Origin of the sequence: Pseudoalteromonas sp. L21, assembly GCF_021728035.1 — a bacterium.
In the GTDB taxonomy this organism is placed as follows: Bacteria; Pseudomonadota; Gammaproteobacteria; order Enterobacterales; family Alteromonadaceae; genus Pseudoalteromonas; species Pseudoalteromonas arabiensis.
Genome location: NZ_JAKKCV010000005.1, coordinates 230,686 through 288,356, shown reverse-complemented (window position 1 = coordinate 288,356; position 57,671 = coordinate 230,686). Strand labels below are relative to the sequence as shown.

Annotated in this window: 56 protein-coding genes (2 of these 56 only partly in view); 37 read left to right on the top strand and 19 right to left on the bottom strand. The window is 41.7% G+C overall.

The genetic code is table 11. The annotated features are described in order from the left end of the window. On the top strand, positions 1-381 hold the 3' portion of the coding sequence (locus L3V41_RS20030) for a serine/threonine-protein kinase (RefSeq protein ID WP_276325274.1). The gene continues 2,166 nt to the left of window position 1, outside the view; 381 of the gene's 2,547 nt are visible here — the last part of the coding sequence; its start codon lies off the left edge, out of view; its stop codon occupies positions 379-381. A 16-nt stretch (positions 382-397) separates the two neighbouring features. Here the strand turns inward: L3V41_RS20030 and L3V41_RS15790 are convergent, their stop codons facing one another. The 10 genes from L3V41_RS15790 to zapB all read right to left on the bottom strand — a co-directional run bounded on the left by L3V41_RS15790 (position 398) and on the right by zapB (position 7,104). Further along, positions 398-880: a hypothetical protein gene (locus L3V41_RS15790; protein WP_062567194.1), complete on the bottom strand. Its 483-nt coding sequence runs from the start codon at positions 878-880 to the stop codon at positions 398-400. A gap of 70 nt (positions 881-950) precedes the next feature. Further along, on the bottom strand, positions 951-1,313 hold the full coding sequence (locus L3V41_RS15785; protein WP_237128073.1) for a hypothetical protein: 363 nt from the start codon (positions 1,311-1,313) through the stop codon (positions 951-953). Positions 1,314-1,470: 157 nt separating this feature from the next. After that, positions 1,471-1,833, bottom strand: a complete 363-nt coding sequence (locus L3V41_RS15780) for a hypothetical protein (RefSeq protein WP_193988177.1) — start codon at positions 1,831-1,833, stop codon at positions 1,471-1,473. A 44-nt stretch (positions 1,834-1,877) separates the two neighbouring features. Continuing rightward, entirely contained in the window at positions 1,878-2,720 is an 843-nt protein-coding gene (locus tag L3V41_RS15775) for an amidohydrolase family protein (protein WP_237128072.1), read from the bottom strand. Further along, the gene (locus L3V41_RS15770; RefSeq protein ID WP_062567198.1) at positions 2,717-3,442 is read right to left on the bottom strand and encodes an SDR family oxidoreductase; all 726 of its coding nucleotides are present in this window, start codon (positions 3,440-3,442) and stop codon (positions 2,717-2,719) included. Before L3V41_RS15770 ends, L3V41_RS15775 begins: the two co-directional genes overlap by 4 nt. A gap of 9 nt (positions 3,443-3,451) precedes the next feature. Then, a complete protein-coding gene (locus L3V41_RS15765; protein WP_237128071.1) occupies positions 3,452-3,940 on the bottom strand; it encodes a peptidylprolyl isomerase in 489 nt (162 codons plus the stop codon). A 63-nt stretch (positions 3,941-4,003) separates the two neighbouring features. Further along, the gene (locus L3V41_RS15760) at positions 4,004-5,491 is read right to left on the bottom strand and encodes a transglycosylase SLT domain-containing protein (RefSeq protein WP_237128070.1); all 1,488 of its coding nucleotides are present in this window, start codon (positions 5,489-5,491) and stop codon (positions 4,004-4,006) included. A 28-nt stretch (positions 5,492-5,519) separates the two neighbouring features. Further along, complete coding sequence (locus L3V41_RS15755; protein ID WP_237128069.1) at positions 5,520-6,521, bottom strand: MBL fold metallo-hydrolase; 1,002 nt, start codon at positions 6,519-6,521, stop codon at positions 5,520-5,522. Between the two features lie 65 nt (positions 6,522-6,586). Beyond that, positions 6,587-6,874: a cell division protein ZapA gene (locus L3V41_RS15750; RefSeq protein ID WP_062567200.1), complete on the bottom strand. Its 288-nt coding sequence runs from the start codon at positions 6,872-6,874 to the stop codon at positions 6,587-6,589. Then, on the bottom strand, positions 6,874-7,104 hold the full coding sequence (gene zapB / locus L3V41_RS15745; protein ID WP_062567201.1) for a cell division protein ZapB: 231 nt from the start codon (positions 7,102-7,104) through the stop codon (positions 6,874-6,876). The genes L3V41_RS15750 and zapB overlap by 1 nt, the downstream gene beginning before the upstream one ends. Before the next feature lie 240 nt (positions 7,105-7,344). Here zapB and rlmJ point away from each other — a divergent pair, with 240 nt between their 5' ends. Beyond that, a complete protein-coding gene (rlmJ, locus tag L3V41_RS15740; RefSeq protein ID WP_237128068.1) occupies positions 7,345-8,184 on the top strand; it encodes a 23S rRNA (adenine(2030)-N(6))-methyltransferase RlmJ in 840 nt (279 codons plus the stop codon). Positions 8,185-8,235: 51 nt separating this feature from the next. Here rlmJ and L3V41_RS15735 read toward each other — a convergent pair whose 3' ends face one another. The 3 genes from L3V41_RS15735 to L3V41_RS15725 all read right to left on the bottom strand — a co-directional run bounded on the left by L3V41_RS15735 (position 8,236) and on the right by L3V41_RS15725 (position 10,514). After that, on the bottom strand, positions 8,236-9,045 hold the full coding sequence (locus tag L3V41_RS15735; protein WP_062567203.1) for an META domain-containing protein: 810 nt from the start codon (positions 9,043-9,045) through the stop codon (positions 8,236-8,238). Between the two features lie 109 nt (positions 9,046-9,154). Further along, positions 9,155-9,721 carry an alkylphosphonate utilization protein gene (locus L3V41_RS15730; RefSeq protein WP_130050406.1) on the bottom strand — a complete coding sequence of 189 codons (567 nt, stop codon included), beginning with the start codon at positions 9,719-9,721 and terminating at the stop codon, positions 9,155-9,157. A 124-nt stretch (positions 9,722-9,845) separates the two neighbouring features. Next, positions 9,846-10,514, bottom strand: coding sequence for a transporter substrate-binding domain-containing protein (locus L3V41_RS15725; protein ID WP_167346327.1), 669 nt, complete (start codon positions 10,512-10,514; stop codon positions 9,846-9,848). A gap of 203 nt (positions 10,515-10,717) precedes the next feature. Between L3V41_RS15725 and L3V41_RS15720 the strand changes: the two genes are divergently transcribed. From L3V41_RS15720 to L3V41_RS15690, 7 genes are all read left to right on the top strand, one after another. Next, complete coding sequence (locus tag L3V41_RS15720; RefSeq protein WP_237128067.1) at positions 10,718-12,004, top strand: HDOD domain-containing protein; 1,287 nt, start codon at positions 10,718-10,720, stop codon at positions 12,002-12,004. 43 nt (positions 12,005-12,047) lie between these two features. Further along, the gene (locus L3V41_RS15715; RefSeq protein WP_237128066.1) at positions 12,048-12,662 is read left to right on the top strand and encodes a paraquat-inducible protein A; all 615 of its coding nucleotides are present in this window, start codon (positions 12,048-12,050) and stop codon (positions 12,660-12,662) included. Between the two features lie 43 nt (positions 12,663-12,705). Then, positions 12,706-13,059, top strand: a complete 354-nt coding sequence (locus L3V41_RS15710; protein ID WP_062567208.1) for a hypothetical protein — start codon at positions 12,706-12,708, stop codon at positions 13,057-13,059. Positions 13,060-13,165: 106 nt separating this feature from the next. Then, complete coding sequence (locus L3V41_RS15705; RefSeq protein WP_237128065.1) at positions 13,166-14,488, top strand: TolC family protein; 1,323 nt, start codon at positions 13,166-13,168, stop codon at positions 14,486-14,488. After that, on the top strand, positions 14,481-15,938 hold the full coding sequence (locus L3V41_RS15700; RefSeq protein ID WP_237128064.1) for an efflux RND transporter periplasmic adaptor subunit: 1,458 nt from the start codon (positions 14,481-14,483) through the stop codon (positions 15,936-15,938). The genes L3V41_RS15705 and L3V41_RS15700 overlap by 8 nt, the downstream gene beginning before the upstream one ends. After that, complete coding sequence (locus L3V41_RS15695) at positions 15,935-19,039, top strand: efflux RND transporter permease subunit (protein ID WP_237128063.1); 3,105 nt, start codon at positions 15,935-15,937, stop codon at positions 19,037-19,039. The genes L3V41_RS15700 and L3V41_RS15695 overlap by 4 nt, the downstream gene beginning before the upstream one ends. A 142-nt stretch (positions 19,040-19,181) precedes the next feature. Then, the gene (locus tag L3V41_RS15690) at positions 19,182-19,637 is read left to right on the top strand and encodes a hypothetical protein (RefSeq protein WP_062567212.1); all 456 of its coding nucleotides are present in this window, start codon (positions 19,182-19,184) and stop codon (positions 19,635-19,637) included. A gap of 27 nt (positions 19,638-19,664) precedes the next feature. On the opposite strand, the gene ppx is transcribed toward L3V41_RS15690, so the two are convergent. The 3 genes from ppx to L3V41_RS15675 all read right to left on the bottom strand — a co-directional run bounded on the left by ppx (position 19,665) and on the right by L3V41_RS15675 (position 23,861). Further along, positions 19,665-21,152, bottom strand: a complete 1,488-nt coding sequence (gene ppx, locus L3V41_RS15685; protein ID WP_237128062.1) for an exopolyphosphatase — start codon at positions 21,150-21,152, stop codon at positions 19,665-19,667. After that, complete coding sequence (gene ppk1 / locus L3V41_RS15680; protein ID WP_237128061.1) at positions 21,145-23,232, bottom strand: polyphosphate kinase 1; 2,088 nt, start codon at positions 23,230-23,232, stop codon at positions 21,145-21,147. Before ppk1 ends, ppx begins: the two co-directional genes overlap by 8 nt. 122 nt (positions 23,233-23,354) lie before the next feature. Further along, positions 23,355-23,861, bottom strand: coding sequence for an ACT domain-containing protein (locus L3V41_RS15675; RefSeq protein WP_062567215.1), 507 nt, complete (start codon positions 23,859-23,861; stop codon positions 23,355-23,357). Between the two features lie 330 nt (positions 23,862-24,191). Between L3V41_RS15675 and L3V41_RS15670 the strand changes: the two genes are divergently transcribed. The 10 genes from L3V41_RS15670 to L3V41_RS15625 all read left to right on the top strand — a co-directional run bounded on the left by L3V41_RS15670 (position 24,192) and on the right by L3V41_RS15625 (position 35,032). Continuing rightward, the gene (locus L3V41_RS15670; protein WP_193988189.1) at positions 24,192-26,426 is read left to right on the top strand and encodes an ABC transporter permease subunit; all 2,235 of its coding nucleotides are present in this window, start codon (positions 24,192-24,194) and stop codon (positions 26,424-26,426) included. A gap of 15 nt (positions 26,427-26,441) precedes the next feature. Continuing rightward, complete coding sequence (gene pstA, locus L3V41_RS15665; protein ID WP_130151575.1) at positions 26,442-28,091, top strand: phosphate ABC transporter permease PstA; 1,650 nt, start codon at positions 26,442-26,444, stop codon at positions 28,089-28,091. A 26-nt stretch (positions 28,092-28,117) separates the two neighbouring features. Continuing rightward, entirely contained in the window at positions 28,118-28,945 is an 828-nt protein-coding gene (gene pstB, locus L3V41_RS15660; protein WP_062567218.1) for a phosphate ABC transporter ATP-binding protein PstB, read from the top strand. 46 nt (positions 28,946-28,991) lie between these two features. Further along, entirely contained in the window at positions 28,992-29,693 is a 702-nt protein-coding gene (gene phoU / locus L3V41_RS15655; RefSeq protein WP_062567219.1) for a phosphate signaling complex protein PhoU, read from the top strand. Positions 29,694-29,844: 151 nt separating this feature from the next. Continuing rightward, entirely contained in the window at positions 29,845-30,522 is a 678-nt protein-coding gene (locus tag L3V41_RS15650) for a TIGR00153 family protein (RefSeq protein WP_062567220.1), read from the top strand. Positions 30,523-30,564: 42 nt separating this feature from the next. After that, a complete protein-coding gene (locus tag L3V41_RS15645) occupies positions 30,565-31,833 on the top strand; it encodes an inorganic phosphate transporter (RefSeq protein WP_062567221.1) in 1,269 nt (422 codons plus the stop codon). Between the two features lie 85 nt (positions 31,834-31,918). Further along, complete coding sequence (locus tag L3V41_RS15640; protein WP_062567222.1) at positions 31,919-32,845, top strand: hydrogen peroxide-inducible genes activator; 927 nt, start codon at positions 31,919-31,921, stop codon at positions 32,843-32,845. Between the two features lie 133 nt (positions 32,846-32,978). Continuing rightward, entirely contained in the window at positions 32,979-33,521 is a 543-nt protein-coding gene (locus L3V41_RS15635; protein ID WP_237128060.1) for an RNA polymerase sigma factor, read from the top strand. Next, on the top strand, positions 33,514-34,113 hold the full coding sequence (locus L3V41_RS15630) for a hypothetical protein (protein WP_062567224.1): 600 nt from the start codon (positions 33,514-33,516) through the stop codon (positions 34,111-34,113). Before L3V41_RS15635 ends, L3V41_RS15630 begins: the two co-directional genes overlap by 8 nt. A gap of 1 nt (position 34,114) precedes the next feature. Further along, positions 34,115-35,032, top strand: a complete 918-nt coding sequence (locus tag L3V41_RS15625; RefSeq protein WP_237114733.1) for a hypothetical protein — start codon at positions 34,115-34,117, stop codon at positions 35,030-35,032. Between the two features lie 31 nt (positions 35,033-35,063). Here L3V41_RS15625 and L3V41_RS15620 read toward each other — a convergent pair whose 3' ends face one another. Both L3V41_RS15620 and L3V41_RS15615 read right to left on the bottom strand, forming a co-directional pair. Next, on the bottom strand, positions 35,064-35,267 hold the full coding sequence (locus L3V41_RS15620) for a hypothetical protein (RefSeq protein WP_062567226.1): 204 nt from the start codon (positions 35,265-35,267) through the stop codon (positions 35,064-35,066). Between the two features lie 230 nt (positions 35,268-35,497). After that, on the bottom strand, positions 35,498-38,008 hold the full coding sequence (locus L3V41_RS15615) for an EAL domain-containing protein (RefSeq protein WP_062567227.1): 2,511 nt from the start codon (positions 38,006-38,008) through the stop codon (positions 35,498-35,500). A gap of 214 nt (positions 38,009-38,222) precedes the next feature. On the opposite strand from L3V41_RS15615, the gene queA reads away from it, so the two are divergent. From queA to L3V41_RS15575, 8 genes are all read left to right on the top strand, one after another. Then, the gene (gene queA, locus L3V41_RS15610) at positions 38,223-39,254 is read left to right on the top strand and encodes a tRNA preQ1(34) S-adenosylmethionine ribosyltransferase-isomerase QueA (protein ID WP_237128059.1); all 1,032 of its coding nucleotides are present in this window, start codon (positions 38,223-38,225) and stop codon (positions 39,252-39,254) included. Between the two features lie 253 nt (positions 39,255-39,507). Further along, positions 39,508-40,635 carry a tRNA guanosine(34) transglycosylase Tgt gene (gene tgt / locus L3V41_RS15605; protein ID WP_062567229.1) on the top strand — a complete coding sequence of 376 codons (1,128 nt, stop codon included), beginning with the start codon at positions 39,508-39,510 and terminating at the stop codon, positions 40,633-40,635. A gap of 29 nt (positions 40,636-40,664) precedes the next feature. Then, entirely contained in the window at positions 40,665-41,003 is a 339-nt protein-coding gene (gene yajC, locus L3V41_RS15600) for a preprotein translocase subunit YajC (protein ID WP_062567230.1), read from the top strand. A 22-nt stretch (positions 41,004-41,025) separates the two neighbouring features. Continuing rightward, entirely contained in the window at positions 41,026-42,885 is a 1,860-nt protein-coding gene (gene secD / locus L3V41_RS15595; RefSeq protein ID WP_193988192.1) for a protein translocase subunit SecD, read from the top strand. Between the two features lie 8 nt (positions 42,886-42,893). Next, on the top strand, positions 42,894-43,841 hold the full coding sequence (gene secF / locus L3V41_RS15590) for a protein translocase subunit SecF (protein WP_062567232.1): 948 nt from the start codon (positions 42,894-42,896) through the stop codon (positions 43,839-43,841). A 56-nt stretch (positions 43,842-43,897) separates the two neighbouring features. Then, positions 43,898-44,416: a hypothetical protein gene (locus tag L3V41_RS15585; RefSeq protein ID WP_237128058.1), complete on the top strand. Its 519-nt coding sequence runs from the start codon at positions 43,898-43,900 to the stop codon at positions 44,414-44,416. A gap of 94 nt (positions 44,417-44,510) precedes the next feature. Next, on the top strand, positions 44,511-46,301 hold the full coding sequence (locus L3V41_RS15580; protein ID WP_237128057.1) for a bifunctional diguanylate cyclase/phosphodiesterase: 1,791 nt from the start codon (positions 44,511-44,513) through the stop codon (positions 46,299-46,301). Between the two features lie 83 nt (positions 46,302-46,384). After that, positions 46,385-47,215: a transporter substrate-binding domain-containing protein gene (locus L3V41_RS15575; RefSeq protein ID WP_237128056.1), complete on the top strand. Its 831-nt coding sequence runs from the start codon at positions 46,385-46,387 to the stop codon at positions 47,213-47,215. Positions 47,216-47,240: 25 nt separating this feature from the next. Here L3V41_RS15575 and suhB read toward each other — a convergent pair whose 3' ends face one another. After that, positions 47,241-48,044, bottom strand: a complete 804-nt coding sequence (gene suhB, locus L3V41_RS15570; RefSeq protein ID WP_062567236.1) for an inositol-1-monophosphatase — start codon at positions 48,042-48,044, stop codon at positions 47,241-47,243. Between the two features lie 334 nt (positions 48,045-48,378). Between suhB and trmJ the strand changes: the two genes are divergently transcribed. From trmJ to L3V41_RS15520, 10 genes are all read left to right on the top strand, one after another. Beyond that, positions 48,379-49,101, top strand: a complete 723-nt coding sequence (gene trmJ, locus L3V41_RS15565) for a tRNA (cytosine(32)/uridine(32)-2'-O)-methyltransferase TrmJ (protein WP_062567237.1) — start codon at positions 48,379-48,381, stop codon at positions 49,099-49,101. Between the two features lie 193 nt (positions 49,102-49,294). Continuing rightward, entirely contained in the window at positions 49,295-49,786 is a 492-nt protein-coding gene (gene iscR / locus L3V41_RS15560) for a Fe-S cluster assembly transcriptional regulator IscR (RefSeq protein WP_062567238.1), read from the top strand. A 22-nt stretch (positions 49,787-49,808) separates the two neighbouring features. Beyond that, positions 49,809-51,026 (top strand): IscS subfamily cysteine desulfurase, encoded by a 1,218-nt coding sequence (locus tag L3V41_RS15555; RefSeq protein ID WP_062567239.1) that lies wholly within the window; start codon positions 49,809-49,811, stop codon positions 51,024-51,026. A 41-nt stretch (positions 51,027-51,067) separates the two neighbouring features. After that, positions 51,068-51,451 (top strand): Fe-S cluster assembly scaffold IscU, encoded by a 384-nt coding sequence (gene iscU / locus L3V41_RS15550; RefSeq protein ID WP_062567433.1) that lies wholly within the window; start codon positions 51,068-51,070, stop codon positions 51,449-51,451. A gap of 11 nt (positions 51,452-51,462) precedes the next feature. After that, complete coding sequence (gene iscA, locus L3V41_RS15545; RefSeq protein WP_062567240.1) at positions 51,463-51,786, top strand: iron-sulfur cluster assembly protein IscA; 324 nt, start codon at positions 51,463-51,465, stop codon at positions 51,784-51,786. A 78-nt stretch (positions 51,787-51,864) separates the two neighbouring features. Then, entirely contained in the window at positions 51,865-52,392 is a 528-nt protein-coding gene (hscB, locus tag L3V41_RS15540) for a co-chaperone HscB (RefSeq protein WP_062567241.1), read from the top strand. Between the two features lie 46 nt (positions 52,393-52,438). Beyond that, the gene (hscA, locus tag L3V41_RS15535) at positions 52,439-54,301 is read left to right on the top strand and encodes a Fe-S protein assembly chaperone HscA (RefSeq protein ID WP_237114737.1); all 1,863 of its coding nucleotides are present in this window, start codon (positions 52,439-52,441) and stop codon (positions 54,299-54,301) included. An 11-nt stretch (positions 54,302-54,312) separates the two neighbouring features. Beyond that, positions 54,313-54,651 (top strand): ISC system 2Fe-2S type ferredoxin, encoded by a 339-nt coding sequence (gene fdx / locus L3V41_RS15530; protein ID WP_062567243.1) that lies wholly within the window; start codon positions 54,313-54,315, stop codon positions 54,649-54,651. 94 nt (positions 54,652-54,745) lie between these two features. Beyond that, complete coding sequence (locus tag L3V41_RS15525) at positions 54,746-56,173, top strand: NAD-dependent succinate-semialdehyde dehydrogenase (RefSeq protein ID WP_237128055.1); 1,428 nt, start codon at positions 54,746-54,748, stop codon at positions 56,171-56,173. Between the two features lie 227 nt (positions 56,174-56,400). After that, positions 56,401-57,671, top strand: partial view of a family 20 glycosylhydrolase gene (locus tag L3V41_RS15520; RefSeq protein WP_237128054.1) — the 5' end (the start) only. Its footprint extends 1,378 nt past the window's final position; only the first 1,271 of its 2,649 coding nucleotides appear in the window; its start codon is at positions 56,401-56,403; the stop codon falls past the right edge of the window.

Sequence of the window (57,671 nt, the reverse complement as noted above, 5' to 3'; positions counted from 1 at the left end):
TTTACAGAGGCTGAAAGCTTATACTTAAAAATTAGCGATCAGCTTGGCTCCTCGTCGAAAAACGTTGCAGACCAGCTTGAAAAAGCGCAAGTGTTGATTCACCTAAATAGGAATCAACAAGCGATGAATCAGGTTGAGCAGCTGTTAGCTGCTCAGCCAAATTTGGCCGAGGCATATTTTATCAAAGCAATGCTGCAAAGCTTATTGAATGAAAAATACTCAGCACTCGCGTCGGTAGAGCAAAGTATAAATTTGGGATGGAGTCCAGTTTTTTACCGTCTACCTTGGTTTAAGGGGTTATGTTCTGAAAGTAAGTTAATGAGCTTAATCGGCAAAGAGCATTATTACTTTTTATGTTCTGTAAAAAATAACGCAGAGTAAGCTCTGCGTTGGTGTTTTAAAGGGTTGGCTCCATATCTTCAATTATAACCCGTGGATCTTGTGAAAAATAACGCATAAGAGAGTTAGCGTCAGTGCTCTTTTTCGCAATTAATCGAAAATTAATTTCATAATTTGCACCTTGATCTAACTTGCCTGATACCGCTTTTTTTGGATTATCAGCTAATTGTTTACTCAATTCGGTTGATAAAGCGTGATGCGGTAAAATACTGGATATTGTGACAATTAGTGATTTTCCATCGTTGGCAACAATACTATTGAGTTGATAATTGAAGTTGTCTTTAGCATCTGAAAAATAGCTACCGTTTTCGGCAAAAGCCCATTCTGATTTGTTTGCAAGTTCGAAATAGAGATTCAGACTACCACCTGCAATAAGATCTTTGTAATTTACTTTAATTTCTTCTGCACTTGCTCCAGATTGAGAAGTGAGCTCCCATTGGCCATGGTCATTGGGAATAACAAAAAAGCTGAGATCATTCATGATATAAAGTCCTGTTTTGAAATTGAAGAGCTGCTTATTTATTTGATAAGCAGCTATTACTATAGGCTATCTAACAAGAACCCCAAATTGTGCCAGTCCATAACGGACTGTTGTTTGCGTATACCGTAGCTTTAATACCATTAAAAGGTGGAATACCTATGCGGAAACCACACGTTTGCATACATACTTTAACCGATGTACCGCTTGGAATGGGCAAACTGACTGAAAAGCAAATATTGCCGACTATTGGAAAGTTTACGCAAATTTTGCCATTTTCATAGCTTGCACCAACACATGCTGAAATCTGTGCGGCTAAAGTCGATGGATGAAACTCAAGAGGTTGATTAGATGCCGCTTCGCTTGTTGCTAGACTAACTGAATGATCTTGGGTTAGGTCCGGCACTAGGCTATTGTTTTTATCACCGTTACACATGGTAAAATTCTCCTTGCTTAATTTTAAAGGTGGCAATGAGCAAAGAAACCTCTGAAAAGTTAATTTGCTTTTTGCCTGTTTGTGCAAGGAAAAGAATAGATAGATCTGTTTTAGGTTGTTATTACAGATTATTACATGGTTGGTTTTTTATTAAATATCAATCGGTTTCTTTACATTTTACCTGTGGTAGTAGCTCGGTAGCTTTACTATCTAAATGCCGGATAAAACATTGCTTATCTTTAATCAGCAGCTCAAAGCTGTCAGGTGTGTTATTAAACCCTTTATCTTGTGATTCATGCCCTTTCATATTACCTATTACCAGCACACTGTTGTTTAAAAAAGCATCTTTATCGAGGATGATTGGCTTACTGTGCATTAGTCGGGAGATTCCCTGTGCTATGAGCTCACTTTGTGGTTCTGTAAGCTGTGCATGTTGGAGTTTTGGAGTGGGCTGCTGTGTTTGATGACTACAGCTATAGAGGGCAAAGGATAAAACAAAACAGCTAAGTTGCAATTTCATAGGGGCTCCTAACGAGCAAGACTTCCTTTATGTATAGTTAGTCTTTAACTAATTTGATAGATATAACGGCTATTTTTGTTGCTCAGCTGTTGCCAAATATGATGCGTATCACACAATGAAAAATAGTGCTGCCAACAACTGCTGTAGTCTACCTCGATTTGGCAAACAGGGAAATTACTGGCAAACATAATACGTTGCTCACCAAAGTGATTTAGTAAATTCTTAAGAAGCCATCGATGCGTGTCTTTACTCAATGAGCTAAATTCCAGTCCTGAAAATTTAATAGCAATATTATTGCAGCGGCTTAATTTAGTGATTGCCTTTAACCAGTGCTCTGGGTTTTTGATAAAACCTAAGTGATTAATCACTACACGTAATGAAGGAAGAGCATGGCAGTATGTAATGAGCTGTTCGGTTACTGCATGGTTTTCAATTTCAAATTGGGCTTCAAACAGTAAGTTTTTGGCGGCTAGATAGGCAAGATTTTCAAGGCTGTTTGGTGCACATAATCGCCTTGCATCATCACCTTCGGTAATATCACGAATACCAACAAGCGTTGGTTGCCTAAGCTCAGTCATTGCGTTTATAAACTGGCTATTAGGGGCATCAATCTGACTATAGCTAATGGCTTTATAAGCAAAATCTTTTAAATGTGTTGCAAGCCAATTAAGCTCCTTTATTGGCGCTTGATTGTCAAAGCCTGCTTCAATATGTACAAGCGCTTCTAGCTCAAATGAACAGGCTGATTGCAGTTGCTCTACACTAACAGGTGCTTTTATCTGTGTAAGGTTAGGCCAGGCAGGGGGATGCTCGCCTTGTAGCCAAATGTATTGACCCTCCTTGAGGTTAAAAAAGTGTATATGAGGGTCAATAATTTTGTCGCTCATTGCGTGGTGTATCCACCATCAATACTTTGCAAGCTACCGGTGATAAAGCTGGCTTCTGGGCTTATCAAGAAGTTTATCAAAGCAGCTATTTCTTCAGGCTGCCCTAAACGGTTTAAAGGTTGCAATGCAGCTTCTTCGGCAACAATATCAGCTTTACTAGCACCGCTTCTTTGGCAGTAAGCATCAATCGCGTTATGAAATAATGGGGTTTCAATGGTGCCTGGGCACACTGCATTCGCGCGAATATTAAACGCGGCATAATCCAGCGCAGTGGTTTTTGCCATTGATGCAAGCGCATGTTTTGTTAAATTATAAGCAAATGAGTTTGGTTTGCCGATAATCGCCTGATCAGAGGCAACCAATACGATGCAGCCCCCTTGTTGGCTTTTCATGCTAGGTAACACAGCTTGAATTGCAGCATAGGCACCTTTCACATTGAGCGCAAACAGGGCGTCAAACGTTGCTTCATCGGTGTTTTCAATGTTGGCACTTAAATGGCGACCTGCGTTTGATATTAACGCATCAACTCGGCCTGTTTCTGCAATTATTTCGTTAATCACAGATTTAACTTGCACAGCATCACTGACATCACAGTGGCGATAGTTGCCCTCAGATGGCGTGATATCTAAGTTGTAAACTGTGTATGCTTCGCGCTCTAAGCGCTCAACAACCGCTTTGCCTATGCCTTTACTGCCACCAGTGACAATTGCAACGTTTGTCATCATTTATCCTTAGTGGCTGTGGCCACAACCGCCTTCGCCGTGCACATGGCCGTGTGATAACTCGTCGGCTGTTGCTTGGCGAACATTAACTACTTCAACATCAAATGTCAGTGTTTTGCCAGCAAATGGGTGGTTTAAGTCACAATCTGCATTGAAGCGACCTACTTTCACGATAGTCACTTGGTGGCGGCCTTGGTTTGAATGCACTATTGCTGTCATACCCGGCTTCCAGACTTTTGTGTTGCCTTGTAAGTGCTTAAGTGGGATGCGTTGGATTAGGTTATCAACGCGTTCACCGTAAGATTCGCTGGGCTCAAGTGTTACGCTAAAGTTATCACCAGCTACTTTACCTTCAAGGGCTTTTTCAAGACCTGGAAGCATGCCCTCAGTACCATGGATATATGAAAGCGGCTCGCCATCTTTACTTGATTCGATTTGCTCGCCTGCTTCACTTAATGTGTAGTGAAACTCAACCGCTGAGTCTTTGCTGATTTGCATGTTTTTACTCTTTAGAATTTAAATATAAATGCCGATTTTACGCTAACCGCTTTAGCTGAGCAATCAAGGCTTTTTTAAAGAGCTTTCGATACCCGACAGTATCGTCTCGCTCGCTGGTGCATTATGTTTTGTGGGCTCGGCTTGTGGCAAATGTAATGTCAAAATCGTACCTGGTTTTAATACGCTTGTTGCATTTAACTTATTCCACATCGCGACATCCTTGTGGGGGACATCATAGAGCCGGCTAATGCGCCAAATAGAGTCACCGGGTTTGACTTGGTAATCAACTGCAACAGTGGGAATTGTTGGTTCGTTTTGCTCTAGATAAGGGCTAATTTTATAATCGACCAACAAGGACTTCTGTATTGTCTGTGGTTTATTTAAGTGGAGCTGTTCACCAACCTTTATTAGATTTGAGGCTTTATTATTTAATTTTTTTAGCGCCTCGACTGACATGCTAAAGCGCCGTGCAATACTGTATAAAGTATCGTCTTTTTGTACTGTGTATTGGCCTGCAAAGTTATTACGGAATAGTTTGCTCTGTAGTATGGTTTGTTGCTCCATTGGGAGTAATAAAGTATGTGGGCCATTAGGCGAACTTTGGTTTTTTAAGTAACCAGGGTTAAGTTTGTGCAATTGACTGCGGCCGATTCCAGATAGGTTTGCAATCACAGAAAAATCAAATTGTTGGCCAACATTAAATTCAGTAGTCAGTGGTTTATTGACCAATTTTGGGCGCTTAAAGCCTTTTTCAGGATGCCTTACTAAGTAGCTGAGGGCTAATAATTTGGGTATATAATCTGCGGTTTCTTTTGGTAATGAAAGCGACCAGTAATCGGTTTTTTTTCCTCGTTTTTTATTGTCTTTAATGGCTTTCTTTACTCGACCCTCACCACTGTTATAGGCTGCTAATGCATGAAGCCAATTACCATTAAAGCGCTTGTGTAGGTAGCTTAAGTAAGCGAGTGCAGCATCGGTTGAAGCTAAAATATCTTGACGACCATCATACCATTGGTCGCTTTGCACACCGAAATGATAGGCCGTTGCGCCTACCAATTGCCATATTCCCACCGCATGTTCTGAGGAGCGAACTGTGGGTCTAAAATCACTTTCAACAAAGGGTAACAGTGCAAGCTCCATAGGGAGGTTTTGCTTTTCGACACGTTTAACAATGTGATAAAGATAAGGAGCGGCTCTACGATTCACTGTTTCAAGATACTCAGGCTGTTTTAAATACCACTTTACACGTGCAGTAGTCTGTTTATTGGTTTGAAAAACCAAAGAGAGATTATTTGCTATATGTTGCCATAAGTCATCAGAAGTTGGCTCAGAGGCTGGAATACTTACTTTGGATGACGGTAGCGCAGCGGTGGGTGATACATCTAATTGCTCACTGGTTTTTTCTTGAGAGCTTAAGTTAGGCTCAAAGTGGTTAAAGATCTTTGGCTTATCATCTTGATTTTGTTGCGATTCTTTCTTAGTGGTTTGGCATCCTTGTAAACTAATAAATATGCATAGCAATAGAAAATATTTCAAATGTAATAGAGCCATATAATAAAATCCCTTTATTATTCTAGCGCTATTTTGAAGTTTTAGCCTGCTTTAGTCCAGCCTCAAGAAACATATTAAATGCACGTTCGCCAATTTCGTCGCTCTGATAGCTTTGTTTTATGGTTATAGGGAATGTTGTTATTAACTCTTCTACGGGGGCATTCGGCTGAGCTTTTACCTGCTCTTCAATCGTACTTAAAAATGCAATTGGTTTTGCAAGCATCGCGGGTGTGAGCTTTTCGCCATGGCCAGGTAAAATGGTTGTGATGGTTTTACTTTGCGCAAGCTGTGTGAGTGCGTTAAGCCATGGCGCTAGTTGTCCATGACCTGGATAAGGCAGGCTATCAACCATATCGCCACCCAATAAGATTTGGCCATTATCAGCAAGTAAGGTTAAATCACCATATGTATGCGCGTGATAGGGCTCAATGGTAATTGGGTAATTGCCTAGATCAAGCTTGGTTTGTTCTGAGATGATAAGTGCGGGCTCTTTAAGCGATAACTCACGCCAGCGTAGCAAACGTTGTTTCGCAAGCGTTAACTTTTCTCGCCATGTGTGCTGTTGTTCCTTGGGCAGGGTGGCAAGGCGCTGGTAGCTAAGCTCAATACTTTTTTCATAGCTATCAAGCTTATCAGTAAAGGCACGTTGTACATGTGCAAAGTTTTCTGCAACCTTTTGATGAACTATGAGCTTTGCTGTTGGAAATTGTGCTTGTAGTACGGCCATGCCAAGGAGGTGGTCGTCATGATAATGGCTGCCAACCAGATAACATAAAGGTGTTTTCAAACGCTGCTTTAGAGTGCTGGCTAGTTGCTCCACGGCTGCAAAGTCGCCACTGGCATCGAACATTAATGCACACTCTTTTCCTTCGATAAGAACTTGGTTCGAATCGTAAAAGCGTAGCTTAGCTTGTTGCTTTAAAAATTGAATTTCTGGTGTAATGGAATGCCAAGTAACATTGGCATTCACGGTAAAACAGGCAGAAAATAAAGCCGTTATAATTCCTTTTAGAAAAGCACTCGTACGCATTGTTAATTCGCTCGTTTATTATTCGAATGGAGAGTGTAAACAAAAAAAGCGCGAAATGCGCTTTTTTAAGGATCTAAATGTTGGCTTAGCTTATCGATTAATGAGTCATGCTGTTGCTCTTGTTTTGCTTGTTGCGATTTGACTTCGAGCAACTCATGACTCAAGTGCAACGCGGCCATTAATAAGGCTTTTTGTTCGTTTCGAACAGCAGAGCGTTGCTTCATTTGTTCCACTAAGTCATTTAAATGTTGAGCTGCACCAACGAGCGCTTTTTCCTGCCCTTCAGGACAAGAAAACTCATGCTCTTTGCCAAGCAGCTCGACGGCGACACGCTGACTTTGTGGAGTGGCCATTAGCTAGCCTGATTAGCGCTTTGTAGTTTTTCAAGTAAGCCTGTTAATGTGCTGCTGGCATCCTTTTGCTTTTCTTCACTTTCAAGTACTTCAAGTTGTAGTGTTTCGTTTTCATCAAGTAACTTGGCGGTTTGCTCTTTTAGGCTTTTAACTTCGCTTTCAAGTTCGCTATTTCGGTTAATTAGTTTGTCGATCAGTTGTTCGAGTTGGGAAAGAGTTTCGTTATTCATAAATGCGCTCATAAAACTGTGATTATTGTCATGCAAATGTAAAGGAAACTGTATCGATATGCCAGCATTTACGCCTGTTTTAGCGCATTTTTATTAAAAGTTAAGCTTCAATTCAGTCTCGGGGCATTTTTATTCATTTATGGTTCACTCAGTGCTGAGTATTTAGGATCATTATCGGTTTATCGTGTACAATGTGGTCATCTATTTTTTGCGCACACTCGTATTTGGCGACTTATAAATATGCTTAGTTACCGACACTCTTTTCATGCAGGAAACCCTGCTGATGTAGTTAAACATCTAGTTTTAGCGGAAGTTCTTAAATATCAAACAATCAAAGACAAGCCACTTGATTATATTGATACGCATTCTGGGGCTGGCTTTTTTGAACTTGCAGGAAGTGATGCACAAAAAACACAAGAGTATTTAGAAGGCATCGCTAAACTTTGGCAACATCGCAGTGAGCATAGCGCACTTAATGAGTATATCGAACTAATTAAGTCGTTTAATCAACAGGGGGATTTAGATTTCTACCCAGGCTCACCAAAAATAGCTGAACACTTCTTACGTCGCCAAGATAAAGGCTGGTTCTTTGAGTTACATCCACGTGATTTAGAACTATTGCAAAATAATATGCAAGGTAAGCGTTCTATTCGGGTACGTGGCGAGAACGGTTTTCAAGGGCTTGTGGGCTTATTGCCTCCTGCGTCACGTCGTGCTTGTGTATTAATTGATCCACCGTACGAAATTAAAGCTGACTACGACACGGTTGTTAATACTATTACTAAGGCTTATAAACGTTTTGCAACGGGTACGTATATGATTTGGTATCCGGTTGTTGACCGTGAACGTATCGATAGAATGGAAGCTGGTTTAATTGATTCTGGTGTGCGCAATATTCAGTTATTTGAATTAGCAACGGAGGCTGATACTGAGGTTCATGGTATGACGGCCTCTGGTATGATAGTCATTAACCCGCCTTGGAAATTAAAGCAAACCATGGACGCTATCTTGCCTGAGTTAGTAGAATTACTTGCACAAAACAGCGGTTTTTATCGCAGTGAACAACTGGTTGACGAATAACTTTATTTTAAATAAAACGCCCAGTTTTTACTGGGCGTTTTTGTTTATAGACTAATTCATATAGGTTGCAGTAAACGTTGCCAATGGCTCGTTGCTATCATCAAGTAAAACTAATTGCTCACCATTAATTGAAAACTGTGCTGTTGATGCCAATAAGGCTGACATTGCAGCTTCAATATCCATTTGCTCTACACACATTTTTTTAGTGCTTGCGAGTGGGTTGAAAGTGAGCGTTTGTTGATTTACTTCATAGCTTCCTGAGAAGCTATTACACCCTAAGAAGCCGTGAGTTGAGCCATCATCTTTAAATTGAACAAAGGGTTCTTTTGTTTCAACGTTAACGGGCTCACCAGCAATTGTTACTGCTTTCCAGTAGGTGTTAGTTAATGTTACATCTGGCTTTTTAGCGGATACCTTAGAGACAGTGACTTTGTATACATCGTCCATTGCGTTTTCTGAAAATGGATTATTATGGGTTGTGCTGATGTAAAGCAACTGACCTTGGTTTTCTATGCGGGCACTGACGCTGTAACGGTGACGATCGGCAATTTTACTTTCGTCATATTCCAGTGCCACGTTATAAGGTGGAGCCCCATTTAATTGTACTTCCTGCTCACTGATCACATCCGCTTTTGCATCCATCTTCGATACATCGGCCAGCTGTACTTTTAGCACTGAGCCTGGTGGCAACATGCTACGATCTAAATAAGTCACCTGGGTATTGAGTGTTTTCATTGTTGATTGCTCAGCTTGCGGCTCAGCTGAATCTTCACTACAACCGCTTAATACTAAGCTGCTGCCTAATATCATTAAGCTACACAGTGAGGCACGTTTAAAAGAGGAGAAGGTATCCGAAGCCATGATGTTTTCCTTGCGTTTGGAGGACTATCTATTAAATAGCTTAAAATTCGCAGACTTAATCATAGCTTAATTATATAAAAAATGGGCGCAAAGCCCATTTTATCAAGCGTTATTTTTTTACGTATTTAGTTAATATGACAATACGTTGGCCATCTACGCGCCCTTCAATATGTTCAGGGTTACTCGTTAAGCCGATATTTCTAACCGCCGTGCCGCGTTTAGCAACTAAACTACTGCCTTTAACATCAAGATCTTTGATAAGTGTGACAGTGTCACCCGCTTGAAGTACGACGCCGTTGCTATCGATATGTTTAATATCGTCATCTTCAGCAAGGGCCGTTTGCGCCCACTTTAGTGTGTCTTCTTCAAGGTAGATCATGTCGAGTGCATCTTGAGCCCAGCCGTTATCTGCCGCTAAGCGTTTTAGCATGCGATAGGCCACAACTTGTACTGCGGGTGTTTGACTCCACATACTGTCGTTTAAGCAATGCCAATGATTTGCAGTAAGGTCGGCATTGTTTTCAATTTGATCTTTGCAGGTTTGGCAAACATAAATGCATTTATCAGAGTGAGCCTCTGTAACGGGTGGCACTTCGTAAACAGATAAATTATCAGTTGCTGTGCAAAGTTCACATTGGTTATTACTACGTTCAATAAGGGCTTGTTCAATGCTCATGGGAGGCTCTTTTCAGTTTGGAAGACTAATGCCAATTGCTTTATTAAATGATCTATCTTAAAGCAAATCGCTAATAACAGCGCCCTAGTATAACAAAACCGCAGTTAAAGCGGAATAACCTTGTTTAATGTAAGGGTATGGTTTTTGTGTACTTGCTAATAATGGCTTCGATAGTGCCCTCTTTTTTTAAACTACGAATGGCTTCATTTATGGCAGGTAGCATGGCTTGATGCTCTGATCTAAGCCTTATTTGTAAGTAACCGTTCGAGTGCTGTGCACCAAATGCAATAGAGATGTTCAATTTGTTTGCCCAGTACTTCGCACTGAGCTTATCGATAATAATGACCTCTATTCTATTCATTTTTAACGCTTTTATTAGTTCTTTTTCAGAATGAAAGTCCACGCGCTTAAAACGTGTATCATCATAATAGTAATAACCAAGGACTGTTCCGACTGGTTGTTTATTGAGGTGGCTTAATTGTTGCCAGTTTTGGATATTTTCCTCAAGGCTAACGAGGTACTCTTCAATTGCGAATAAGTTCTCAGAATAACTAAATAGATCACTTTTTTGCTCCTGCTCACTTAGCCACGCACGGCTGATAACATCAAAGTCAATATTGCCTAAATGAAGGTATTTAACCGTACGCTTAGCCGGTAACTCTATGTGCTTGGCTTTAATATTTGCGCGGGCAAGTATTTGTGCAATAACTTCAGGAAGAATGCCAGGATTACGTCTATTGTTTATGTAATAAGGGTAAAAATTTCCAGAGCCAGTCACATTATATTTTAACACAGGAAGTTGCTTAGCCTGTGCTGTTTGTTCAGGGCTTAAAGAGAGTAAAAGCAAAAATAATGAGTAAGTTAGTCGCAATGGGTTATATTAAAAGTTTGTCATACACTGAGTGTGGTTGGATTTTTCTTGTTTGGCAAGAAAACAGCTTTCACTATACTAAGAACAATTGTAGTGTTGATTTTTACAATTAAGCGGGATGTAAAATGTCAGAATTAAATATAGAAGGAAATAAGAGTCAGAGTGTGACTCAGTATATAGCTAGGCAACCGATATTTAATGCTGATAAAACTCTCTATGCCTATGAGTTATTGTACAGAGAGTCAACTGACAACGTATTTCCTCAAGGTACAAGCGATGGTAAAGCGACGGGCCGGTTGTTTTTTAATGCGCTAATGTTAATGGGATTAGAGAAACTTACGGGCTTCCAACCTGCATTTATCAACTTGTCTACCGATGCAATATTAGACGACTTTCCAAAGCTATTGCAGCCTCAAAGTGCAGTTATCGAAATAGTTGAGCGAACAACAAGCATTCCTCACGTTGCTAAACGCATAAAACAACTAAAAGAGGAAGGTTACTTTTTTGCTCTAGATGATTATGACGGGGGCGAAAAATGGCAACCCATTTTACCGTTAATGGACTTTATTAAACTTGAAGTTGAACAGCCGGTCATCAAAACAAATATGATGATCAAAAAACTGAAACGTAGTTTTCCTAAAGCTAAAATTATTGTTGAGCGAATTGAAAGTTATGAAGAGTTTGAACAATTGAAAGCGGCAGGTTGTGATTTATTTCAAGGTTACTTTTTTGCTCGCCCTGAATTATTAACGTATGGGAATGTTGAGCCTTCAAAAGTTGCAGTGTTAGAACTATTAAATTGTACGGCTCAACCGAATATAGACTTTTCTGCAGTACAAGAGCGGGTCGCAAAAGATTTAGGGCTGACAGCGCGTATACTAAAGTTAGTTAATGCACGTTCAAGCAGTGCCCAGCAGACTATCAAATCTATTTCACAAGCTGTTATTTACTTGGGAGAAGACGCAATAAGACAATTTGTTCGCGTACTTGCTTTAAGTGAACTGGGTAATGATAAACCCTCAGAGCTGACAAAATTAGGGCTAATGCGTGCTAAATTCATAGCGTTAATGTTAGCGCCTGGTGGAAAAGAGCTGGCGGAGCAGGGCTATTTGGTCGGCATGCTATCTGTTTTAGACGCCATTTTGGATATGAAGATTGATCTTGTTGCAAAAGAGTTTTCATTAGGCTCAGAGTTGTCCAGTGCGCTGTTAAGCTTTAATGGTATGCTCGGCGGAACACTAAAACTTGTTAAAGCTGTAGAAGAAGAGCATTGGCAGCTAGCCGATGAATTACTTGTGATGATTCGTCCCGCGTCAAAAATGGATGTTGTCTATGATGCCATGTACGAATCAAGGGCCTATGCTGATGATGTATTTTCTGCGCTGTCCTTAGTTACTGACTCGGCTGGTTGAGTTAGTTATCATATCTAGCCTATTTATTTTTTGGTTAGTTAAGATGCGTATTATACTCCCTGTTATTACCATTATTATTGCTTTAGCTTTGCTCATTCCTGGAATAACTCAGCCAGTGTTGACTTTAGAAGGTAAAATAAACAAGTCGGAGCTGGCTAAAACAGGTATTGAAATGATTGCCGACGAAGGCGACAGAAATACCCGTAGTGTATTAATAATGGCATCCAGCATGTTAGGGCTTGATAAGCTTGAAGGTGAAATAGATGCCTACAAAAAAACACGCAGCATTTGGGGCACAGTGAATGAGTTTGCTAACAATAAAAATTATTTGGTGGCAGCACTGATTGCTGTGTTTTCAATTGTTATCCCCACATTAAAATTACTGATGCAGTTAGTTTATTGCTTTTTACCAGCGAACAAACTTAAGTATTTACTTGGTCAACTAATACAGGGGTTAAGTAAATGGAGTATGGTTGATGTGTTTGTGATTGCATTGATTGTGGTCTATTTAGCTGGTAATGCCGATGGGCAAATGGGTGAGCTTATAAAAATGCACGCCGAATTAGGTGATGGTTTTTGGTATTTTACTGGCTATTGCCTGTTTGCTATTGCAGCAACTAGCAGCATAAAAATAGCTAAACCCTTGTCGAGCGCGTAAATTTCGGGCTACAATCTGGGCGGTTAATTTTTAAGGTATGATGATGGCGCGACTTTCAAGCTACTTATTGATAGTTATGATGCTGCTCACTTTTGTGGGTCAGTCAGTTGCGTCTGTTGCTATGGTGTGTGATATGCCACATGCCAGCATGCAAATGAACCATCATGCAAATATGAATGCCGACAGCGACATGAGCGAGATGGACTGTTGCCATGAAGATATCATGGACAACAGCGATTGTGCGTGTCCGTTCAATGCTTGTACAGCTCACTCACTCCTCCCTCTAAATAGCCTAGTTGTTAGTTCAATTAAGCAATCTGAAAAAGTCACCGTGTTAGGCGTAAACCAACTTAGCTTTCATATAAGCTCCTTATACCGTCCACCTATTACTGCTTAAGCAGGATAGGTCTGTCTAAAATTCAGCATCACGCTGCAAGAACACCTCATTCTGCACCCTAAATCTATTGTTTTTTTACCATTATTTAAGATTTTTGGAGCATGTGATGATTCACAGCAAATTGATTAAGGCGCTTTATCTAGGCGCAGTTTTGATAACCTCAAGTTTAGTGAAAGCAGAGCCTTTGACACTCAATCAGGTGATTGATTATGCATTGACTCACGAGCCTTGGTTGCAGGCAAATAAATACCAGCAACAGGCAATAGAAGCGCAAAGCATTGCTGCAGGTACCTTACCAGATCCGGTATTAACTGTTGGCCTAATGAACTTACCAACCGATGGCTTTGCCTTTGACCAAGAAGGTATGACGCAATTCAAAGTGGGCTTATCACAACAATTTAGTCGTGGTGATAGTCTTGCCCTACAGCAGCAAGCATTACAGCAATCGGCTGAGCAATACCCTTGGCTTAGAGCTGACCGCCAAGCACAGGTTAAAGCCATTGTTAGCGAAGCATGGCTAAACGCCTACCGTGCACAAAAAAGCATTCAATTAATCAACCAAGATAAAGCATTATTCAATCAACTCATTGATATAACAGAAGCAAGCTATGCCAATACACTTGGTGCGACTCGCCAGCAAGATATTATTCGCGCTCAGTTAGAGCTAACACGCCTTGAAGATAAGCTGGTGATGCTTGAGCAGCAGTTTGATAGTGCCAAAAAGCGACTGGCGCAATGGCTACCTATTGACATGTTAAATGGTGCGGTGAGTGATGAAAGTACCAAAGTGACCGCATTAATGCCTTATCAAGAGCTCGCCCCATCGGGTGTCACTGAAGTGTTAATGGGGCACCCAGCAATAATTGCTATTGAACATGCACTACGTGCTAAAAACACCCAAGTGCAAGTGGCGAAAGAAGCGTATAAACCTCAATTTGGTATGAATTTAGGCTATGGCTATCGTGATGATACCCCGATGGGGGACTCTCGCGCTGACTTATTCTCAATTGGCGTTAGTGTTGATTTACCGCTATTTACCGACAACCGTCAAGATCAACACGTCAATGCTGCAATTGCCAGCGCAGAGGCGGTAAAAACCAACAAACTTATTACCTTACAAAAGCTGCAAGGACAGTACTTTAAAGAACTCAGTCAGTTGAGTCGACTCGCGAAGCGCAAAGCATTGTATCAACAACAGCTATTACCGCAAATGGCTGAGCAAGCTGAGGCAACACTTAATGCTTACACCCATGATGATGGCGACTTTTCAGAAGTGATGCGTGCTCGCATCAGCGAACTAAACGCGAAAATAGATGCGTTAAATATTGAAGTCGATAAACAAATTACCCTCGCTCGCCTTAACTATTACGCAGCAGCAAAAGATAACCGCATAAATGCAGCACAAAGCCAAGGAGCTAGCAATGAATAACACAGTGAAATTAGTTGTCGCTTTGGCGGTCGGTGCAGCATTGGCAACGGCTGTAAATAAGCTTGCTGAGCCAGATCATGCACAAATGCCAAGCGCTGAGAAAAAACCACTATATTGGGTGGCACCTATGGACAGTAATTATCGCCGTGATGAACCAGGTTTATCACCGATGGGTATGGAATTAGTACCCGTTTATGAGGAACAAAGCAGCGCTGAAGACAGCCCAGGTACCGTGAGAATTTCTCCCGCGGTCGTTAATAACTTAGGAGTAAGAACAGCACCTGTGCGTTTTAAATCATTACAAACTACCGTTGATACGGTTGGCTATGTGCAATACGACCAAGACCAACTCGTGCATATTCATCCTCGTGTTGAAGGCTGGATAGAAACCTTATATGTCAAAGCTGCGGGTGACCAAGTTAAGCAAGGCGAGCCTCTTTATACCTTGTATTCTCCACAACTTGTGAATGCACAAGAAGAACTACTGCTTGCCCTTAAACGTAACAACACGGTGCTTATTCGTGCTGCAAAAGCGCGTTTGGCATCACTGAATGTTTCAGACGATTTTATTGCACGATTAGAGCAAAGCCAAAAGGTTAGGCAAAACATTACCTTTTATGCCAAGCAAAGTGGCGTATTGGATGAGCTAAATATCCGCGAAGGTTTTTATGTGAAACCAGGCACAACCATGATGAGTATTGCTCACTTAGAAGAAGTATGGGTTGAAGCTGAAGTTTTTGAGCGTCAAGCAGGGCTTATTCATAAAGGCTTGCCAGTGACTATGACACTCGATTACTTACCAGGGCAACGCTGGCAGGGTAAGGTCGATTATATTTACCCAACCCTTGATGAGAAAAACCGTACCCTGCGTGTGCGCTTACGTTTTGCCAACCAAGATGGCTTACTAAAACCGAATATGTTTGCTGAAGTGAGTATTACCGCCAAGCCAACTGAGCCGCAATTAGTCATCGCAAAAGAAGCGGTGATCCGTACGGGTAGCCAGGACCGTGTCGTGATTGATTTAGGCGAAGGGCGCTTTAAGTCAGTCGCTGTGACACTAGGTCGCAGTGATAATCATGACGTCGAAATTTTATCGGGCTTATTGAAAGACGATAACGTAGTGGTTTCAGCACAGTTCTTAATAGACTCAGAATCAAGCAAAAGCTCTGACTTTATGCGTATGCAAGAGCCTGATAGCGATAGCGCAATGGTGAACGGGGTTATCAACAGCATTGACCGCGAAGCCAGAACTGCGGTGATCAGTCGTGAGGCTATCCCTAAGTGGGGCCGCGATGCCGCAACCATGGAGTTTCATTTTTCGCCGCGTATCGATATGTCTAGTTTGCAAAGCGATGATGAAGTGCATTTTACCTTTAAGTTAGTGGACGGTGAGTTTGTGATTTTTGACATCATGACCCTAAGCCACCCTATGCAAGGAGAAATGCAATGATAGCTGCCGTGATCCGTTGGTCAGTCGGTAATCGCTTCTTTGTATTACTGCTGTCTTTAATGTTGGCGGGCTTTGGGATTTTTTCTTTAAAAAATACCCCAGTTGATGCCTTGCCTGACTTATCTGATGTACAGGTTATTGTAAAAACGTCTTACCCAGGACAAGCGCCACAAGTGGTGCAAGACCAAGTAACGTTTCCGATCACCACGGCGATGTTGTCGGTGCCTGGGGCTGAAACAGTAAGGGGTTTTTCGTTTTTTGGTGATTCTTACGTATACGTTATTTTTAATGAAGACACTGATCTTTACTGGGCCCGTAGCCGAGTACAAGAATATTTGAGTCAAGTAAGTGCTCGCTTACCTGATTCAGCAAGGCCCGAGCTTGGGCCTGATGCAACAGGGGTGGGTTGGATTTACCTGTATGCGCTAGTGGATAAAACCGGTAAGCACGATATTAGCCAGCTACGAAGTCTGCAAGATTGGTTTTTAAAGTTTGAACTGCAAACGGTACCAGGCGTATCAGAAGTGGCGTCTGTTGGCGGTATGGTTAAGCAGTATCAGGTTAATGTCGACCCAGATAAATTGCGTGCTTATGGTATTCCGCTGAGTTTAATTCAAACAGCGATTAAGCAAGGTAACCAAGAGCGTGGTGCTTCTGTCGTCGAAATGGCTGAAGCCGAATACATGGTCTCTAGCACCGGTTACGTTAAAAGCGTTGCCGATTTAGAGGCCATTCCGCTGGGTACTAATGCCAATGGTACGCCATTGCAATTACGCGATGTTGCCGATATAAAACTTGGGCCGCAAATGCGCCGTGGTATTGCCGAACTAAACGGCGAAGGCGAAGTAACTGGTGGTGTGGTGGTGATGCGCTTTGGCGAAAACGCCGAAGCAACCATCAAACTAGTGAAAGAAAAGCTAGAGTCGCTCAAAAAAGGCCTGCCTGAGGGGGTTGAAATCATCCCTGTGTACGACCGTTCAAACCTAATTACCCAAGCACTTGATAACTTAAGCTCAAAGTTAATTGAAGAACTCATTGTCGTGGCCTTAGTGTGTGTGGTGTTTTTATTCCATATACGCTCATCGATAGTAGCCATTATCACGCTGCCAATGGGCATTTTAACGGCGTTTGTGGTTATGTATTGGCAAGGTATAAACGCCAATATCATGTCGCTTGGCGGGATAGCAATTGCCATTGGTGCAATGACAGACGGTGCTATCGTGATGATCGAAAATATGCATAAGCATATGGAGAAAACCCCACTGACCGACGAAAACCGCTGGCAAGTGGTGATGGACTCAGCCGTAGAAGTCGGGCCCGCATTATTCTTTAGTTTATTAATTATCACCGTCAGCTTTATGCCCGTGTTTATTTTAGAAGCACAGGAAGGGCGTATGTTCTCGCCACTGGCTTACACAAAAACTTATGCCATGGCGGCCTCGGCTGGTCTAGCGATTACATTGGTGCCGGTATTAATGGGCTACTTTATTCGCGGTAAGGTTATTTCTGAGCAGAAAAACCCTGTGAACCGCCTATTAGTGGCAGCGTATAAACCCTTGTTAAATGCGGTGTTAAAAGCGCCGAAAACAACGCTGGTACTGGCCTTAGTGTTGGCTGTTATCGGTTTTTATCCAGTTAATAAAATTGGTAGTGAGTTTATTCCTCCTCTTGATGAGGGGGACTTGATGTACATGCCAACTACCTACCCAGGTATTTCAATTGGTAAGGCCCGTGAAATCTTACAGCAGACCGATAAGTTAATTGCCAGTGTGCCAGAGGTCGAATCGGTATTTGGTAAGGTTGGTCGTGCGGATACTGCGACAGACCCCGCGCCGCTCACCATGATCGAAACCTTTATTCAGTTAAAGCCAAAGTCACAGTGGCGCGAGGGTATGACAACCGAAAAATTGAAAAAAGAGCTCGATAATCTGGTTAAGTTCCCAGGGCTCACCAATGCGTGGGTTATGCCCATCAAAACCCGTATCGATATGCTTGCCACTGGGATTAAAACGCCTGTGGGGATCAAAGTGGCAGGGCCAAAACTGAGTGAAATTCAAAAAATCGGTGAGCAAATTGAAGTCATCTTAAAAGATTTACCGGGTACCGCTTCGGTTTATTCAGAGCGCGTTGCTGGTGGTCGCTACATCAAAGTCGATATCAACCGTGAGAAAGCAGCGCGATATGGTTTGAACATTGCTGATGTGCAACAGGTTGTTGCCACTGCTATCGGTGGTATGAATGTGACTGAAACCGTTGAAGGGCAAGAGCGTTACCCAGTTAACTTGCGTTATCCGCAAGATTATCGCGACTCGCCTGAAGAGCTTAAGTTGTTACCGATAGTGACGCCAAACGGTCAGCGTATCGCATTGGCCGACGTAGCCCATGTCTTTATTGAAGATGGTCCGCCGGGTATTAAAAGTGAAAATGCGCGTATTAATGGCTGGAGCTTAATTGATATTGAAGGCAGTGATATCGGCAGTTACGTTGAGCGTGCGCAACAAGCACTGCATCAGCAACTCGAGCTGCCAGCCGGTTATTCAATTACTTGGGCAGGGCAATACGAATATATGGAGCGTGCAAAAGCCAAACTTAGCTACGTCTTGCCATTAACCTTAGCGATAATTGTGGTGCTGCTATACCTCAATTTTAGAAGCTTTACTGAGGTGGCAATGATCATGCTGACCTTACCGCTTGCGATGATAGGCGGTATTTGGCTGATGTATCTGGAAGGTTTTAACTTCTCTGTTGCTGTTGGAGTCGGCTTTATTGCGCTTGCGGGGGTTGCCGTTGAAATTGGCGTAATCATGCTGGTTTATCTCAATCAAGCTTATCAAGATGCCAAAGCGCAATCAGCACAGTTTACGGTGACAGAGCTGCGCCAAGCAATTATCAATGGTGCTGGCCTTCGGGTTAGACCTGTGATGATGACAGTGGCAACCATTATCATTGGTTTACTGCCAGTGCTGTATGGTACAGGAACGGGTAGCGAGGTGATGAGCCGAATAGCCGCGCCTATGGTCGGTGGTATGCTAAGTGCTGTTGTGTTAACGCTTTTAGTCTTGCCTGCGCTTTATTTTATATGGCGTAAACGACACCTATAAATTTTACAGTGGGTGTGTAACTTGTACGTTCTTCTTACTATAAGTTACATACCTCTATGTTTAAGATTCTGATATTAATTGAGTTTTTTGCTGGTGTGATTTATGCAGTGTTTTATTAAATTGATTTTAGTAAGGAATGCACATGCAAGTTAAAACAATACAACAAGTTTATGATTGGACTGTGATGTTTCACACCCAGATGGCAGCGAACTTTCACAGTGTTAAAGATTTATTAGACGAGCATAATCAAATGCTGGTGGATTATTATCTGCAATATGAGAAAAAGCTTGCCGAAGACTTGGTTGGCTTTAAAGCGATTACTGAAATAAACACCCTAGATACGTATTGCTACGAGTATTTTGCTGAAAATCCTGAACTTATTACTTTCAAAGATATTAGCACTGATCAGCAAATAGATGAAAAAGCTATTCAAGTCTACTTAACTTCACAACACCAGAAGGTTATTGATCTATATGAATATTTAGTATCTCGCGCTGAAACCTCTGAAACGATTGAGAAGCTTGAGCGTTTACTTGAGCTGGAACAGCAAGGTTTAAAACAAATGATGCAAAGTTCTAACCGTCACATGGATATGTAAAGTTCTAACCGTCATATGGGTATATATTTAATGAAAATCGAGTAAAAAGCCGACCTTTTTAAGGTATTTTTGCTCTTGTTGTAAGTCAGCCAATAGCAAGGTATGTTCTTTAAGCCAATTTGTGTGGAACTTTAAGAACATGCTATTTTGCTTGGCTGCTACTTCAAGTTTAAAACCTTGATCGGTAATGCGCTTTTGATTCAGTAGCACTGCTAAGCGCAAAATCACAATGAGCTGTAATATTTCATAGTGTTGCATGGTGTGTAGTGTTGGGAACTCTTCTAAACGAATTTTTTTACGGTAAAAACGGATCATACAACTTAGTAGAGTTTGCTGCTGCTGCGTAAAGCCCGGCAACTGACTATTCGCTACGATGTAGGCACTGTGTTTATGTAGCCCTGATGAATTAACCCCCAAGCCAATTTCATGTAGTTGTGCAGCCCAATCTAGTAAGTTTATATAGTCAAAGTCAGTAAGTTGCCAAGCTTCTTTGACTTGTTCAAACAGCCATTTTGCGGTTATCGATACGCGATTAGCGTGTTCTTTATCTATGGCATTACGCTCAGATAGGTTCGCTATGGTATTCGTGCGAATATCTTTATGGGCGAGCTTTTGCTGCATTTCATGAAGTAAGCCTTCACGAAGAGAAAATTCGCTGTATTGCATTGTGTTTATTTTAAATAGCCTGAATACCGCGATTAATATTGCTAAACCACCACAAATACTGATTTGTCGCTCAGCTGTGAGACCATCAATTTGCAGCGCTTGAATGTGTTTTGCAGCAATAAACTGGGTTTTCAATTCGAGTAATCTTCCTAACGTAATTTGCTGTTGTGCTGCGTCATTAGCATTGATCATAGCAAGGATTGATTTGATTGTGCCCGATGTGCCAACCACCGATTGCCAGCCAGCCGATAAGTAGTTAGCAAAGATCACTTCAAGTTCTTGTTCGGCACGAACCTCAGCTTTGGCAAAGCGTTTAGCGGTAATTTGCCCGTCTGAAAAAAACTGCTTAGTGTAGTTAACACAGCCCATGTTGCGGCTAGCAAGTAAAGTGTGTTCGAAGTGTTTACCAATGATAAGCTCGGTACTACCGCCGCCTATGTCAATAACTAAGCGGTTTTCATCGTGATGGATGTAATGTGCGACACCTTGATAAATCAAGCGTGCCTCTTCTTGCCCTGATATTACTTCAATCGGGTAAGGGAACACTTTACTAGCTTGAGTTAAGAACGAATGAATATTTTTAGCGCGGCGTAATGTGTAAGTGGCGGCTACTTTGACATTCTCAAGTGGAAAGTCCTGTAAAGTGGCTGCGAATTGTTTCAAAATTGCCAGTGCACGCTCAATAGCTGCTTGGTTTAAATGGTTTTTATCATCCAAGCCATCAGCTAAATAAACGCGCTGCTTTTCTTTTTGTAAGACTTGCAAAGAGCCGTCGACCTCTCTTGCCACCACTAAATGAAAGCTGTTTGAGCCTAAGTCAACGGCAGCAATAGAGGGGTAATCATTCATTATTATAGTTACTTTCCCATTTTTTAAGGTGGTCATAAATAGCTATTTGTGAACGAATTTTCTTACGATTGCCACGCCGTACATAACTATTTTTTTGCTCGCTATCGATTACGCGCGCTTTAGTTCTATCTTTAAACTGTAATTCAAGAATATCAATAATGAGCTGCTTTAATTTTGTATCATAAATAGGTGTGGCGACTTCCACACGGTGGTCGAGGTTACGGGTCATCCAATCGGCTGAGGAAATATAGACTTTCTCCTTACCATTATTGTGAAACACCATTACTCGAGGGTGCTCTAAGAAGCGGTCTACAATACTGATAATACGAATATTATCATTGCCGCTAAGTGATGACGGAACTAAAGAGCACATGCCACGTACAATAATGCGTATCTTTACCCCACGCCTTGCCGCGAAATAAAGATGATCAACGAGCTCTTTATCGACAAGGTTATTTATTTTTACTGTAATTCGGCCAGTCTTACCCTGCTCAGCATGAGTTATTTCTTTATTGATCAATGAGGTGATTGTTTCTCTGGCATTGACAGGTGAAATCATCAAGTGATCGAATTGGAATGGTTTGTAACTACTTTCAATAAATCTAAATACGCTGTCAGATTCTTCTGCTATACCTTCATGCTTAGTAAACAAGCTAAAGTCGGTATAAATCTTTGCGGTTTTTTCATGGAAGTTACCCGTACCAATGTGCGCGTATTTAACGATGCTATGTTTTTCTTTGCGATGAATGACGCACAATTTGCTGTGTACTTTTAAAGCTGGAATACCGAAGATAACTTTAATACCTGCATTACTGAGGGTTTTCGCCCATTCGATATTATTTTGCTCATCAAAGCGCGCCTTAAGCTCTACCATTACTGTGACGTGTTTACCGTTTTTTGCTGCATTTATTAGCGTAGAAACAAGGCGTGACTGGCTGGCTACACGATAAATGTTGACCTTAATCTGTGTAACATCTGGATCAAAGGCTGCTTGGCGCACAAACTCAAGTAAATGATTAAAGGTGTGATAGGGGTAATACAGTAAAATATCTTGCTCTGAGATGGCATCAAACACACTCGAGTGATTATTAAAAGCAGTACTTTGTAATACGGGTAGGGGCTTGTTTTCTAAATACTGACGGCCAACATTAGGAAAGGCAATAAAATCACGGAAGTTACGATATCGACCACCTGGGATCAGCGCATCATGTTGGCTTATGTTAAGGCGCTTTTTCATCACTTTAAGCATTTCATCAGGCATACTTTCGTCATAAACAAGGCGCACAGGCTCGGCAGAAATTCGTTGTTTCAGGCCTTTCGACATTTTGTCGAGTAAACCTTCTTCAAGCTCATCATCTAAGTTGTATTCAGCATCGCGGGTTAGTTTTATGGCGTAGCATTGAATATCATCAAAACTAAAAAAGCTGCTAAACACGTCGCGAATAAAATAAGCGATAATGTCATCCAGCATCACAATGGTTTTATGGCGGCGTGTTTTCTCAGGTGGCAAAATAACAAAGCGAGACACACGATCAGTGGGAACTTCTAGCATCGCGTAATGACTCTTTTGGTTAGTCATTTCGACAAACAAATAGGTCATGGTGTCGTTGATTTGGTCTGAGTAGTCTTTCTTTTCAGAGAGCAAAATCGGCAAGATATGCTGCAGCACATTGTCGTGGAAAAACTTTTTCAGCCAAGTTACGTGAAATTCAGATAGTGTTTCAGGAAGTTCAACGTGAATATTGTGCTCATTTAAATCATTTAAAATATCTTTATGAATTTGATTAAACTTTTTGCCAAGCTGTAGCACTTTGCTTTGGATCTGATGAAGTAAAATCTCATCTTCTTCAAAGTTCGCATCAGGAATTTTATTAAGTAAAATTCGCCGTTTCACATCCGCAACACGTACTCTGAAAAACTCATCCATGTTATTTGAATAAATGCCTAAAAAGCGCATGCGTTCAATAATTGGGTTGGATTTATCTTTTGCTTCTTGTAGCACACGCTCATTAAAAGATAGCCAGCTCAGTTCTTTGGCGAAATAGCTCATTGCTGGTGATGAGGAAGGGGTGGCATTCATCTGATTTCTCAAACATCTATTATTAAAATAAAAGATAGAGGATACAGATGACACAAGTATGACAAGCGTGTCAGTTTTGTGACACGCTTAATCTCACTTAAGTTGTAGAAGTGGTACTTGGTTTAAGCATCCTCAATATCAACAATCAAGTCAGTGGTAATTGACTCAAGCGCTGTTATTACTTCATCTTTATTCATGCCTACAGGCAATGCTACCGTTGCAACAGCACTAAAAATAGGGACTCCCCAGTTAGGTGCGCTCTGCTGTTTTGAGTTCAGATGTGTAATATTTGCGCCTTTATGGCGTATTACACTGGCGAGTTCTTGTACGATTCCTGGTCTATCGTTGCCTGTTATTACGAAATTAATTTGCTCCGTTGAGACCTCTGGAAGAATATCTGAACCACGCTCTATTCGCACTTCTAAGTGCGGCAAGCCATGCAAAGCATCTTGTAGTTCTTGTAAATGTTCCTCTGGTACAGCAGCTTCGATAATGCCTGCAAAGTGACCTGCTAAATGACTTAAATTACTCGATAGCCAATTGCCGTGATGGCTTAAAATTGTGGCCGAAATATCTTCAACGAGCCCCGGTTTATCGGGACCAAGTATGGTGATTACTAACTGCTTCATGCTTAAATCTCTATAAAATGCCTCTGAAAAAATGAAAAAGGAGGGAGGCTTTGGTTAAAATGATTCTTATTATTGAAAAATAAGTCATATTGAGTATTGATGCTGTTTGAGTATTTGTCCAATTTTTTTCATATAGTTATAAAAGATTAGTTATAACAAAATCTTAGTTAAAGAAATTGAACTTTCTAACGACACGATTTAAGTCAAACTTTAATAAGATGTTAACTCCCCAAATAAAGTTGTTTATTACACTCAATTATGACGTTTGTAACAATACTGTCATCTTGGTGAAATATAATCCGCCCAACGTTAAGATTTAAGGGTGTTTTGATGACTTCCAATCCGAGTAAACCGACCTTTCATACGGATAGAAGCCGTCTATTTAAAGACAGGTTTGCCAAATGGGGTATTTCCGCAGGCGGTGTAATGGTGCTGATAGCGCTGTTACTTATTTTCTTTTACCTTCTTTATGTTGTTCAGCCTATTTTTGAGTCAGCAAAAGTGGAAACACGCAATAGTGTGAAGCTAACGAATGCATCTCAAGTTGTAGGGGTGGGCATGGAGGAGCAAACCGAAGTTGCTTTCTTATTAGGTGAAACAGGTAATGTGGACTTTTATAATATTGAAAAAGACCACTTTGGTAAGAAGATCACCACTCTTAATACAGAATTACCAAGCGATGTGAGCAGTTTTGCAAGTTCAGCGCCGTTTCAAGGTCAATACGCTTACGGTCTTGAAAATGGCTCTGTGGTTGTTGTTGCGCCAAAGTTTCTAGTCACATTTCCGAATAATCAGCGCCAGTTAACACCGCGTTTAGATTACCCGTTGGGTGATATGGCGCTTGAGGTTGATGACCAAGGTGCAGCGATTACTAAATTTGCATTTAGCCATTATGAAGATAAAACCGCAGTTGTTGCTTTAACTGCAGACAAGCGCGTTTTATTTAGCAGCTTTGTGGGTGAAGAAAATATGTTCACTGGCGAAGTTGAGTGGGTTGTTGAACGCACTGAGCTTGATATTGAAGGACGTGTTGATGAGCTATTAATTTCGCCAGATACAACGCGTACATTCGTTCGTTCTGCAAATCAAATTTATGTTTACGATACGCGTTATCCTTCAGAGGTTGAGCAAATCCAATTGCTTGCTGCAAACGAAGAGAACGCAAATCTTGTTTCAACTCAGTTGTTAGCTGGTGCTAACTCGTTAATGCTTGCTAATGATAATGGCGAAGTCTCACAGTGGTTTGAAGTAAATACAGAAGATGGCCGTGAATTTAAAAAGATTCGTGCTTTTGAAACCAGTAAACAATCTAAGTTAAATATTTTCACTGAATTTTATCGTCGTACTTTCTTCACCGCAGGTGCTAACGGTGAGTTAGGTATTTATTACACCACAAGTGATGCAAAACTGTGGCAAGGTAAAGTCAGTGATGGCCCAATTCAAAACTTTGCAATTGCACCACGCTCAAATGCTGCGCTTATTTTAGCGGATGATGCATTAAAAGTTGTCGAAATCCACAATGAACACCCTGAAGTGACTTGGTCTGCACTATGGCAAGAAGTATGGTACGAAGGCTATCCTGAGCCTGGTTATATTTGGCAGTCGACCTCTGCAAGTGATGACTTTGAGTCTAAGTTCTCATTGGTACCCATTTCATTTGGTACAATTAAGGCAGCGTTATACGCCATGCTGTTTGCCGTGCCAATTGCGCTTTCTGCGGCAATTTACACAGCCTACTTTATGTCGAGCGAACTACGTAAAGTGGTTAAGCCGACGGTTGAAATCATGGAAGCACTACCAACGGTAATTCTTGGTTTCTTAGCCGGTCTTTGGTTAGCACCATTAATTGAAGAACACTTACCAGCGATTATCGGTTTATTAATTCTTTTACCATTAGGGATTTTATTAACTGCTTTTGGTTGGAATAAGTTACCGAACTCAATTCGTCATCGCATTCCAGAAGGTTCACACTCTATTTTATTGATTCCAGTAGTGTTATTCATTGGTTGGTTATCATTTGCTATGAGCGGCACAATCGAACTTTGGATGTTTGATGGTAATGTACGTCAATTTCTGACTAACGAATTAGGCATGACATTCGACCAACGAAATTCACTTGTTGTGGGGATCGCAATGGGCTTTGCTGTCATTCCGACTATTTTCTCTATCGCTGAAGATGCCGTATTCAGTGTGCCTAAGCACTTATCAAACGGTTCATTAGCATTAGGTGCAACGCAATGGCAAACCCTTGTTCGTGTTGTGTTATTAACAGCAAGCCCTGGTATTTTCTCGGCGGTGATGATGGGACTTGGTCGTGCGGTAGGCGAGACCATGATTGTACTGATGGCTACAGGTAATACACCAATTATGGATTGGAGTATTTTCCAAGGGATGAGAACCCTTGCAGCGAACATAGCGGTTGAAATGCCAGAATCTGAGGTAGGTAGTTCGCACTATCGAATCCTATTCTTAGCAGCGTTTGTATTATTCATATTCACATTTATTTTCAACACAGTGGCTGAGTTTGTACGTCAGCAGCTGCGTGATAAATATAGTTCAATGTAGGTGGAGAGACACGACATGGTAAAGCAGTGGTTTAAGTCTGGTTCTCCTTGGATTTGGATGACCGGCGGTGCGGTAAGCATCAGTTTAATCTCGGTTCTTGGCTTATTAGCCATGATTGCTTGGAAAGGCTTAAGCTTTTTCTGGCCATCAGAAGTTGTGCAGCTTGAGTTACAGGGTTCTGTAGCCAAGCAAACGGTAATTGGTGAAATTTATGACCGTGAACTTGTTCCAAAATCTCGTATTGAAGCGACGGGCGTTGATTTATCTCATTACGAAAAAGACGAGTTAGAGCGATTATTAATTAAAACCGGTAACCGTGAGTACGTTGATCTGGATTTCCGTTGGGTATTGGAAACGGATATTCAATCGCGTACTGCACCTGCTGCATTAGCGGTATTTGAACGCAGTAAAAATGGTAATTTTTACGGTTATGTAGAGCAGGTTTTTAAAGATGGTGAAGTGATTACTGAAAATAAAGTTGAAGTACTTTATGAGCTTGTGGAGCGTGCAGTTGAGTTAAATGACCAAGCACTGGATCTACAAAATGGCGACATTGGTCACATTAACTATGAACTTGAGCGTTTACGTTTAAAAGAAAAAGCATACCAGCTTGATAATGAACTTACCGATGAGCGTGTCGCTGAGCTTGCACAAGCACGTGCTGAACTTCGTGCTGAGTATTCAGAACTTGAAAAGCAATTATTTGCACTACGTAAAGAAGCAAAGCGTGATCAGGTCACAGTTAAAGACATGCGTGGTGAAGTGGTGACTTTACCTCTTTATCAGGTGCTTGATGTATGGTTCCCGAATGACATGGGTTTCTTTGCTAAGTTGGGTCATTACTTTGCGCAACTAGGTAAGTTTGTATCGGATGACCCTCGTGAAGCGAACACGGAAGGGGGTGTATTCCCTGCCATTTTCGGTACTGTTTTTATGGTACTATTAATGGCTGTTATTGTGACGCCATTTGGCGTTGTTGCTGCCATTTATTTACACGAATACGCTGCGAAAAATGCAGTAACTAAGATGATCCGTATCGCGGTAATCAACCTTGCGGGTGTACCATCAATTGTTTACGGTGTGTTTGGTCTAGGCTTCTTCGTATACATGTTAGGTGGCAGTATTGACCAACTATTTTACCCAGAGTCATCGCCAAGCCCTGTATTTGGTACACCGGGTGTAATTTGGTCTGCATTAACCTTAGCGATTTTAACGTTACCTGTTGTTATTGTTTCAACAGAAGAAGGTTTATCACGTATTCCTAGTACAGTACGACACGGCTCATTGGCTCTTGGCGCAACTAAAGCAGAGACGCTTTGGCGTATCATCATTCCAATGGCGAGCCCTGCGATTATGACAGGTTTAATCTTAGCGGTTGCACGTGCGGCCGGCGAAGTAGCACCACTCATGCTGGTAGGTGTTGTGAAGATGGCACCAACATTACCCCTTGACGGTAACTTCCCATACGTACATTTAGATAGAAAATTTATGCACTTAGGTTTCCACATTTATGATGTTGGTTTCCAAAGCCCTAACGTAGAAGCGGCACGTCCGCTGGTATATGCGACGGCATTCTTACTGGTATCAGTAATTATCGCCCTGAATATCACTGCGATTGGTATTCGTAACCATTTACGCGAAAAGTTTAGAGCTCTTGAGCATTAATACAGAATTTTTATAGGTAGACAGAGATGATTACAGTTGCACCACAGGTAAACCAAGCAAAAAGCGCGGCAAAACTAGATTTAGATAATCTAACGGCTGAACAAAAAGCATTAGAGATTAAAAACTTAGATCTATACTACGGTGATAAGCAAGCGCTAAGTGGCGTAAATATGAATATTCCGAAAGGTCAGGTAACCGCGTTTATCGGACCATCAGGTTGTGGTAAATCAACACTTTTACGTTGTATCAACCGAATGAATGATTTGGTTGATAGCTGTCGTATCGAAGGCGAAATTTTGCTTCAAGGCCACAATATCTATGATAAAAACGTAGATGTTGCAGCGCTTCGTAGAAATGTCGGAATGGTTTTCCAACGTCCGAATCCATTTCCAAAATCAATCTACGAAAATGTTGTTTATGGCCTACGCTTACAAGGTATCAAAGAAAAGCGTAAATTGGACGAAGTGGTTGAACAATCTTTGCGCGGCGCAGCGTTGTGGGACGAAGTGAAAGACCGTTTACACGATAGTGCATTTGGTTTGTCTGGTGGTCAGCAACAACGTCTAGTTATTGCTCGCTCAATCGCTATTGAACCTGAAGTACTTCTGCTGGACGAGCCAACATCGGCACTTGATCCAATTTCGACGTTAGTGATCGAAGAGCTAATTAATGATTTAAAGAGCAAGTTTACCGTTGTTATTGTTACTCATAACATGCAACAAGCTGCACGTGTATCTGATCAGACAGCGTTTATGTACATGGGTGAGCTGATTGAGTATTCAGATACCAACACGTTATTCACGACGCCAACTAAGAAGAAAACTGAAGACTACATCACTGGCCGTTACGGCTAGCAACTGCCTAGCTTAGTGAACGTCAACGAATTTAGAGAGGTAGACAATGGAACATAACATTAATAAACACATTTCAGGTCGCTTTAATCAAGAGCTTGAGAATGTGCGCAACCATGTTTTAAACATGGGTGGTCTAGTTGAGCAGCAACTAAATAGTGCATTGGATGCAGTAAGCAATGGTGATGCGGAACTTGCGCAAAAAGTGCGTGAGAATGACTATAAAGTTAATGCGATGGAAGTGAACATTGATGAAGAGTGCACGCGTATTATTGCTCGTCGTCAGCCAGCCGCCAGTGATTTACGCTTAGTCATTGCCATTGCTAAAACCATTGCTGATTTAGAACGCATTGGTGATGAAGCAGAACGGATTGCAAAAGTCGCTTTAGATTCATTCACTAAAGACCAGCAAGACTTATTAGTGAATATTGAAAATATGGGTCGTTTAGTCTCAAAAATGCTTCATGATGTACTTGATGCATTTGCCCGTATGGATGTGCAATGTGCGTTTGAAGTACACAAAGAAGACGCCAAAGTTGACCGTGAATATGAAGCTATTACACGTCAAATTATGACATATATGATGGAAGACCCACGCTCAATCCCAAAAATTATGGATTTAGTATGGTCTGTACGTTCTTTAGAGCGTATTGGCGATCGTTGTCAAAACATTGCTGAATACATTATCTATTTTGTTAACGGCAAAGATATTCGTCATACATCTCAAGAGGATATAGAAAAGTCGCTGTAAATTATCCGCTACTTTTCAATATTTAACCGAGCGGCCCAGTGGCCGCTTTGTCTATTATTGGTTATGTAAGGCAGAAAAAGCGTTCACAATCGAACACAATGCTGTAAAATTCGAACCTGCCAAAGCATACTAATTTATTAAAGGGTCAGTTATGCCTACAAATGCATTTTTAGGGGTATTTGCTAAATCTCCTATTAAGCCTATGGAAGATCACATTAAGAAAGTACATCAAGCAAGTAAGGCCTTGATACCTTTCTTTAATCACGTTTTTAAAGAAGAGTGGCAAGAAGCGGAAGAAATCCGTCTAAACATTCGTAATTTAGAGCGTGAAGCGGATGACATGAAACGTGATATTCGCCTTCAACTACCGCGTGGCTTATTTATGCCAGTCGAGCGTACCGATTTACTTGAACTTGTTACTCAACAAGACAAAATAGCGAATAAAGCGAAAGATATTGCAGGGCGTGTCGTTGGTCGAGAAATGACTATTCCTGCTGAAATTCAAGAAGATTTCCTTGCTTATGTTGTTCGCTGTGTTGATGCAACTAAACAGGCATCAAAAGCAATTAATGAGCTAGATGAGCTATTAGAAACAGGCTTTAAAGGCCGTGAAGTTACTTTAGTTGAAAAAATGCTCGTTGAGTTGGACGCAATTGAACAAGACACGGATGACATGCAAATTAAAATACGCCGTCAATTGCGCGCCATCGAAAATGAACTTAACCCTATTGATGCGATGTTCTTATACAAGATCATTGAATGGGTTGGCGACTTAGCTGATATTGCTGAGCGCGTAGGTTCTCGTCTTGAGCTGATGTTAGCTCGATAATTTAAAATCAGTTCAAATACGAAAAATTAAAGGTTTCACACAATGGATATCATTGCAAATTACGGCACGTTTTTAGTTTTAATTGCCGCAGCAGTCGGTTTCTTCATGGCTTATGGTATTGGCGCGAATGATGTAGCTAATGCGATGGGTACATCAGTAGGTTCAAAAGCACTTACTATCAAACAAGCAATCATCATTGCCATGGTGTTTGAATTCGCTGGTGCTTATCTTGCCGGTGGTGAGGTAACATCTACCATTCGTAAAGGTATCATCGACGCTGCGCCATTTACAGACATACCTGAGCTTATGATCCTTGGTATGATAGCCGCATTATTTGCTGCTGGTAGTTGGTTATTAATAGCCTCTTTCCTTGGCTGGCCGGTGTCGACTACTCACTCAATTATCGGTGCTATTATAGGCTTTGCGCTTGTTGCGGTAGGCAGCGAAGCAATTCAGTGGAATAAGGTGATGGGCATTGTCGGTAGCTGGATTGTCACGCCTGCAATTTCCGGCTTTATTGCATACTTGATTTTCATGAGTGCGCAAAAGCTCATCTTTGATACCGATGCACCACTTAAAAATGCCAAACGTTATGTGCCCGTATACATGGGTCTTGCGGGCTTCATTATGTCACTTGTGACAATCAAGAAAGGCTTGAAGCACATTGGTATTAACCTAGGTTCAGTTGAAGGTTATGCCCTTTCAATCGCTATTGCGGTCGTGGTTGGTATTATCGGCAAGATTGCTATTTCGCGTCTTAAAATCGACCCTAAAGCGGATAAAAAAATGCAGTTCAACAATGTTGAGAAAGTGTTCGCAGTACTGATGGTACTAACAGCATGCTGTATGGCATTCGCACATGGTTCAAACGACGTAGCTAACGCGATTGGTCCACTTGCTGCCGTTGTAAACATTGTTGAGCACAATGGCGAAATTGCTAAGAAAGCATCGATTGCGTGGTGGATTCTACCGCTAGGCGGCTTAGGTATTGTTGCTGGTCTTGCTATTTTAGGTAAGAAAGTAATTAAAACAATTGGTGAAGGTATTACTCACTTAACACCAAGCCGTGGTTTTGCTGCTGAACTTGCTGCTGCTTCTACAGTTGTTATCGCTTCAGGTACGGGTTTGCCTATCTCGACGACGCAAACACTGGTTGGTGCGGTATTAGGTGTTGGTATGGCGCGTGGTATTGCGGCACTTAACATGGGTGTGGTAAGAAACATTGTAGTTTCTTGGGTAATTACATTGCCAGTTGGCGCAGCCCTTGCTATTGTTATTTTCTACGTACTGAGAACTGCCTTTGGGGTATAAAAAAGTACTAACAGACTTTTAGCTTGAAAAGATCTCAATGCCCTAGGTATTGGGGTCTTTTTATTTGCAGGTAGTAAAAAAGAGTATGAATAACTTACCAAGTATTAAACAACTACAGTATTTACTAGCAGTCCATCAATATCAGCATTTTGGCCGTGCTGCGAGCGCGTGTTTTATTGGCCAATCAACATTAAGTAGTGCAATTCAAAACTTAGAGGAAACCCTAGGTTGCCAGTTAATTGAGCGAGAAAATCGCAGTTTAATGTTTACAGTAATCGGTGAAGAGGTCGTCGAGAAAGCACGTAAAATCATTGATGATACTCTGAGCTTAAAAGAGCTAACTAAAAGCTTTTTAACCCCCTTGAGTGGCACGTTGACATTAGGGGTTATTCCTACCATTGCCAGTTTTATTGCTGCACCTTTGTATCATTTCTGCAAGCAAACCTTTACCGAGTTAGAGTTAATTTTGGTTGAGGATACCAGCGATAAATTACTCGATAAGTTAGAACACGGGCAAATTGATATGGCATTGCTCGCCTTGCCGTACGATACTGAAAAATTTCATACCCAAGTGCTTGCCAAAGATCATTTTAGTCTGGTGCATCATAAAGATTATACTCCCGCCGCAGGCGTGGAAGATTTTAACTTGTTACCCGATGCAAGTGTATTCTTACTTGAACGTGAGCACTGTATGACGGGGCACGCACTCAGTGCGTGTCATTTAAATCGCTCAAGTTGCATCAACCCATTTGAGGCAGCAAGCTTACACACTTTACTGAGTATGGTAGAGCATCAACTTGGTGTTACCTTCTTACCACAAATGGCGATTAACGCAGGCATTTTAGATAAAAAAGAGATGGTCGCAACACCTTCACAAGCTGATGCTTATCGAGATATAGGCATTGTGTGGCGAAAAACCACAGGTCGCATTAGGGATTTCAGACTCTTTAGCCAACAGTTGGAGTTATTTCTTAATAAGCAATGTAGCTTAGACGGTCAATGTAACGAATAATAAAAAACCCCAAATAAAGAACCCCAAATAAAAAATTTGGGGTTTTTTTATTACTTAAACAAACTATTTTTCCCCTTCCCTCGACTAACATAATAACAAAACCATTAAAGGCAGATCAGATGACGAGGCTAGTGTGTTTTTTCAATCACTTGAAACATTAATTGCCAAGGCGCAACAGGGCAATAAACGGGCGTGGTTGAAATTAGTCAAACAGCACGAAACACAGGTATATAACTATTGCTTACGGATGTTAAGTCATCCTGATGATGCAATGGACTTGATGCAAGAAGTGTTTATTTCTGTGTATAAGAGCTTACCGAGCTTTCGTGGTGAATCGAGCTTCAATACTTGGCTTTATCAAATTGTGCATCGCCGTAGTGTTGAATATTATCGCCGCCGTAAACAGCATCAAAGCTTGGACGGTGTGCCTGAAGAAAGTTGTGAGCATAGCGAATTAGAGACTAATCAATTGCAATACCAGCAGCATCATGAACTCAAAGAGATGATGAACAATTTACCCTGGGAGCAACGTTTGGTTGTGGAGTTAAAATTTTTTCAGCACTGTACATTCGAAGAAATAGCTGAGCAATTAGGTATTTCGACTAATACAGTTAAATCAAGACTATACAGTGCATTGGGCAAGTTAAAAGTGCATTTGGAGGCCGTAGATGGCTAATTTAGATTCATTATTTACCGCATGGCTAGAAGGTGAAAGCCTGACAGATGAGCAAATTACATTGCTGCAAGCCAATGCTGAGTATGCATTAATGATGAGCAATGCAATTAAGTGGCAACAGCAGAGCCGAGAATATGAAACGATGAAAGTTCCTCACTGGGACAGAGAATCCAGCATGCCAAAAGTGCAGAAATCGCATCTGTTTTTCGGTTCAGGGATGTGGGCGATGGCTGCCTCAATTGCATTATGTGCTTGGCTATTTATGAGTAATCCGCAACAAGGAAATCAGCAGTTACTTGAACAAGTGGCGAAGCAAACGAATTTGTTAGAGTCGCAGCAAAAGCAAATTGATCAGTTACAAAATATTTTAACGGCGCAAAACCAAGTACAGCAGCAACATATGTATCAACTAGCCAAAGAAGCAATCAAAACAGGGCGAATAGAGCGTCAAGAAGATATTGCCAGCGTGCTTGCGTATATCAAAACGCAGCGTGCTCAAGACCAAGCATATTTGCGTATGCAGTTGAATGATTTAGCAGAGCAAGTGGACGGCAGGCCATTGCCAACCGTTGCCAACAATGTGGAGTATTAAAATGTCAAAGAACATGATAACCAGTGCAGTGTTATTGTTATGTGGTATAGCAGCAGTTAACCCTGTGTCTGCCCAAAGTACAGAGGAATTAGACAGAATTCAGCGTGAAGTCGGGATCATGGAAAAAATCCTAACAGCGGCTTTAAAGCAGGATACAGATAACAAAGTTAGAAATGTCTCAGCAAGTTATTTACAGCATCAAGGTGTGGTATTTAGCTTTGACGTGCGAAGCCATTCTCGCTGGTCAAGTGTATTCGCATCCGTGCCCGATGCACCACTTCCACCATTGCCTGATATTGACTTTGAAGAGATCAGCGAAATTGAAGTATTAGGTGAACATGTACAAGTTATTAGCGATGCCGTTGTTGTAAAAACGCAAGAAGCCTATCAACACGCGATGGAGATGATGCGTGAAAGTGCAGAGCGTGTGCGCGAAGTCGCAGAGCAAGAGCGTGATGTTAGTCGAGAAATTCGTGATCTTGAGCGTGAAAAGCGTGACCTTGAATTTGATCGCCGCCACGATAAAGATGCAAAAGAACAAGAGCTTGAAAAACGTAAAAAAGAGCTGCAAGCATCAATTAAGGAGCTTGAAAAACAACAGCAAAAGTTGTCTTTACAGCAACAAGCAATGCGTAAAGAGTTAGCGGAAAAAAAACAAGCACGTATTACAGAGCAAAAACAGCAGTTGGCAGAGCTTACACAGCGGGTGGATAAAAGCTTGTCATTGACTTTATGTGATTACGGTAGTGGATTAAGAACGCTGCCGAATGATGAGCATGTTAGTTTTATTATTCGTGGCATGAGCGAGCACAAGGGCGAGCAAATTAAAGTGTTTAAAAAATCAGACATTAAAAAATGTGTGGTAGGTGATATTAAAGCAGATGCTTTACTTAATCGCGCAACCCAGTATGAGTTTTGAAATGGTGAAAACGTTCTCAACAAAAAGCAGCCTATAGTGGCTGCTTTTCATCCATTGTAAAAGGTTTTAAGTTAGGTAAGAAGAGTAAGTAAACCCATACAACCAGATTAAAGTAGGGCACTAGCCCTAAGCTTGTGAATACTTTAACTGGGTACCCCTTAAAAGTTGCATTACGGTAACATTGATAAGCTATCCCTAGGTTAATGATCAGCAACAAAACGATTAATTGTGTCATTACTTTCTCCTTTATACCGATAATACATGAACTTAACGATGTTAAGTTATTTTCAGTATGTGTGATCTAATAATTAATGTCATGTTTTTTTGGTTGTATCACCATAAAAGCGTGACATTTTGTGTTGGTGTGAATTAATTATAGATGAGTATTATCAGGATGAAAGTTAAAAAACCAATAAAATTGTTTAAAAATGTATCAATTCTAGGTGCGCGTTTGCTAGCTAATTGTTAGCTAAAAAGTTTATCCGTAGATATTCTTTCAAGCTCACTAGTAATTTTTTCAACAGGCACTGGACGGGCAATAAAGTAACCTTGCCCGTAATCGATGCCTATTTCTTTTAGTGCTAAAAATATTTCTTTATTTTCAACATATTCTGCAACTGAGCGCTTATCTAGGGAGCGGCTAATATCATTAATTGCTTTCACTAACGCTAAATCAATGGGGTCGTTGAGCATGTCACGTACAAATGATCCATCAATTTTCACATGCTGTGCGGGTAGTTGTTTAAGGTAGTTAAACGTACTAAAACCTGTACCAAAATCATCGATAGAGAAATGGCAACCTAAACTATTGAGACGCTCTATCATTGCTCTGGTTGCGGCTAAATTATTAATACTGGCTGATTCTGTGATCTCAAAAATAATACGCGTAGGCTCAACGTTGTATTCTTCTAAGCTTGATTCGATATGCGGTAATAAGCGCTCATCTAAAAATGATTGCGCCGATAAGTTAATAGCGATCTGATTCAGCTCAGGGTACTCGGCAACACTTTTAATTGCATTTTTAATGACGCACTGATCCATCAAATAAGTGTCATTAAGTAGCTCTAATGCAGGAATAAATTGATTAGGGTAAACCAGTTCATCATTAAGTTTTAAGCGTAATAAAGTTTCAAAATAGGCAACATGGTTGCGTTTAAAATCCCATATTGGCTGATAATGAAGTTCAATTGAATCATGCTGTAGCGCTTGGCGAATACTATGTCCCCACTCTAAACCAGCTTGCAGATTATTGTGGCTACTGTCTTCTTTTGAGTAGCAATGGACTAAATTTCGGCCTAGGCTTTTTGCTACGTAAAGCGCAATATCAGCCTGTTTAAGACATTCGCTTGGGTCGTTGTTTTGTGCGGTAATCTGCGTCAGACCAATTGAACAGCTAATTGAGTAAACTTGTCCTTCAGAGTGAAATTGATGTTTTTCAATTGCCATACAAATGCTTTCTGCGACTAAGTGAGCATCGAGTAGGGCTGTATTTTTTAAAATGACTGCAAATTCATCACCACCAATACGGCAGACTAAGTGCTCTTCGCTAATATTGGCTGTAAATAACTGGGCCACTTCTTTTAGGACAATATCACCTTGCTGATGACCTTTACTGTCATTGATAATTTTAAAGTGATCTAGGTCGATGTATATCAGTGCATGTTCAGCATCGTTACTGGTATATTTAGCTTGGCAAATACGTTGTAATTGCTGGTCAAAGTAGTAACGGTTATGCAGCTCAGTTAAGGTATCGTGAAGGGCTAAGTGGCGTAATTGTAACTCAGCTTGTTTGCGTTCATGAATATTGTCTATCGTTGCCGTAATCGTGGCTGAGTTGCGGCTATTTTTAATCAGTTGCATACGACATTCGACCCAAATAGCATTGCCATTTTTATGCTTCAGCTGTATTTCAACTTGTTGCTGTTGCGCACCGCCATGTAAGATGCTTTGTACGGTATCTTGTAATTTGTGTTGGCATTGAGGCAGACAAAAATCTGCAAGCGACTTCGCTAAGCTCGATTTTATACCGTAGCCAGTCAGACTTTCCCATGCAGGGTTTATAAAACGAATATGCCCTTGTTGGTCAAATTCAAGTACAACAGTATTAAGGTGAAGCAAAATACGCTGGTGAGCTGAAAACAGTTCTTTATAGCGGCTTTGGCTTTGACTTAACTGCTCCACTTTTTGAGCAAACTCAGCATAACTCACCATAAAGTCTTCACGACGGGCGGCGTGGTCGCACACTTTACTCAATAAAGACTGATCATAAGGCGCACGAATAAAATCAGTAACGCCAGAAAGTAACAACTGCTCCGCGTAATCTGCATCATTGTTATCAATGATGGTGACAATCGCCTGTTTTGGATTATGCTGCAAAATTTCACTAATTAACGTGCCAGCAGGATCAGACTGAGACTGAGTTGCATCAATCAACACGATTGCAAACTTTTGCTGTAAATAAGTAGCAAGTGCTGTTTTTGTCGACGTTGTATGCGTCACTGCAAAGCTCAACTTAAGTTGCTCTGTAATGCTATGTGCTTTGCTATTATCAGTTTCGAGAAGTAATAAGTTGAGCCGACTGCTTTTTTCTAAATGAGTTGAAAGCACATTCGCTAACACTTGTGGCAGCATATCTTGGCGTTCAAATGGTAATACAGCATCAATACCGTAGCTGCGAGCTGTAGTCTCTGCAATACGCTCACAATAAATCGGCGGCGTAAGTAAAATGGGGGTGTTTTTCGGTGTTTTTAATAGCCCAGAGCGGATCATGCGAGAGAAGCGCCAACCGTCTATTTTTCCGACTTCAAGACCTGTAATTATAATATCTACAGGGTGAGTTTTGAGGATTTTTAACGCGTCTTGAGAGTCGCTTACTTCAATAAACGAAAAGACGTTAAGTTTATTGAGTGTTGACTTAATTGTCTCACGTTCTGCAACGCTAGCGTTTAAAATTAGCAGTTTTAACTGCTTTGCCATGGCGCTACTACCTCTTAACTTAACCCATGTTTAATGAATAAGTTAGAATAATGACATTTTGTCTAATCTACAAGCAAACTTTACCTAAAATGGCTAATAAGCCTGTTAAAATTGCACGACTTTTACCCTAGGTCAATATGCACTTGGCTTTGCTTGAGGTAGTGAGCGTATCAGAGTAAACTTGGCGCGTTTTTATTTATAAGAGATACACTCTATGCGCGTGGCCGACTTTAGCTTTGACCTTCCAGATGAATTAATTGCTCGTTTTCCGAAAGCGGACCGTACAAGCAGTCGTTTACTCACGCTTGATGGCCTATCAGGCCAAGTAGAGCATAAAGTATTTAGCGATATTTTATCGCTTGTTAATGAAAATGACTTATTGGTTTTCAATAACACCAAAGTGATCCCTGCGCGTATGTTTGGGCAAAAAGAGTCAGGTGGTAAGCTTGAAGTGTTGGTTGAGCGTGTACTCGACGAGCACCGTGTACTGGCTCATGTACGTGCGAGTAAATCGCCAAAGCCAGGTTCTAAAATTATTCTCGAAGGCAAAGCAGAGGCAACCATGGTTGCCCGTCATGGTGAGCTATTTGAACTTGAATTTGCCAAAGATGGAAATGTGTTAGATATCTTAAACGATATTGGTCATATGCCATTACCCCCCTACATTGACCGCCCTGATAACGAAGCAGACCGTGAACGCTACCAAACCGTTTACGGTGAAAAGCCTGGTGCCGTAGCCGCGCCAACTGCGGGCCTGCATTTTGATGATAAGTTAATGGCGGCCTTAAAAGATAAGGGCATTAATATGGCATTTGTTACTTTGCATGTTGGTGCAGGGACATTTCAACCTGTGCGTGTTGATTCGGTTGATGAACATGTAATGCACTCAGAATACATCGAAGTACCTGATGAGGTGGTTAAAGCAGTAGCAGAAACCAAAGCAAAAGGCGGTCGCGTCATTGCCGTAGGTACTACCTCAGTACGCTCGTTAGAATCTGCTGCTAAAGTACATGGCGGCAAACTAGATACTTACTTTGGTGATACCGATATCTTTATCTACCCTGGTTATCAGTTCAATGTAGTTGATGCTATGGTGACAAATTTCCACTTACCTGAATCAACCTTGATTATGTTAGTGAGTGCCTTTGCAGGGCAAGATAACATTATGGGTGCTTACCATACGGCTATTAAGGAGCAGTATCGCTTCTTTAGCTATGGCGATGCGATGTTTTTAACGCGTAAATAAGCGTTAGTCATCTTATCACCCCGTAAAAAGCCCAGCATTTCACTGGGTTTTTATTTTTTAACCATTCTTACTAAGTTATGTGTTGATATGAAGCCTCTGCAAAGCGCTGAATTCTGCATCGTGGGAAGAGTTTAGCTAGCGGGCTTTTTATTTTCGAATTTAGCCCAATTAATAGTAATAAACCCGCAAACAGGGTAGAATCGAGCGGTTAAATTATAGCTTGTTGGACTGTTTTTCCGACACTGAGGATAATATGAAATTTGAATTAGACCGCACTGACGGTAAAGCGCGCCGCGGCCGCTTGATTTTTGAGCGTGGTGTAGTAGAAACACCCGCATTTATGCCGGTAGGTACTTACGGCACTGTAAAAGGTATGACGCCTGACGAAGTGAAAGAGACCGGCGCACAAATCTGCCTAGGTAACACCTTTCATTTAATGCTACGCCCAGGCACAGAAATCATTAAGCAACACGGTGATTTACACGATTTTATGAATTGGGATCGCCCAATCCTAACTGACTCAGGCGGTTTCCAAGTATTCAGCTTAGGCGCAATGCGCAAAATCACCGAAGAAGGCGTGATGTTTAGCTCACCTGTGAATGGTGAAAAAATCATGCTTTCGCCAGAAAAAGCGATGCAAGTTCAGCGCGATTTAGGCTCTGACATCGTGATGATTTTTGACGAATGTACGCCATACCCTGCCACTGAAAAAGAAGCAAAAGATTCGATGGAGTTATCACTTCGTTGGGCTAAACGCTCAAAAGAAGGTCATGGTGATAACCCTGCTGCGCTATTTGGTATTATCCAAGGTGGTATGTACCCAGAGCTTCGTGCACAATCACAAAAAGGCTTAGAAGAAATCGGCTTTGATGGTTATGCATTAGGTGGTTTATCGGTCGGTGAGCCGAAAAACGAGATGATCAATATTCTTGATCACTGTGCTTACAAAATGCCAGAAGACAAGCCTCGTTACTTAATGGGTGTTGGTAAACCAGAAGACTTAGTTGAAGCGGTTCGCCGTGGTATCGACATGTTTGATTGTGTAATGCCTACGCGTAATGCCCGTAACGGCCACTTATTCGTTACTGGCGGCATTGTTAAAATCCGTAATGCAGTACATAAAACAGACACCGGTCCATTGGATCCTGAGTGTGATTGTCATACATGTAAAAACTATTCACGTGCATACTTGCATCATCTTGATAAATGTAATGAAATCTTAGGCGCACGACTAAACACGATTCATAACTTACGTTATTATCAGCGCGTGATGGAAGGCTTACGTAATGCCATCAGTAATGGCAAACTAGACGAATTTGTTGCAGATTTTTATGCACGCCGCGGCCAAGAAGTGCCAGAGCTTGCAGATACATCAGATTAAATTTTTAGAAAAATTAAAGAGGAAGAGAAATGAGTTTATTCATCTCAAACGCCCACGCAAGTGCGGCAGGTGCAGCACCAGCAGGTGGAGGCATGGAAATGCTAATCATGCTAGGTATTTTTGGTTTGGTATTTTATTTCTTAATCTACCGTCCACAAGCTAAGCGTGTAAAAGAGCATAAAGCACTAATGAGCGCAATGGCGAAAGGCGACGAAGTACTCACGCAAGGTGGTTTAGTGGGTAAGATTACTAAAATCGCTGATGATAAAGACTTCATCGTGATTTCATTAAACGATCAAGCTGAAGTAACAGTACAAAAATCAGCTGTTTCTTCAGTACTGCCAAAAGGCACTATGAAGTCGCTATAACAATAAAAATAAGGACTCACACGTGTTAAACAAGTTTCCATTATGGAAGTATTTACTTGTTCTTGTTGTGTTAGTCGTTGGTATTTTATATGCCTCACCTAACTTGTATGGCCGTGATCCGGCCATACAAGTATCAGGCACTAAAGGTACTGATGCTGACCTCAGCGTACTCGATAAAGTAAATGCGACCCTCAAAGAACATAACGTTACTGTTAAATCAAGCAAACTTGAAGACGGACAGATCCTGGTTCGTTTTAAGAATGTTGAAGAGCAACTAAAAGCGCAAGACCTACTGCGTGATTCCCTTAGTGAAGATTACATCTCTGCAATCAATATGGCACCAGCTCAACCTGAGTGGTTAAAAGCATTGGGCGGTAACCCAATGAAGCTAGGCCTAGATTTAAGCGGTGGTGTTCACTTTACTATGGAAATCGACATGGCGACGGCGGTTGATACTCAGCTTGAGCAAATGGAACAAGATTTTAAAAGTGACTTACGAGAAGAAAAACTACGTTATCGCACCATTCGCCGCGTAGCAAATAGCGATCGTGTCCGGGTTGAAATGCGTAACGAAGAAGATAAAGATGCGGCAGAGCGTTTCTTATCAACCCGTTACCCACTGAATGTTTATATTGATGATAGCAGCAGTGATAATGCTTTTTACGTGAGCATGAGCGAACAAAAGCTTAAAGAAATTCGTGACTACGCTATCAAGCAAAACGAAACAATCATTCGTAATCGTATTAACCAAATCGGTGTTGCAGAGCCTAACGTACAGCGCCAAGGTGCTGAGCGTATTATCGTGCAACTTCCTGGGGTTCAAGATACTGCCCGTGCAAAAGAAATTCTGGGTGCAACAGCAACACTAGAATTCCGTGAAGTAGACGAAAATGCAGATGCAAGTGCCGCTATGCAAGGTCGTGTACCGCCTGGCACAGAAGTGATTATGGCACGTGAAGGTTATCCTGTGGTGCTGAAAAAACGCATCATCCTTGAAGGTAGTCACATTACTGGCGCGCAATCAGGTATGGATGAATATCAGCGTCCTCAAGTAAGCATTAGCTTAGATAGTAAAGGCGGCGCTAAAATGAATGCCTTCACTAAGCGTGCTATCGGTAAACGCATGGCAACGGTATTCATTGAATACAAGCCATCAGGTAAAACAGACGAAAACGGTAAAGCACTGCCACCAATTAAAGTGGAAGAAGTCATTAACGTGGCAACGATTCAAGCCCGCCTTGACCGTTCATTCCGTATTACTGGTATCGATAACCCTGCTGAAGCGCATAACTTAAGCTTATTACTTCGTGCCGGTGCATTAGTTGCGCCAATTCAAATCGTTGAAGAGCGCACAGTAGGTCCAAGCTTAGGTCAAGAGAATATCGAAGCGGGTATGACTGCGGTTGCACTTGGCTTTGCGTTTGTACTTGTGTTTATGCTTGCTTACTACAAAGGCTTTGGCATGGTCGCTAATATTGCCCTAGGTGCTAACTTAGTGCTAATTGTGGGTGTTATGTCATTAATTCCAGGTGCAGCGTTAACGCTACCGGGTATTGCTGGTATTGTACTGACAGTCGGTATGGCCGTTGATGCTAACGTACTGATATTTGAACGTATTCGTGAAGAACTTGCTGATGGCCGTAGCCCGCAACAAGCCGTTCATTTTGGTTACGACAGCGCATTTAGCACCATTTTCGATGCTAATATCACAACGCTTATCGCCGCCGTGATCCTGTTTGCAGTGGGTACCGGCCCGATTGCTGGTTTTGCAGTCACACTTGCGATTGGTATTATCACCTCTATGTTTACAGCCATTGTTGGTACCCGTGCGGTCATCAACTTATTCATTGGTGGTAAGCGTATTGATAAGTTGTCGATTTAGGAGTCAGCATGCAAATTTTAAAACTAGGTGGTAAAACACTACCGTTTATGAAGTTACGTAAGTTTGCCATGACAGTATCAACTTTGTTGATCTTGGCTTCTTTCGTATCGTTTTTTACTAAAGGCTTGAACTTCGGTCTCGACTTCACTGGCGGTACAGCGGTTGAAGTGGGCTTTGCACAGCCTGCCGATCTGAAAAAAGTGCGTGAAGCCATTACTGAAAGTGGCTTTGAAGACTTCTCAGTACAGCTGTTTGGCTCAAGTAAAGAGATTTTAGTACGTCTTGCACCACAAGGGGATGGCGTAAAAGCAGAGGTGATTGGTAATCAAATCATTACGGCGTTAAAGCAAACAGATTCAAGCGTTGAAATGCGCCGTATCGAGTTTGTTGGTCCAAGCGTAGGTGAAGACTTAAAAGAGCAGGGTGGCCTTGCCATGTTAACTGCGCTTATTTGTATCTTGATTTACGTTGCGTTTCGATTTGAATGGCGCTTTGCGGTAGGTGCGGTATCTGCGCTTTTACACGACGTTATTATCACGTTGGGCTTGTTCTCAGTGCTTGGTCTTGAGTTTGACTTAACGATTCTTGCGGCCATTTTGGCGGTAATTGGTTACTCACTCAACGACACCATCGTTGTATCTGACCGTATCCGCGAAAACTTCCGTAAAGTACGTGTTGATGACACGATTGAAATTATCGATATTTCATTAACGCAAACCCTAAACCGTACCTTAGTTACATCAATCACCACGATCTTAGTATTGATTGCGTTGTTCGTATGGGGTGGTCAAACGATTCACGGTTTTGCGACAGCATTACTATTTGGTGTGTTCATCGGTACTTACTCTTCTGTATACGTTGCTTCAGCAGTAGCGATTGCAATGGGTGTCAGCAAAGAAGACCTAATTCCAGAAGTAATTGAAAAAGAAGGTGCGGATCTCGATCCTATGCCTTAACAAGCCTAGCTTGACAAGAACCGCCCTGTTGGGCGGTTTTTTATTGGGAGAAATTTATGAAACATCTCTTAATGAGTCTATGTATTATCTACTTATTGAGTGCCTGTAAAGACCAACAAGAGCAGCAATCAACAGCAGCTCAACAATCACAAGAGGCAACTTTACAACAACCACTAATAGCCTATGAAGGCTTAGTGTGGAGGGTGTTAACTAGCCTACAAGCTGAGTTGGATCAATTAACGGTTAAAGAAGCTATCGATAGCTTGATAAACTCATCTGAGTCGCTATTTTTAGCAATGAAAACACAGCTACCAGAATGTGAAGCTAGTTTGCTAGCAATGGCTGATTATGTGTCTAAGATGAAAGCGACAAAGGCGGTACAGTCGACGCCGATGAAGCATGCCCCTGCGTTACCCGATTTTACAGAGCCTCGTTGTTACCATACGCAACAGTTACTGCTTAACGCTTTAGCCGTTTTTGCTATCGCAGAGCAGGCTGCAATAACTGAACAAGACTACCATCAAGCTAAGTTAAAAATGATTGATAGTATTGCGCGTATTAAACAACTAAATTGAATAATCATCATGGTGATAAGTTAAGTTGCCATAAAATTGTCATACAGAATTGCTACTTTAATTGCCTACTTTTAAAACAGACGCTAGGTGAAAGGTGAGCGAACCACTACAGCGAATTTTAGATAACAGTGAAATAAAAACCTTATTTCAGCCTATCTTTGATATTTCTAATCAGCATATCTTGGGTTATGAAGCCCTTAGCCGTGGTCCAAAAGGCTCAGAATTAGAAATGCCCAGCGCCTTGTTTCGCGAAGCAATTGCATGCAATAAAATTTCAGAGTTAGAGCTCTTGTGTCGAAGTAAGGCGATAGAAAACTTCGTTAAGTTAAACTTACAAGGTAAGCTCTTTTTAAACGTAAGCCCAAAGACTCTACTCGACCCGTGCCATCCTAAAGGAGAAACATTACATCTTGTTGAACATTTTGGTTTGGCGGCGAATCGTGTTGTTATAGAAGTCACTGAGCAAGAAAAAGTGGAAGATGGCTTTTTATTATTAAAGACTATTGGCCATTATCGTGAACTCGGTTTTTCCATTGCTATTGATGATTTAGGGGCAGGCTATTCAGGTTTAAAGCAATGGTCTGAATTGTGTCCTGACTTTGTAAAAATAGATCGCTACTTTATTGATCACTGCGACCAGAGTGTGGTGAAAAAAGAGTTTCTAAAATCAATTATTGTGCTTGCCAAAGCAACAAACACGCAAGTTATTGCTGAGGGAATCGAGCGGGCAGAGGAGTTACGCTTGCTTGAGGGGTTAGGGATTCAACATGCACAAGGTTTTTTACTGGAAAGACCAAGCTTACAGCCCAGCTATCAAATTAATATTCAGTGCTTAGCGCACTTAGAGTCACCTGATAATCCGAGTAGTTTTGAGCAATCGATGGCTATTGGCTGGTTAGCTGTGGAATATGCCAGTATCGAAACAACCACACGCTGCAAAGATGCGCATAGCCTTTTTGAGCAGGATAAATCGCTTACAAGTCTTGCTGTTCTTCAGCACAACATTCCCGTTGGATTACTACACCGAGACCAACTAACAGAAGTATTCGCCGCACCTTATGGGCATGCACTTTATGATAAACAACCGGTGACATCCTTGATGGACAAGCAACCTCTGGTCGTTGACGAAAATGAGTTACTGGATACGGTAAGTCAGCAAATTACCGAGTTTGAATTTGATATTCGCCGGCATATTGTCATTACCCGTGAACAGCAATATCTTGGTTTAGCGCCATTGCGTAATATTTTAAAGCATATTACAGAAGAAAAAATACGCCATGCTCAACATGCAAACCCATTGACTATGCTGCCAGGTAATGTCGCTATTAACGAAGCGATTGAGTTGAGACTTCGCAATAAATACCCATTTTCACTCGCCTATGTCGATCTAAACCATTTTAAACAATTTAATGATTTATACGGTTATGCAAGCGGTGACAGTGTTATCAAATTATTAGCAGAGGTTATTGTTGACGCATCTAGTCTCAGTAAAGGGTTTGTTGGCCACATAGGGGGGGATGACTTTATGGTGGTGTTTGATAAAGAGGATGCACACACCGTTTGCCACAACATTATAGCTTTATTTGAGCAAAAATCGCGTGCCTTTTTTACCCCAGAGCATATTGAGCAAGGCGGTTATTGGGCCAGCAATAGAGAAGGTAAAAAGCAGTTTGTGCCATTGCTTACGTTATCGATAGGTTTAGTTAAGCCTGATTTAGAGCTTTGTATCAATAGCCATCAAGTTGCTGCATTGGCGACTGATGCTAAAAAAGAAGCTAAACGTTATCAAACTAGTCATTTGTTTGTCTGTAAACGCAGTCGTCCTGCCCCCGCGGTGGTCAGGCTTAGCTGTGCAAGTGATGACACAGCGCGTATCGGATTATGAATTAATTTTAAGTTGGACTAATTTTACTTGTACCACTTAAAGGCTAGGTGTAGCTTAAAAAAAACACAATGATAAAAATAATAATGAAGCAATTAACAGCCGTAGCCTTTGTATTAATTACACTAATGTGCAGCCCAAATGTGTATGCCGATACCGTTGTTAATCTAGCAGTTGAACAACGTCCTCTGTATAAACGTGATGATTACCTTAATGAGCTGTTACTTAAAGCCTTAGAGGCTGCTCAATTCCCTGTTAAGATAAACAAAGTGTTGGTTCACCCCCATCAACAACGAACCTTGCTAAGGCTTGATGCTAATCAAGCTGATATCTACTGGAGTATGACCAGCCCAGAGCGTGAGCAATTAGCCATTGCCGTGCCAGTCCCTTTATTCAAAGGGTATATTGGTAAGCGGGCATTACTGACAAAACGGTCATTTTTGCCTCGTTTTACCCAGCTTAAAAATAAGCGTGACCTCGCCCAGTTCACTGCTATACAGGGGCATGACTGGCCTGATACAAAAATTTTAGCTCAAAATGGTCTATCGGTTAGGCCATTAGCTAATTATCAAGCCATGTTTAGCTTAGTTATTGCTGGGCGCGTTGACTATTTTCCTCGCTCTTTTATAGAAGTTATGTCTGAGCTTGAGCAGATAAATGACGAGCGGCTAGTGATTGTTCCCGATGTGTATATTAGTTACCCAACTGCATTTTATTTCTTTGTCAGTCATCGTAAGCCAGCGCTAGCGAAAGCGTTGTTGAAAGGATTGCAAACGATGCAAGCATCGGGAGAGTTTGATGAAATGTTTAATCGATACTTTGCTGAAGGTTTAGCGAGCTTGCCATTCAAAGAAGGTAATACGCTTGAAATTGCATTGGAAAATGAGTACTTTCGGCCACAAAAAAAGGAGCCTTAGCTCCTTTTTTAGATTACAACCGCTGTTAGCGAAGTAGTGACTCAGTTAATACAGGACGAATTTCACGAATGATCGCTTGTGTTAACTTAGGTGCACCGCAGATGATGTTGCCGCTTTGGTTGTAGTTAATACCCCCTGCGAAATCAACAACCATACCGCCAGCTTCTTTTACTAAAAGCTCGCCCGCTGCTGTGTCCCATGGCTTAAGGCCAATTTCAAAAAAACCATCAACACGACCCGCAGCAACATAAGCCATATCTAATGCAGCAGAGCCTGCGCGGCGAATATCAGCAGTGTGTACGAAAAGTGCTTTAAACGCTTCTGAGTATGCGTCTAAGTGATGCTTTTGCTTGAATGGGAAGCCTGTTGCAAGGATAGAACCTGCTAACTCGTTAGTTTTAGTTACGCGTAAACGCTTGCTGTTAAGCTGTGCGCCTTGACCACGTGATGCAGTGAATAATTCACCACGAATAGGGTCATAGATCACGGCTTGGTCTAAACGACCTTTAACTTTAAGTGCAATTGATACTGCGAAATGAGGAATACCCTTGATGAAGTTTGTTGTGCCATCAAGTGGGTCTACAATCCATTGGTAATCTGCATCTTTACCTTTGTGCTCACCAAGTTCTTCACCTACGATACTGTGATCTGGGTAAGATTTTAAAATAGTGTCACGAATTGCGGCTTCAGCTTCTTTATCGATGTTAGTCACTAAGTCGTTAGTGCCTTTTTGTTGTACATCAACTTTTGATAAATCTTCGCTTGCACGAAGTAAAATTTTGCCTGCGTTACGCGCAGCGCGAACCGCAATGTTTAACATTGGATGCATAGCATTACCTTTGGGTTGTAAAAGAACGAATATATTTAAGCCGGCGTATTCTAGCGGTTTTTACTGCAAAGTAAACAACAAAGCAGAAATAGTTTTGGTTGTTTTTTGTACTGAGCTGATTTTAAATTAAATTTCGACCTTATAAATTTTAACAGCGAAAAACTTTTAGCGCAGTTTCGTGCTCTAATTCATCCCGACTTATCACCAATAAACGTGATAAATCGCAAACATGATCTACGATCAATTATGATTGACTGCACGATCTATATAGCCTCTAGAATTGCTTTCGTGCTAGAATTCGCGCAATTTTTGACATTCAGTAAGTAACAACGCAATGACACTTGATGATATTCGTATCGTATTAGTTAACACATCTCATTCTGGTAATATTGGCTCAGCAGCACGAGCGATGAAAACGATGGGTTTATCAAATTTATACCTTGTTGATCCTGCTTGTGAAATTGATAGTCATGCCAGTGCGCTTGCAGCGGGTGCAACCGATGTGCTCGGCAAAGCGGTGGTTGTTGATACCCTTGCCGATGCCATTGCTGATTGCTCTCTAACAATTGGTACTAGCGCGCGTTCGCGTACGTTATCATGGCCTATGGTAGAGCCGCGTGAATGCGGTGAAAAGCTCGTGGCAGAGGCTGAAAATGGCCCCGTTGCACTTGTGTTTGGTCGTGAGAATAGTGGTCTAACTAATGAAGAGTTACAGCAATGTAATTACCATGTATGTATTCCTGCAAACCCTGAATATAGCTCACTCAACCTAGCGATGGCTGTACAAACGCTATGCTATGAAACACGCATGGCTTACTTGAATACACAGCCAAAAGCACAAGAAGAAGATGAAGCAACTTACCCAAGTGCTAAACAAACTGAGTTGTTTTACGAGCATCTAGAACAAACATTAAATGACACCGGCTTTATCATTAAACAACACCCAGGTTTAGTGATGACCAAATTACGTCGTTTATTTAATCGCGCACGTCCTGAAGAAGCCGAGATGAATATTTTGCGCGGTATTCTTACCTCAATTAATAAGTCTATAAAATAATCACTGGTTATAAGTATAATACTTGACTAAATTACTCAGGTAATTACAATGATACCTAGTACTTGACTAATTTTGTCGGGTATTCGGTTTTATCAATGATGAACATCTATTTTTATCAGATGATAATACTTGACTATTTTGGTCTGGTAATTAAAATTTGCACACCTTAGCGTGCAGTAATATCGGGGGCTCCATGAAGTTAACATCAAAAGGCAGATACGCAGTAACCGCCATGTTGGATGTTGCACTCCATACAAATGTGGGTGCAGTGCCCCTGGCCGATATATCAGAACGACAAGAGATTTCCTTATCATATTTAGAACAGCTATTTGCCAGACTTAGAAAAAATGGCTTAGTGAGTTCAGTGCGTGGCCCCGGTGGCGGATATTTATTAGGGCGTGACGCAGATAAAATTTCTGTTGGTGATGTTATTAATGCTGTTGATGAATCTGTTGATGCAACTCGCTGCCATGGTGCAACGGGTGGCTGCCAAAGCGGCATGCGCTGCTTGACTCATACTCTGTGGTCTGATTTGAGCGCACGTATCGAAGATTTTTTAAATAGTATTACCCTTGCTGAATTGGTTGAGAAATCAGACGTAAAAGAAGTCGCATCTCGCCAAGATAACAGCATCAATAATGCAATTAAGCAACTGGAAAACATTCAAGTAAGCTGTCAACTGTAGCTTGACGAAAGCGGAGAGAGAAATGAAGTTACCGATTTATTTAGATTACGCAGCAACCACGCCTGTTGATGAACGTGTGGCAAAAGAAATGATGCAATGCCTGACTATGGACGGTAATTTTGGTAACCCTGCATCACGCTCACACCGTTTTGGTTGGCAAGCTGAAGAAGCGGTTGATCAAGCGCGTACAGATATTGCTGATCTAATTAATGCTGATCCACGCGAAATCGTGTTTACCTCTGGCGCAACAGAATCAAATAACCTAGCTATTAAAGGTGCGGCGCAATTCTACAAAAAGAAAGGTAAGCACGTTATTACGGTTAAAACAGAACATAAAGCTGTTATCGATACATGTCGTGAACTTGAGCGTCAAGGGTTTGAAGTAACCTATATGGACGTTGAAGAAAACGGCCTTCTAGACCTTAAAAAGCTGGAAGAAACAATGCGTGATGACACAGTGCTTGTAAGTGTCATGCACGTAAATAACGAGCTAGGTGTTATCCAAGATATCGCGACAATCGGCGAAATGTGCCGTGAGCGCAAAATTATGTTCCACGTAGATGCTGCACAAAGCGCAGGTAAAGTACTTATCGACGTGCAACAGTTAAAAGTAGATTTTATGTCGTTCTCTGGCCACAAAGTATATGGCCCGAAAGGTGTTGGCGCACTTTACGTTCGCCGTAAGCCACGTGCTCGTTTAGAAGCACAAATGCACGGTGGTGGTCATGAGCGTGGTATGCGTTCAGGCACACTGGCTACTCACCAGTTAGTAGGTATGGGTGCGGCATTTAGAATCGCGAAAGAAGATTTCGAAAAAGATCATGCACACATCAGCGCACTACGTAAGCGTTTGATTGATGGCATCATGGCTGATATGGACGAAGTTTACTTTAATGGTGAACCAAGCCAGTCAGTGCCAGGTATTGTAAACATCAGCTTCAACTTTGTTGAGGGTGAGTCGTTATTAATGGCTGTTAAAGACATTGCTGTTTCATCAGGTTCAGCCTGTACCTCAGCAAGCTTAGAGCCTTCTTATGTACTACGTGCATTAGGCCGTAATGACGAGTTAGCACACAGCTCAATTCGTTTCAGCATTGGCCGCTTTACGACTGAAGAAGAGATTGATTACACCGTTGAACTAATCAAAAACTCGATCGGCCGTTTACGTGAGATGTCTCCTCTATGGGAAATGCATCAAGAAGGTATTGATTTAGATTCAGTTGAGTGGGCGCATCACTAATTAGTGATGAACCGCCGCTAGCAGGTAGTGAGGATAGTATTATGGCTTATAGTGATAAAGTAATCGATCATGTTGAAAATCCACGTAACGTGGGTGTATTAGACAAAAACGATCCATCAGTCGCAACAGGCATGGTGGGTGCACCAGCGTGTGGTGACGTAATGAAATTGCAAATCAAGGTATCACCAGAAGGTGTTATTGAAGATGCAAAATTTAAAACATATGGTTGTGGTAGTGCAATCGCTTCTTCTTCACTTGTAACTGAGTGGGTAAAAGGCAAAACCTTAGACGAAGCGGCAACAATCAAAAACACTGATATCAGTGCTGAGCTTGAGTTACCGCCAGTGAAAATTCACTGTTCTATTTTAGCGGAAGACGCAATTCAAGCAGCAATTGCTGACTACAAAAGCAAACAAGCGAAGTAAGAGATAATTTCATGGCAGTGACATTGACAGATGCGGCAGCAAACCGCGTAGAATCATTTTTAGCAAATCGCGGCAAAGGCATTGGCCTACGCGTTGGCATTAAAACGACGGGCTGTTCAGGTCTTGCTTATGTTCTTGAGTTTGTTGACGACTTAGCAGAAGGCGACGAAATTTTTGAAAGCCGTGGTGTAAAAGTAATCGTTGATGCGAAAAGCTTAGTGTACATTGATGGCACTGAGCTTGATTACACCAAAGAAGGTTTGAATGAAGGGTTTAAGTTTAATAATCCGAATCAAGCTGATGAGTGTGGATGTGGCGAAAGCTTCACGGTTTAAGCTCAAAAAATTTTCCTCGCTTGAAGCCCTGCCTATGTAGGGCTTTGTTATTTCCTGTTTACCTAGTTGGATAATGTAATGCGTTACTTTGAATTATTTGCAATTCCAGTTGATTACAATATTGATTTAGCGACGATAAATAAACACTACCTTGAGCTGCAACGCGCAGTTCACCCTGATCGCCATGCCAGTTCAAGCAGCCGCGATAAGTTACTTGCTGTGCAAAATGCGGCTGAAATCAATGATGCGTTACAAACCTTAAAACACCCCGTGAAGCGCGCAGAGTACATGTTGAGTGAGCTAGGTGTGGATATTCGTGCTGAACAGCAAACCTTACAAGACCCACATTTCTTAATGCAGCAAATGGAACTTCGCGAAGAACTCGAAGAGCTTGAAAATGCCGCAGATCCTGATGCAGCCATCGCGCAGTTTGAAACGCAAATTAAACAGTTAGACAAGCAATATAGTCGCGAACTTGCTGAGCAATTAGCCAGTAATGATGAACAACAATGGCAAGCAGCTGCGGATAATATTCGTAAATTAAAGTTCGTTTATAAATTGCGAGATGAACTTGAGCGCATTGAAGACAGTTTATTTGATGATTAATTATTAGTTGTATAAAGCAGCTATTTAAGAGTTTAAAAAGAGCATTATGGCATTATTGCAAATTGCTGAGCCGGGGCAGAGCGCGGCACCACATGAGCACAAATTAGCAGTCGGTATTGACCTTGGTACGACTAACTCGTTAGTTGCAACAGTGCAAAGCGGCGAAGCCCGCACACTGACTGATTTAGCAGGCAATGCGATGCTTCCATCGGTTGTGCAATACCAAGCAGATAGCATCGTGGTGGGTGAACGAGCGGCGGCAGCTGCCACTCAAGACCCTGCTAATACTTTGATCTCAGTGAAGCGTTTCTTAGGTAAAACGCAGGCTGAAATCGAAAAAAGTTATGGTCAACTGCCGTATCAATTTTGTGAGCATGATGGCTCGTTAGCAATCAGCACCGTTGCGGGCGCAATTAGCCCAGTAACTGCATCGAGTGAAATTTTAAAAGCCTTGAAACTGCGTGCAGAAGATAGCTTTGCAGGGCAAGATATTTTAGGTGCGGTTATTACTGTACCAGCGTATTTTGATGATGCACAGCGACAAAGCACCAAGGATGCCGCTGAGCTTGCTGGCATCAACGTATTACGTTTACTAAACGAGCCAACAGCGGCGGCAGTTGCTTATGGCCTTGATTCAGGCCAAGAAGGCATTATCGCCGTATACGATTTAGGTGGCGGTACGTTTGATATTTCTATTTTACGTCTGCACCAAGGTGTGTTCGAAGTCCTTGCTACAGGCGGTGACTCAAGCCTAGGTGGTGATGATTTTGACTCACTGTTAGTGGATTACTTCAAAAAACAAACCGGTGTGAGCGAGCTTTCTGCATCGGTACTGCGTTTATTTATTAATAAAGCAAAAGCCTGTAAAGAAGCGCTAAGCCAATACCAAACTGTCAATGTAGGCTTAGAATTTGATGGTCAAAGCCACAAAGTTGAAGTAACCCGCGAAACCTTTGATGAACTAGCACTTGGTCTTGTGAAGAAAACACTGCGTTCTTGTCGCCGTGCGGTAAAAGATGCGGGTATCGAAAACGAAGAAGTACTGCAAGTGGTAATGGTTGGCGGCTCGACACGTATGCCAATTGTACGCTCTCAAGTTGCGGCATTTTTTGATAAAGAGCCACTGACTTCAATTGACCCTGATCGCGTCGTTGCACTCGGCGCAGCATTACAAGCAGATGTACTGGTTGGCAATAAACCAGATTCAGACATGCTGCTATTAGACGTATTACCACTGTCATTGGGTCTTGAGACCATGGGTGGCTTGGTTGAGAAAATCATTCCACGTAATACCACTATTCCTGTTGCACGTGCACAAGAGTTTACCACCTTTAAAGATGGTCAAACGGCGATGTCACTGCATGTACTACAAGGTGAGCGTGAGCTAGTTGATGACTGCCGCTCGCTGGCAAAATTCAGCTTAAAAGGTATTCCGGCCATGGCCGCAGGTGCTGCGCATATTCGCGTAACCTTTAAAGTTGATGCAGATGGCTTGTTAAGCGTATCGGCAATGGAAAAATCAACCGGTGTGCAAGCTGAAATCCAAGTAAAACCATCATTTGGTTTATCGGATGACCAAGTTGCGAACATGCTAAAAGATTCAATGAGTAATGCCAAAGACGACATGCAAGCGCGTATGCTTAAAGAGCAACAAGTTGAAGCGTTACGCGTTGTTGAAGCACTAGAAGCATCACTCGCAACTGACAGTGCATTACTTGATGAACAAGAATTAGCTGCGTTAAAAGCAGAAATTGCTAAACTTGTTGCGGTACGCGAAAGCGCAACAACACCGGCAGAAATTAAAGCAGCAATTGAAGCTGTCGACAATGCAAGTAGCGAGTTCGCTGCGCGTAGAATGGATGCATCAATCAAAAAAGCGCTGCAAGGGCAGTCAGTAGACGAAGTTTAACGAGGTAAGGTATGCCACAAATTATTTTTCTTCCACACGAAGAGTTATGCCCAGAAGGCGCTGCTATTGAAGCTCCTACAGGCGAAACCGTATTAGATGTTGCGCTTAAAAATGGTATTAGTATTCCGCATGCCTGTGAAAAGTCATGCGCGTGTACAACATGCCACTTAATTATCCGTGAAGGCTTTGACTCTTTAGATGAAAGTGATGAGCTAGAAGACGACATGTTGGATAAAGCATGGGGTCTTGAGCCTGAGTCTCGTCTTGGTTGCCAAGCAATTATTAAAGATGAAGATCTGGTAGTTGAAATTCCAAAGTATAATCTCAATATCGTTAATGAAGAGCATTAATTCTTAACGGCTTTGAATACCTAAAAACCGCTGTAGTTGCTTGGTCTCTACAGCGGTTTTTTGTTTTTTGCGGTCCGCTTTACTAGGAGGTTTTATGTCTGATTTAGTTTTTTCTGATTCGTTTATCGATGGTGACTTTTATTCTACGAGCCAGCGCTTTAGTGTAGATAACCCAGCAACCGGACAAGCAATTACTGATGTGTCTGATATTGATGAAGCTGGCGTTGAGCTGGCCATTAAAAGTGCTGACGAGGCATTTAGCAAGCTAAAACAAACAACGGCAACTGAGCGTAGTGAAACGTTGCGTCGCTGGTATGAGTTGGTTATTGAGCACAAACAGCAACTTGCTGAGCTGATGACCAAAGAGCAAGGCAAACCTTTAAAAGAAGCATTGGGTGAAGTGGAGTACGGTGCGGGCTTTATTAAATGGTTTAGCGAAGAAGCCAAGCGTAGTTACGGCGACACGATTCCTGCTACAGACAGCCAACATCGTCTATCAACCATAAAGCAGCCAATCGGTGTTGTTGCTGGTATTACACCGTGGAACTTCCCAATCGCCATGATCACCCGTAAGGTTGCCCCTGCATATGCAGCGGGTTGTAGTTTTGTTATTAAGCCTTCTGAGCATACCCCTTTATGTGCAATTGCTTTGGCTTACCTTGCAGATAAAGCAGGGTTTGTAAAAGGGGCGTTAAATGTAGTGGTCTCAGAGAATGCAAAAATGGTTGGCGAAATCATGACTGAATCTGAGCGTGTACGTAAGTTCACATTTACAGGTTCAACCGCTGTAGGTAAGCAGTTACTTTCACAGTGCGCATCAACAATAAAGCAAACATCGATGGAACTTGGTGGTAATGCACCGTTTATTATTTTTGAAAATGCCGATTTAGATGAAGCTGTTGCTGGCCTTATGGGGGCTAAATTCAGAAACGCAGGGCAAACCTGTGTGGCAGCAAACCGAATTTTTGTTCAGCGTTCAGTGCTAGAGACGGTGCTTGAAAAACTCACAGACAAAGTGGCTGAGTTAAAGGTAGGCAATGGCCTAGATGACGGGGTGGATATTGGCCCATTAATTTATCCTAAAGCAAAACAAAAAGTGCAAACACTTGTGCAAGATGCAGTAGATAAAGGGGCGTCATTAATTGGTGATAACAGCGAGCTTGAAGGTAGCTTTCAAGCGCCATTAATTTTAACTGATGTGACACCACAGATGGATATCTACCATGATGAAGTGTTTGGTCCTGTAGTAAGCATAATTGCTTTTGATGATGAACAAGAAGTCTTGCAGCTTGCTAACGATGTACCTTATGGTTTAGCTGCGTATTTTTACAGTGAAAACATCGAGCAAGTTTATCGCGTAAGCGAAGCACTTGAATACGGCATGATTGGTATTAATGAAGGCCTCATTTCAAACCCAGTAGCGCCATTTGGTGGTGTAAAGCAATCTGGTCTTGGCCGTGAAGGTGGTCATCAAGGATTAAATGAGTACCTTGAAGAGAAGTATCTTTGCATTAAGGTCTAATCTCGCGCGAAATAAATTTCACGCCTACCCCCGTAGGCGTCTTGCTTGCATGGCGCGTTTAAATTTCTGCGCCAAACCAGTTTCACGCCGACATCTTCCCGTTTATTTCCGATAAAATGATAGCGCTGTCATTTTAGTTTTTATATGATAGGTATGAATAATAAACAAAAATGACAAGTAATACGGAAAAAATACCGTAAACTCAGGGCATAAACGAGGAGAAAGTAATGGGTTTTAAAAAGTCTGCACTCGCTGCAATGATAATGGCAGCACCTATAATGGCAAACGCGGCACTCACACAGTCGCAGGTAAATCAGTTTGCTAAAGATACCGAGTTACTGTTTTCAGTTGAAGATAACTTTCGTAACAGAGACGCGGGCTTTTTAGGAAAAATCACCCTTAACAACCGCTCTGATGTTGCGTTACCTGCAGGCGAAAGTGATTGGCAACTTTATATCCATTCGGTTCGTAAAATTTCAACAGAGCATGTCGCAGGCCTCAATGTTGAACATGTAAATGGTGACTTACATCGTCTTGTACCAACCAGCTCATTTAAAGGGTTAGCAGCAGGCGAAAGTTTAGATATTCCTTTCGATGCGCAAGTATGGATTGTTGCATACAGTGATTTTATGCCGCGTGCATTTTTTGTAGCAGGTAAGAGTAAGCCAGCCATCTTTGCCAATACAGACACTGAGGACTTTAAAGAGTTTGTTACGCCATTCACTCGTGATAACCAACTATACCGTTACAACGAACCAAAAGATTTATCCGTTTTGGCAACGGCAAAAGTGCGTTTTGAAAGAAACCAAAAAGATAAAGTCGAAGTAAATAAAGACGATGCTTTAAAACGAATTATTCCAAAACCGCAAAAAGTTGATTTTAACCGTGGCACAACAACACTTAACAGTGATTGGCAAATTAGTTACCAAGGCCAGCTTAAACATGAAGTCATGGTCTTCATGCAAGACCTGCAAGATGACTATGGAATTAGTTTAAAAGCTCAACCTGACCATATAAACCTTGGCAAAGAAAAAATCATTCGCCTAAACGTTGACCCTGCTTTAAACACAGGTAAAGCAGAAAGTTATACACTGGAAATTGACGATGATGTCATTAATATCGTGGGCAGTGATAATGCCGGTGTATTTTATGCGATGCAAAGTGTATTAAACCTAATTCCAGCAGGCAGCAAAGACTCTGCAAATTTACCACAGCTTGAATTAGAAGATGCTCCGCGTTATGGCTGGCGTGGCATGCATTACGATAACGGTCGTAACTATCATGGCAAAGAAGCCATGTTCAAACTTGTTGAGCAAATGGCTCGCTATAAAATGAATAAGCTACATTGGCACTTTTCTGAAGATGAAGGTTGGCGTCTTGAAATCCCAGGTTTACCTGAACTCACAGACGTTGGCGGTTATCGCTGTTTTGATTTAGAAGAGCGCGAGTGTTTATTAACGCAACTTGGTACGGGGCCATTTAAATCAGGCTCAGGTAA

Bases quoted from the DNA above. Each gene is read 5' to 3' on its own strand.
- L3V41_RS15790 (WP_062567194.1), bottom strand. From the start codon at position 880: ATGAATGATCTCAGCTTTTTTGTTATTCCCAATGACCATGGCCAATGG.
- L3V41_RS15785 (WP_237128073.1), bottom strand. From the start codon at position 1,313: ATGTGTAACGGTGATAAAAACAATAGCCTAGTGCCGGACCTAACCCAA.
- L3V41_RS15780 (WP_193988177.1), bottom strand. From the start codon at position 1,833: ATGAAATTGCAACTTAGCTGTTTTGTTTTATCCTTTGCCCTCTATAGC.
- L3V41_RS15775 (WP_237128072.1), bottom strand. From the start codon at position 2,720: ATGAGCGACAAAATTATTGACCCTCATATACACTTTTTTAACCTCAAG.
- L3V41_RS15770 (WP_062567198.1), bottom strand. From the start codon at position 3,442: ATGACAAACGTTGCAATTGTCACTGGTGGCAGTAAAGGCATAGGCAAA.
- L3V41_RS15765 (WP_237128071.1), bottom strand. From the start codon at position 3,940: ATGCAAATCAGCAAAGACTCAGCGGTTGAGTTTCACTACACATTAAGT.
- L3V41_RS15760 (WP_237128070.1), bottom strand. From the start codon at position 5,491: ATGGCTCTATTACATTTGAAATATTTTCTATTGCTATGCATATTTATT.
- L3V41_RS15755 (WP_237128069.1), bottom strand. From the start codon at position 6,521: ATGCGTACGAGTGCTTTTCTAAAAGGAATTATAACGGCTTTATTTTCT.
- L3V41_RS15750 (WP_062567200.1), bottom strand. From the start codon at position 6,874: ATGGCCACTCCACAAAGTCAGCGTGTCGCCGTCGAGCTGCTTGGCAAA.
- zapB (WP_062567201.1), bottom strand. From the start codon at position 7,104: ATGAATAACGAAACTCTTTCCCAACTCGAACAACTGATCGACAAACTA.
- rlmJ (WP_237128068.1), top strand. From the start codon at position 7,345: ATGCTTAGTTACCGACACTCTTTTCATGCAGGAAACCCTGCTGATGTA.
- L3V41_RS15735 (WP_062567203.1), bottom strand. From the start codon at position 9,045: ATGGCTTCGGATACCTTCTCCTCTTTTAAACGTGCCTCACTGTGTAGC.
- L3V41_RS15730 (WP_130050406.1), bottom strand. From the start codon at position 9,721: ATGAGCATTGAACAAGCCCTTATTGAACGTAGTAATAACCAATGTGAA.
- L3V41_RS15720 (WP_237128067.1), top strand. From the start codon at position 10,718: ATGTCAGAATTAAATATAGAAGGAAATAAGAGTCAGAGTGTGACTCAG.
- L3V41_RS15715 (WP_237128066.1), top strand. From the start codon at position 12,048: ATGCGTATTATACTCCCTGTTATTACCATTATTATTGCTTTAGCTTTG.
- L3V41_RS15710 (WP_062567208.1), top strand. From the start codon at position 12,706: ATGGCGCGACTTTCAAGCTACTTATTGATAGTTATGATGCTGCTCACT.
- L3V41_RS15705 (WP_237128065.1), top strand. From the start codon at position 13,166: ATGATTCACAGCAAATTGATTAAGGCGCTTTATCTAGGCGCAGTTTTG.
- L3V41_RS15700 (WP_237128064.1), top strand. From the start codon at position 14,481: ATGAATAACACAGTGAAATTAGTTGTCGCTTTGGCGGTCGGTGCAGCA.
- L3V41_RS15695 (WP_237128063.1), top strand. From the start codon at position 15,935: ATGATAGCTGCCGTGATCCGTTGGTCAGTCGGTAATCGCTTCTTTGTA.
- L3V41_RS15690 (WP_062567212.1), top strand. From the start codon at position 19,182: ATGCAAGTTAAAACAATACAACAAGTTTATGATTGGACTGTGATGTTT.
- ppx (WP_237128062.1), bottom strand. From the start codon at position 21,152: ATGAATGATTACCCCTCTATTGCTGCCGTTGACTTAGGCTCAAACAGC.
- ppk1 (WP_237128061.1), bottom strand. From the start codon at position 23,232: ATGAATGCCACCCCTTCCTCATCACCAGCAATGAGCTATTTCGCCAAA.
- L3V41_RS15675 (WP_062567215.1), bottom strand. From the start codon at position 23,861: ATGAAGCAGTTAGTAATCACCATACTTGGTCCCGATAAACCGGGGCTC.
- L3V41_RS15670 (WP_193988189.1), top strand. From the start codon at position 24,192: ATGACTTCCAATCCGAGTAAACCGACCTTTCATACGGATAGAAGCCGT.
- pstA (WP_130151575.1), top strand. From the start codon at position 26,442: ATGGTAAAGCAGTGGTTTAAGTCTGGTTCTCCTTGGATTTGGATGACC.
- pstB (WP_062567218.1), top strand. From the start codon at position 28,118: ATGATTACAGTTGCACCACAGGTAAACCAAGCAAAAAGCGCGGCAAAA.
- phoU (WP_062567219.1), top strand. From the start codon at position 28,992: ATGGAACATAACATTAATAAACACATTTCAGGTCGCTTTAATCAAGAG.
- L3V41_RS15650 (WP_062567220.1), top strand. From the start codon at position 29,845: ATGCCTACAAATGCATTTTTAGGGGTATTTGCTAAATCTCCTATTAAG.
- L3V41_RS15645 (WP_062567221.1), top strand. From the start codon at position 30,565: ATGGATATCATTGCAAATTACGGCACGTTTTTAGTTTTAATTGCCGCA.
- L3V41_RS15640 (WP_062567222.1), top strand. From the start codon at position 31,919: ATGAATAACTTACCAAGTATTAAACAACTACAGTATTTACTAGCAGTC.
- L3V41_RS15630 (WP_062567224.1), top strand. From the start codon at position 33,514: ATGGCTAATTTAGATTCATTATTTACCGCATGGCTAGAAGGTGAAAGC.
- L3V41_RS15625 (WP_237114733.1), top strand. From the start codon at position 34,115: ATGTCAAAGAACATGATAACCAGTGCAGTGTTATTGTTATGTGGTATA.
- L3V41_RS15620 (WP_062567226.1), bottom strand. From the start codon at position 35,267: ATGACACAATTAATCGTTTTGTTGCTGATCATTAACCTAGGGATAGCT.
- L3V41_RS15615 (WP_062567227.1), bottom strand. From the start codon at position 38,008: ATGGCAAAGCAGTTAAAACTGCTAATTTTAAACGCTAGCGTTGCAGAA.
- queA (WP_237128059.1), top strand. From the start codon at position 38,223: ATGCGCGTGGCCGACTTTAGCTTTGACCTTCCAGATGAATTAATTGCT.
- tgt (WP_062567229.1), top strand. From the start codon at position 39,508: ATGAAATTTGAATTAGACCGCACTGACGGTAAAGCGCGCCGCGGCCGC.
- yajC (WP_062567230.1), top strand. From the start codon at position 40,665: ATGAGTTTATTCATCTCAAACGCCCACGCAAGTGCGGCAGGTGCAGCA.
- secF (WP_062567232.1), top strand. From the start codon at position 42,894: ATGCAAATTTTAAAACTAGGTGGTAAAACACTACCGTTTATGAAGTTA.
- L3V41_RS15585 (WP_237128058.1), top strand. From the start codon at position 43,898: ATGAAACATCTCTTAATGAGTCTATGTATTATCTACTTATTGAGTGCC.
- L3V41_RS15575 (WP_237128056.1), top strand. From the start codon at position 46,385: ATGAAGCAATTAACAGCCGTAGCCTTTGTATTAATTACACTAATGTGC.
- suhB (WP_062567236.1), bottom strand. From the start codon at position 48,044: ATGCATCCAATGTTAAACATTGCGGTTCGCGCTGCGCGTAACGCAGGC.
- trmJ (WP_062567237.1), top strand. From the start codon at position 48,379: ATGACACTTGATGATATTCGTATCGTATTAGTTAACACATCTCATTCT.
- iscR (WP_062567238.1), top strand. From the start codon at position 49,295: ATGAAGTTAACATCAAAAGGCAGATACGCAGTAACCGCCATGTTGGAT.
- L3V41_RS15555 (WP_062567239.1), top strand. From the start codon at position 49,809: ATGAAGTTACCGATTTATTTAGATTACGCAGCAACCACGCCTGTTGAT.
- iscU (WP_062567433.1), top strand. From the start codon at position 51,068: ATGGCTTATAGTGATAAAGTAATCGATCATGTTGAAAATCCACGTAAC.
- iscA (WP_062567240.1), top strand. From the start codon at position 51,463: ATGGCAGTGACATTGACAGATGCGGCAGCAAACCGCGTAGAATCATTT.
- hscB (WP_062567241.1), top strand. From the start codon at position 51,865: ATGCGTTACTTTGAATTATTTGCAATTCCAGTTGATTACAATATTGAT.
- hscA (WP_237114737.1), top strand. From the start codon at position 52,439: ATGGCATTATTGCAAATTGCTGAGCCGGGGCAGAGCGCGGCACCACAT.
- fdx (WP_062567243.1), top strand. From the start codon at position 54,313: ATGCCACAAATTATTTTTCTTCCACACGAAGAGTTATGCCCAGAAGGC.
- L3V41_RS15525 (WP_237128055.1), top strand. From the start codon at position 54,746: ATGTCTGATTTAGTTTTTTCTGATTCGTTTATCGATGGTGACTTTTAT.